Origin of the sequence: Rodentibacter pneumotropicus DSM 21403 (assembly GCF_000379905.1) — a bacterium.
In the GTDB taxonomy this organism is placed as follows: domain Bacteria; phylum Pseudomonadota; class Gammaproteobacteria; order Enterobacterales; family Pasteurellaceae; genus Rodentibacter; species Rodentibacter pneumotropicus.
The window spans coordinates 130,445-183,199 of record NZ_KB904055.1; the positions used below are offsets into that span (position 1 = coordinate 130,445).

The following is a 52,755-nucleotide window of genomic DNA, read 5'->3' on the forward strand; positions in this document are numbered from 1 at the left end:
CTGTAAATCGGCTCGGACTCAGTTGATTTACGCTGTGCATTGGCGTTTGCATCACCTAGCTTCGCGTAAGGGCTATCCGGAATCTCTTCGTAGATAGGCGCTTCCGATTGTTTCGGTTTTGGCAATTGATCATTATTTGAAGCAATATCGTTCAATCCTCTTGCACTATTTTGATTTGAGTTTTTATTTAAGGCTTGTTTTGCCTTATTTAGGCCTTTTTGCCCCAATTCAGCCAAATCACCTAGCTCAAACCCAAAACTGGTACTTGCTAATTGTTCATCTCGATGAACGGTTTTAGATTTATTCAAATCCTGATTAATTGGTTTTTCAACAGACTGAGAATCAATACCTGACAGAGTTGCGTGCTGTGTCGCTTCATAATGTTTTTGTGCCGAACGGCCTCCTCTTATATTGGCTTGAGAAGTTCCCCGTTCATTTAACCCTATAGATACACCGAACTCGCCACCATCTTTATGATGATAGTCTTCTAAAGAGCGATGAGTAACACTGCCCGTAGTGGTAAGGTCGTTATTCCCACTTTTATCAACAAAATAACCGGCTGTTAAATCCAAGTCTTTAATTTGACCAATCATTTTTCCAGCTTCAATGCCTGATTGCTGATTAACCATCCGGCTCGTTTCATCTTCCTGACCATAACCCACTGTTACGCTACCTGTTGGTTTTACGGTTAAAGCTGTGGTTACCGAAGCCCCTACAGAGACACCCACATCCAAGCGTTTATTATGTCTTTCATAGGTATCTTGCTTAGATTCAATTGAGGTTTTCCCTTCCACTTTTGTACGATAAACATCCGCTTTAATATTAGCACCTGATAGGGTGAGATCACTTTCTGTATTGATCTCAATTTCATCACCCAATAATTGGCTATTTTGATAGGTAGTCGCCTTGGTATTTGTAGTAGAATATCCTGCTTCAACACCAGCAGTTACACCAACTGCACAGCCTTGAGACATCACCCCACAAGACACTGTACCTCCAGCGGATACTTTTGCGTACAAAGATTCATCCGACTCTGTTCTTTCTGTTTTACCCGCATTTATCGTAATTTTATCTTTTGCATTTAGAGAGAGTTTGCCGCTCTTACTGCGTTCAACGTTATTTAATTCAATTCCCCCCTCTGTTGCACTCAAGACAAGGTTACCGTTTAAGGTATTACGATTATCCGATTTTTCGTTAAAACCCGTATTAGATTGGCTATAGCCAGTTTGGGCTTTAACTGAACCACCAACTAAATCACCTGTCACTAAATTAGCGATGTCACTCGTCACTTGTAATGCAGCCGTACCGTCTTGTTTAATACCTTTTTTAGCATCTTCTGCTTGTTTAATTGAATGGCTAACAACATCAGCAATTGCAGAGTGAGCTTCGCCGGTTGCACCCAATTTAAAAGAGGATTTAGACGATTTAAAATCAGTTTCATCTTGGTATTTGGTTGAAATAATTTCTTTGGCGGTTAATTTCAACTTATCATTACGCAGTTCTTTCTGAGCGTCAAAAAAGGCTTGATCTTTTTCCGCCATCAATTCTTCAATTTCTTCTTTAGATAGCTTGCGTAAATTTGGATTAGTACCTTTTGTTTGATTATTTTCTACAGGCTTCTCTACTTCTGAAGCTTTATCTGTAGAATTGTCATCTTCTGTTTTATTCGCTTCTTCGTTGGTCGTTGATTGCGTTAATTCAGATGCTGATTCAGGCATTGATTTATTAATATCAAGTCCACCGATATCTAAAGTCCCTAAAACCTGTAAATCACCGCTTTTCGCGTCAAGTTCGCTATTGACGTTTTTCAAGTCAGTTCTCGATGATTTTTCTTGCTCAAACTTTATGCCTGATTCAGCATTAGCCCCGGTGTAATCACTTTCTGATATTTGAGTCGAGACACCATCGATACTATCAGCAGAAGCCGAAACAGACTTCCCGCCACCGGCAGCTGACGCGCTTGCAAATACACCAAAGACGCCTTTTGATTTATCCGTATGTTGGATATTTTGCCCTGTTTTAGTTTTATAATCACCTTGTATAACGCCGGTTATACGATCTGCTTTTATCTTGCTACCGGTCTGTTCTACATCACCTTTTACAGCCAAATGAAGATGATCAAATTCTAATTCCGAACCAACGGATTCCGCACTATAAGTATCTTCCGTTTCTCCCCCTGCTTGATATTGTTCTCCCAATAATCCTGTAGCGAATATCTGTTTCTGTTTATGACTACTGCTAAATTTATGGGAATCTTTAGCTTTGAGATCTTTAGTTTTTACAAAACCGGTTTTTGCTTTTACATCAGAGGCTGTAATATCAATATCGCTATCTAAATCAGTTTCTAAATGTACGTGTTGCTCTGAAGCTATCCTTGATTTCTGAATAACCGTATTTCCTTTCTTATCAGCATAGGAAGTAGCAGTCGATTCAATACCTTTGTGTCCTTTCAGGCGAACCAGTTCTTTACCTAAAATATCCCCTGTATTTTTAATTTTATTTTCCGCTTCAATATCAACACGATTTCCTGCAATCGTGCCGGCATTTTGGACATCGTGAGCCTTTAACTTCAATTCTCTCGCATTAATGACCGCACTTCCTAGCCCTTTATATTTTTCAGCATCTTCCAACGTTTGCTTCGCAAAATAGACCTGAGGTACATACGTCTCTTTTCCATTAATGGTGGATTTGACATACCAAATAATATCCTCTTTTAGATTGTCTTGTTGCTCTTTAGTTAATGCCTTACCTAAGGTTAAGTTTAGATCTCCAGACGTATGGTACGCATTATCCATTAAACGTTTAACCAACTCGACATTCGTCAAATCGTACTTGAGAGCCAAATGATTATCGACCTTTTTCTCAATACTACGGGTAATCAATTGGTGTTCAAAATAGCTATCACCAATGACACTTACTTTGTCTTCCGTTCCTCTTGGCGCAACATTATTAAAGAAATAATCGGAGCCAACATAATCATTTTGGTTGATATATTTCATTCTCGTATGGTAAAGCGGATCAACTTCTACTCGAGCGCGATCTTTATCTACCGGAATGTCTCTTTGCTTAGCCAATTCATCGGCTTTTCTTTTCTCTTCGGCTAATTTTTTCTCATACTCTTTGAGACGTTGTTTTTCCTCTTCAGAAAGCGATTCTAGTTTTTTCTGTTCCTCTTCTAATTGTTTTTTTCTACGTTCTGCCTCTCCTAAACGCTCTTTTTCAAGAAGACGTTCTTTTTCTAGACGCTGTTTTTTCTCTTCTTCAGTTTCACCTAATAGATCTGTATCTTCTTTCGGAACAAAGATATTGGTGTTGTCTTCTTTTTTCTTATTAAACGAGCGATCAATGAATAAATTCGGATTAGACAATAATTCTAATAATGTGGATAAATCAATTTCGCTATTGCCATTATTTTCCGGTTGTACAACAAAGGGTTTTAATTGAATCGGCGGTGCTTGGATTGTATGCTTCCCAATAGACACTTTATCATCAAAAGCTCCTTCCTCGCCTCTTTTACCATTTACTAAAATATTAGTATCTCCAATAAAAGAGCCGGCTAGTATTTTTGATTTTTTCTTAGGATAAAGCTCTATATTTTTAGAACCAAGTTTACTTGCTCTTTCTGAAGCCTCATATGCGGCTTTTAATTCCATCAAAGATTTACTTTCCCAATTAGCACCTAATATAGTTGTTAATGTGGATTGTAATAATGGAGCCCTGACTGATTTTAATAGTTTTAAAACTTGTTGTTTATCTACCGAGACAGTTAAAAAATTACCTTGTATATAACGCTCAGTACCGTTCTCTTCAAAAAAGAATTTTATTAATGCAGCTACAGAGTCAAATTCATATTCTACACTATTTTGTAATGGAATCCCAATTCCATTGAGAACCGGTTGAAATTCAATAGTAATATTTGCTGGTGAATTTAAATAATAATCAAATATATTAAATTTGGCACTTCTCATATCATTAATGATGCTTTTTGCTCCATTAGAAATTAGATTTCCTTGAATGTTAATAATGCCGTGATTAGTTATTCCTGCATCACTTAGTTTGGATTTTTTTTGAATAAATTCAAAGTCACTTTCACCACGAATATTACCTATATGAGAAATTTTTAAATTATTCCCTAATCTTGGAATAGAACCGAAAATGCTATAATAATCCGTTCTGGTTGAACCTGGATCGATAATTGTCGACTTAATACTTTGATCATAATGGTATACACTGCCCTGAAACTCAATATCATTAAATAACTTTTGTGCTGATACAGTGATTTTCCCTTTTGAAAGAATTTCTCCCCGATTATGAATAATATCATCGGCATTTAAATTCATTACACCATCTGAATGTAAAACGCCAGCAGCATTATTGGTAATATTTGAGAAGGAAGTTAGATTTAAGCTGTTTTTTGCCCCTAATAAACCTTCGTTTATAATTTTTTGACCCTTTACAGATAATTGATTAGCGCTAGTTAATACCCCTTTATTGATAAAAACATCATCGTTTGAGTTGATATCCAGTGAAGATGATAATTGGTTTTCCGAACCTTTATCAAAAAAGACTTCCTTAGCAGAAAGCGTTAATTTTTCTCTAGCCTCCGGTAGTTTATGAGAAGCTGAGTGGAAATGAGTGAATCTAAACGTAAGGTTCGCAGTTCCTTTACTTTGAATAGTCCCATTATTGTGATAACCATCATCCCGAGTAATATTATTTTGGGATAAAATATTACCAAAGGTAGATATATCAAGCGTCTTTTCGGCTAGAATATCTTTCTTATTATCTAGCTTTTCTACATAAATTTTATTAAAACGAGCTGCAATCGTACCGTTATTTTCTAGATTCTTACCCTTAATATCCAGATTTGTTGCAATTACAGTTGAGTCCTTACCAATTTGAGTTGATTGGCTATTGATATTAACATTTGTACCTCTAATTTTGGCATTTTTGTCCGTAGTGGTTTTATTCGCAGAAATATCAACTTTTTGACTGCTTACCTTTGTATTTTGTTTTAAATTAACTTCTGTTGAGTTTAGATTGATTGCTTTCCCAGCCGAGATTTGGCCATTAATATCAAGCTTTTTACTACCTTTTGAGGATACGTTCTGTTTAGCTTGTAATGTAGCAACTTCAACCTTACCTTGTGCATTCTCAATTTGGATATCTTTTTCGGAAAGAATAATACCTTTGTGATTTACTCCAGCCCCCGTATCTGTTGTGATAAATTGGATATGATTACCGTACATAGCGCCGGCTTCAGTACCGGTAATTGCGATTTCCGTGGATTTAGTCGACTTCGATTTCGCCTTTCTTGCTTTCACATCGTATTCTGATGAACCTGCAACAAAGGTTATATTGGTTTCAACAGGCGCTTTATCATTGATGTTACGGACTGCACCTTTTTGCTCAATTTTTTTCGCAACAATATCTAAATATTTCAATCCGTCGGTGGCAATCCCGTCTTTATCAATGGTCACCGTTCCTTTCTCAACAGAAAGTTTTAAGCCATTTTTCGGATCAATCACATTACTGGTTGAGGCTACAAAACGATCTGTATTAAATGTTTGCACCCCGTTTATATTGATCCCATTTGGGTTAACAATTAATAAATCTGCCTTATCACCAAATACTTCAAGCCCCCCTTTAATTTTACTCATTTGACTGCCGGTTACTTGAGTTAAAATCGCCTTAGCCGTATCTTTATCAAAATTTTGGTTTTTTTCTAAATTCCCAACTAAATAAGAATTTCCTTCCTTATTGCTGTTATTAAATACCGCACCATTGCCTACATTGAATTTTTGGAATTTATTATCAGAAATACCATCATATTGAGGCTTAGCAATCTCAATAATATGTACGCCATTGGTTGTTTCGGATATTTTTGTTTCACGATTATTTTTATCTAAAATGATATCCTTGCTATTTACATCTGCAAATACAGTATTTGGCACAACAAATAAGAAGGCTAATGCTGCATTTCCCAGGTGTAACAAGCGCGATTTAATAAGACAAGAAAATGTAGATAGACGGAAAATATGGTGTCCTTCACTACCAGATTCGCTTTCTTCTTTATTTTCTACACTACCGGTGTCGCCTGATTCATAATTAATATATTCAGCGACGGGAACTAAACATGATTTTGATTTACTAAAAATCAGTTTATATCTATTTTTATTCATACTAAGTTTCTCCTATTTTAAAATATGAATTAAAATGAAATTGAGCCATTTACATAATAAATATTGGAATCGCCTTTATTTGTCTTTACATTCTTGATGGGTTTAGAATAAGTAAAAGATAAATTAAGACGGCTAACTTGGATTCGTGTACCAACAGCAGCCCCGACAAGTGTTTCATTATCATTTTGGGCATGATTAAAAGTTCGACCAAAATCAATTCCTAAGAAAGGTTTGACTTGAGAAATAGACATTTTTTCAGGATAAAAAGGTATATCAACTGTTTGAGAAAGATAATAACCACTGTCTCCAGAAATTATCCCTCCTTTAAAACCTCTAACGGTATATTCATCACCGATAGAAAATTGATTATCCCCATATAAACTATAAGGTGAATACTGAAATCCTAAACGAAGTTGGTAGTTAAGCGGTCTTTCTTGCAAAGCAAAACTCTTATACCAACTCATTGTTCCCGATAATAAAGAAAGCGTTTTATCACCCTTTGAGTTATAAGCTAAACTATTAGCACCAAACCAACCTAATCCATTTGAATAAGAAATATCGTTATAGAGTTTCCCCCCTAAAAAATTCTTAATATAAGATAAACCAATGGTTAACTTATTATTATTGTAATGGCTAACTAAACGCTCTCCGATATAATTTTTCTTAGTTTTAAATTCCAATTCTCCGTAAGCAGAAAGAATCATATCTTTATTTCGAGAAAGCACTTTAGCTAATTTAATATTTGCTGTTTTAATTTTCCCCTCGGAATTATAAGAATGAATACCTTTTATTTCTTTTTTAGAATCGGATTGTGAAACTTTTATATCTAAAGTATAGGTAGAAAATGGCTGACTATAACTTAATAAATAGTTTTGTTGGCTATTCTTTTTATGCCCTTTATATAATCGATATCCTGTTGAAAAATACCAACTATCATTTGTACCTAATAAATCACTCCAATTCACACTTGCAGTAATTTGATTACGACCATTTGCATTATTTTCAGCACCGGAATTATTAAATCCTAACGTTACCTTAGGCAAATAGGTGCGATTGGTTACTAAATTAAAATTAGACTCACCCTCTTTCTCTGCTGCAATCACTTTTATTTCTGCAGATTTATTGGTGGTATTTAAAATCTCCACTAATTGATCCACATCGTAAACATTCAGTAATTTATTTTTCAGACTTGGTAGAGTAAAAACCATTGCTTTATCTTTAAATGAGCTTGGTTTTTCACCGTTGACCAAATAATCGTTGACATATCCCCAGTGAATAATGAAATCTAGTTCATTTTTATCTGCCACATTATTTTTTAAACCAATCGCACTGGTTACATAACCCGCACGGTATAAGACATCCGTTAAGTCTTTCACTAAGGCAAATACCTGTTTTGTAGTTAGAGGCTTTTCTTCATATTGTTTAATAACAGAATCAAAATCTAAATAAACAGATCGCCCAGCTTGATCGACTGTAATACGCTTAATAGTGCGGTCAGTTTGACTCTCATCTTTTGTAATAGAGTCTGTTTCCTGTTTACTCTCTTCTCGCAAAAATATTTTTGCTTTCCTTAAGGCTTCTTCTGTCTCTTGGATGACTTTTTGATGCTTTAAATTTTGCTGCTCTTGAGTAAGTACATCGGTCGCAAAAGCAGTGCCGGAAAATAAGGACAAGTAGAGTAAGTAACTAATAGACCTTCTTATTGAGGTACTCATTTTGTTTGTCTCCTGTAAAAGATTCCTAGGTAATTAAATCGTAAAATTAAGACAACAAAGCCATTCATTGACTTTGTTGGTATTGGCGTTATCAGTAAATCAGTGAGCTATGGAATAGTCGTTTAAGCAAATGCTTAATCATTAATCCAATTCAGGATAAAACTTAGCTATTTGTTTTATAAATAAGCATTGCCTATCTTTCTGATAAGCACGCCAGTACATATTGGACGAATGAGATGAGCAAAAATGACAGGAATTGATAAAATTATCGTTTATATGTATAAAAAATAATCACATCGCATTGGTAAAGCTGAATAAATTTAAAATGAGTGAAAAAATGACCGCACTTTAATACTCGGTTAATGATTTGATTTGTTTTACCTAAGGAAAGAAAATCAAATAATGTCAAAAGGATAAAACTTATTTTTATTCAAAAAAAATTTATGATGAATATCTCAAAAATCAAGCTTCAACATTGTCTTATTTGTAGAGTATCACTGCACTTTGGAGGTATTTCGGCAAACTACCGTTAGTTTAATCATTTAACAGGGGTATTCCAATGAAGCATCAACTCTTAAAGAAAACAGCAATAAACTCCCGCACACTGCTATTAATCAATCTCAACAGAGAAAAGGAAATGGAGGGAAATCAAGATAAACAGCAATACCATCGCAAGCCAATGAGAAACGTGGCGGACGGTCATTGCCTTAATAATAGGAGAGCAAATAATGGCAACAAAATGCCGGTAAAAATGGTACGACAATTTCAAGCTGCTAATTTTATGCTAGCTAAAATAATAACAACGGCGACAATTCCTAACAAAGTGCGGTGTAAATTTAAGCGGTTTTCCACTAAATGGCTTCCTCATTTTCTTCACCTGTACGAATGCGGATCACCCGCTCTACATCATAAACAAAGATTTTTCCATCACCGATTTTTCCGGTTTGGCAGGTTTCTGCAATAGTTTCAAGGCATTGTTCAAGTAAATCATCAGGCACGACAATTTCCATTTTCACTTTTGGTAGAAAATCCACCATATATTCTGCCCCACGGTAAAGTTCAGTATGCCCTTTTTGGCGACCAAAACCTCGCACTTCAGTCACTGTCATCCCGCTAATACCGATATCGGAAAGGTTTTCACGTACATCATCCAACTTAAATGGGCGAATCATTGCTTCAATTTTTTTCATTTTATTTCTCCAAATTTTCCCGTCTTGCCGATTTTGGGCGGAAACTTTCAATAATCTCTAAGTGAGTATCAATATACACCCCGTTAATGAGCTGTAAACAATAAGGCACAGCACTGAAAACACCTCTCACCAGCACATTGCCGTCTTTGTCTTTCACCCCTTCTAAGGTTTCTTTAATGGCTTTGGGTTGCCCCGGTAAATTTAAAATCAAGCTTTCTTTGCGAATCACTCCAACTTGACGGGATAAAATCGCCGTAGGAACAAAATGTAAACTCACTTGACGCATTTGCTCTCCAAAACCGGGCATTTCACGATCGGCGACCGCTAAGGTTGCATCAGGTGTTACATCACGTTTCGCCGGCCCCGTTCCCCCTGTGGTTAATACAAGATGACAGCCTTGTTCATCGACCAACTCTCTGAGGGTTTGCTCAATAATGCTTTGTTCATCTGGAATTAATCGGGTTTCCACATAGAAAGGATCGATTAATGCCTTCTCTAACCAAGCCTGTAATTCGGGAATACCTTGATCTTGATATATTCCCGATGAAGCCCTATCAGACACAGAAACAAGGCCAATTTTTAAAAGTGCGGTCATATTTTTCCTTAAATTTTTGTATCAAATCTCAATGTTTAAAATGGAAATAAAAATGGAATTAAAAACACACTGACTACCATGACAATCAATGTAAAGGGCACACCAATTTTTAAAAAATCACTAAATTTGTATCCTCCCGGCCCCATCACCATTGTATTCACCGGTGAAGATACCGGAGTCATAAAGGCAGCGGAAGCGGCAATGGCAACTACCATTGCAAAAGGAATAGGCGATACCTGAAGCTGTTGTGCTAACGAGATAGCAATCGGCGCAACCAAAATTGCAGTCGCCGTATTGGAAATAAACAATCCCACGACAGCGCAGAAAATAAATAACATCATCAGCACGAGGTGCATTCCCCAATTACCCATCAGCTGTAGCATTCCTTCCACAGCAAGTTGAATCCCACCGGTTTTTTGTAATGCTGTGGCAAACGGCATCATACCGATAATCAAAATTAAACTTGGCCAATGAATGGAATCATAAGCACTTTTGGCATCGACACAACGGAAATAGCCCAACATTAGACAACCAATGAGTGCTGCAATCACATTGGGTACAAGACCGAATACCATTAATAACACCATCACTAACACGGAAAGCAAGGCTTGCGGTGCTTGGCTTTGTGCCGGTGCGACGCGGTCCATTTCTTTTGGATAAGTGAGTACCACAAAATCCTTGGTGCGGTTACGCATTTGTTGAATCACTTTCCAATCGCCAATAACGAGAATTAAATCACCAAGCTTATAAGGTGTGCCGGAAAAGCTATCCGAAATCAACTCGCCATCCCGCTTGATCCCCACCACATTTAATCCATAACGAGAACGAAACGCCAACTCTTGTGTAGTTTTATCAATCAATGCCGACCCCGGCACTAAGGCTAATTCCGCCATTCCAATAGATTTCGCCTGCTCATCAAAAGATTGAGATTTAATCTCTGCCGGTTCTAAATTATGGGTTTGACAAAACTCCGCTAAATTAAATTCCTGTTGACCAATATCAATCATCAAAATATCTTTTTCGTGAATTTCAGAGGTAGCAAGTGGCATCATATAAGTTGGGCGAAAACGTTTCCAACGTTCAATCGCTAAGACATTCGCCCCATAGTTGGAGCGTAAATGTAATTCATCTAGTTTTTTGCCGATAAAAGGCGAACCTGTACGCACTACAAAACGCTTTGCACGACCGCGTAAACCATATTCATCAATCAATTCAGCCATGGAACGTTGATTATTTTCTTGGCTATCCGTGGCAATATTTCCTCCAAGCCAACGGCGGGTTAATAGCATATAACCAATTCCTAAAAATAAAATAACGATACCGATAGGGGTGAAATCAAAAAACTTTAAACGAACGCCTGTATCTTTAACCAATTCCGCATTCACTACCAAGTTAGGTGCGGTGGCGATGAGTGTCATCATACCGCTTATTAAACCAGCCACACTCAACGGCATCATTAAGCGTTTTGGGGAAAGATTCATTTGGCGACAGATCATCAATGCCACAGGGATAAAAATCGCCACTACCCCTGTAGAGCTCATAAATGCCCCCAAACCTGCTACAGCAAGCATCAGTAACACCAAGACTTTGGTTTCACTATTTCCGGCAAGTTTCAAGATCCCTTCACTCACTTGATAAGCAACCCCTGTACGCACCAATCCTTCACCAATAATGAACAATAATGCAATCAAAATAATATTCGGATCGCTAAAGCCGGCAAAAATCTCATTAGTGGTTAAAATACCGCTCAAATAAAATGCCAACATCACCAAAAGTGCAACCGCATCCATTCGTACTTTATTTCTCATGAACAAAATCACAGCAACGGCTAACAAAGCGAGCGTCCAGAAAAGCGGGCTAACCCAAAGCGCATTTGTGAATATGGTATTCATCTCCTTTCCCTCATCTTTAGCGATTTTCTAATACTTTGCGAACCGGTGAGAAACTACGGCGATGCTGTGGCAATGCGCCCAATTCGGCTAATTTCTCCAAATGTAATTTGGTCGGATACCCTTTATGTTGGGCAAAAGCATACTCAGGATATTGACGATCCAAGGCTTCCATTTCCTGATCCCGTGCCACTTTTGCCAAAATAGAGGCGGCACTAATTTCCGCCACCAGACTGTCGCCCTTCACAATAGCTTGGGCGGGAATATTGAGATCTTTAGGAATTTTATTCCCATCTACCAGCACAAAGTGCGGTTGAATTTTTAAAGATTTTACCGCTCGTGTCATGGCAAGTAAGGATGCCTGCAAAATATTCAGTTCATCAATTTCTTCCGCTTCCGCGCGCCCTAATGACCATGCGAGTGCTTTTTGTTTAATTTCTTCTGCCAAGATAAGGCGTTTTTTTTCCGTCAATTTTTTTGAATCCGCTAAGCCTTCAATGGGATAATTCGGATCTAAAATCACCGCAGCCGTCACTACTGCACCCACTAAAGGGCCTCTCCCCACTTCATCTACACCGGCAATAAGTTCATAGCCTTGTGGATATTCAAACATTTTGAGATTCCTCTAATAAATCAATTACCGCTTGAGCCGCTTGTTTATCCGCATCACATTGGATTTGTTGGTGTAAGTCCGTGAAACATTGAATTAAAACGTGGCGTTTTTTAACCGCACTTTCTTCGTCAGACAAATATTCCGCCAGTTTTTCGGCAAGTAATGCAGGCTCACAATGTTCTTGAATCATTTCCGGTACTAACATTTCATTTGCGAGTAAATTTGGTAGGGAAATATAGTCAGTCTTCACTAAGTGCTTTGCCAGTAAATAAGTGAGCGGTTTCATTTTATAACCTACCACCATCGGTGATTTACATAACATTGCCTCAAGGGCCGCCGTGCCGGAAGCCAATAGCGTAGCCTGTGCCGCAATCAAAACTTGGCGTGCATTGCCATCAATCAGGTACATCGCTAGATCCGGAGCAACTCTTGCCTTAATGGCTTCGAATTGTTGTCGGCGTTTTTCATTGACTAATGGGACAAGAAATTGTAAATCGGGAAATTGCTCTTTCAACAATAATGCCGTTTTCAAAAAAGGCTCGGCTAAAAATTCAACTTCTGCCCTTCGGCTCCCTACAAGTATCGCTAAATAACGTTGGGTCGGATCGATATTGAGAAATTGACAAGCCTCGACACGATTCGGTTTTAATGGAATCGCATCCGCCATAGTATGACCGACAAAGCGACAAGGCACATTAAATTTATCATAAAACGCTTTTTCAAAAGGCAAAAATGCCAATACTTGATTCGTGGCTTTCGCAATTTTATGAATTCGATTCTGACGCCATGCCCACACGGAAGGGCTAACATAATGAATAGTTTTAATGCCGTTCGCTTTGAGTTTCAGCTCTACATCTAAATTAAAATCCGGTGCATCAATACCAATATACACATCAGGCTTTTCCTGTAACATGGTTTGAATCACATTTTTACGGATTCTTAGCAAACGTGGTAGATGCCTAACGACTTCAGCCAATCCCATAACAGAAAGTTCATCCATATCAACCAAGGTTTCGCAACCTTCAGCCAACATTCTAGGACCGGCAATCCCCATAAAGCGAGCATTAGGATAATGAGTTTTCAGCTGACGAATCAAGCCTGCGCCGAGAATATCACCTGAAATTTCTCCCGCAACAAGTGCGATAGTCGGATTTTCCTTGTTCATTAAATTTATCCTAAAAAATAACCGCACTTTGGATTAAAGTACGGCTAATTGTTAATGATGTTTACTCTTTCTAAAAGAGAGCAACGCTGTTAACGAATAATTCCGCGGGTTGATCGTTTGAAGAAATTGGTAAAGAAACTGATAGCGGAATCGGTTTCAGCAATTTGTTCAATTTCCGGAATAATTTCCTCAAGCGTTTTACCGCTACGGTAGATCATCTTATATATATTACGAATTGCGTGCATCGTCGGTTTATCAAATCCACGGCGTTTTAAGCCTTCTAAATTCACGCCAAACGGACGGGCATGATTGCCTTGCGCCATCACATAAGGCGGTACATCTTGGCTAACCATTGAACCACCGCCTAACATTACGTGAGCCCCTACAACCACAAATTGATGAATGGCAGACATACCGCCAACAATTACAAAATCATCTAATTCAACATGACCGGCAAGGGTGGCATTATTGGCTAAGATACAATTATTTTTGATTTGGCAATCATGCGCAACGTGTACGTTAATCATCAGAAGATTATTATTACCGATACGGGTTACGCCACCACCTTGGATAGTCCCCCGATGAATCGTCACATGTTCGCGAATTCTATTAGCATTACCAACAATGGTTTTTGTCGCCTCACCTTTGTATTTTAAATCCTGGTTGACTTCGCCAATCGTTGCAAATTGATAAATTTCGTTATCCTCACCAATCACTGTATCGCCACGTACTACCACGTGTGATTTCAACACGGTGCGTGCTTTAATCTCAACAGAACCTTCAACAATACAGAAAGGACCAATTACCACATCCTCACCAATGATAGCCCCTTCTTCAACTAATGCTGTCGGGTGGATTTTTGCACTTGAGTGAATCATAGTTATTTCCTTATTTAGCGACGTGCGCACATTAATTTTGCTTCACAAGCCACTTCACCATTTACCGTGGCAATGCCTGTGAAAGCGGTTATTCCGCGGCGTTCTTTAATCACTTGAACATTTAATTCCATTTGATCTCCCGGTAACACAGGACGTTTAAAACGGGCTTCATCAATTCCCGCAAAATAGAATAATTCTCCGCCTTTTAATTCATGGGTTTTAAACGCTAAAATGCCCATGGCTTGGGCTAGCGCTTCTAAAATTAATACCCCCGGCAGAATCGGTTCACCGGGAAAATGTCCGGTAAAACAAGGTTCATTAACACTGATATTCTTTATCGCTTTTAACCATTCGCCTTCCTTGAAATCCAACACTCGATCCACTAATAAAAACGGATAACGGTGTGGTAATAAAGTCATAATTTCTTTCGCTTCGATCACTCTTGATTGCTGTTCTGACACGTTGATACCTTTACAAATAAAAAACTAGATTCGCGTGAATTATACGATATTTATGATTAAAAACAAAACGCACCACTAAAGTGCGGTGCGTTTTAAGGATTAACTGATTTTCTTTTCAAGTGCTTTTAAACGCTTATTCATTCCATCAATCCCCAAAGTCAGTGCCGCTGTTTTACGCCACTCTTTATTGGTTTGCAACGGAATACCGGAAGAATAAATCCCTGGTTCGGTAATTGGCCGCATCACCATTCCCATGCCGGTAATCGTCACTTTGTCACAGATTTCCATATGGCCGTTGATCACACTCGCGCCACCGATAAGGCAATAACGCCCTACAGTCAGACTCCCCGCCATAATCACACCGCCTGCTACCGCCGTACCTGTGCCAATGTAAACATTATGGGCAATTTGACAAAGATTATCGATAATCACATTATCTTCGATCACTGTTGCATCTAATGCGCCCCGATCGATACAAGTACAAGCGCCGATTTCAACATTGTTACCGATAATAACTTGACCCACTTGTGGAATTTTAATCCAACGACCGCGATCATTCGCATAACCAAAACCATCACTACCAATTACCGCACCGGATTGAATTAAACAGTTTGAACCAATTTCTACATCATGATAAACGGTCACATTCGCCCAAAGTTGCGTACCGGTAGCAATTTTTGTGTTTTTTCCCACAAAGCAATTTGCACCGATAATCACGTTATCGCCTAATATTGCGCCCTCTTCTATGACACTATTTGCTCCAATTGATACATTTTCACCTAAAGAAACACCATCAGAAATGACCGCACTTGGCGCAATGCCTTTTGCTGCTTTTGGTGTGCTGTCCATATATTGCGCTAAAATCGCATAAGCTACATAAGGATCTTTAACAATGAGTAAATTACTTTCCTTCGCACAAAATTCAACATCAGCTTCGGATACCACTAAAACACCGGCTTGAGATTCTTTTAATAATGGACGAAATTTTACATTGGAAATGAAGGTGAGTTGATGAGCTTGCGCTTTATCAAGAGGAGCGATATTTGCTACAACAGTATCGGCGTTACCACGAAGGGTAGCGCCGATTTGATTCGCCAATTCTTGTAAAGAATAGGATTTTTGCATTATGAGAACCTATTATTTCTTCTCTTCTGTTTTAGCCGGTGCCGTAGCTTTTTCAGTTACAGGAATAGATTTTAATACTTCTTCGGTAATATCTTTACCTTCTACTGCAAATACCACAGAATTTGCATCAAGTACATAGGTATAACCTTTTGCTTTTGCTACATTATTTGTTGCGACTTGGATACTTTCTAATAATTTTGCACGAGCTTCTGTTTGGCGTTTATCGCTTTCTTCTTGGAACTCCGCTACTTTTTTATCTTGCTCTTGCATCAATTTCGTCAATGCGGCTTCTTCATTAGCTCCGAACTTATTAATTTCTTCTTCACGCTTTTGAATTTCAGCTTGACGTAAACGCGGCGCATCTTTTTTCAAAGCCTCAATTTTTGCTTCTACTTTTTTACGTGATGCGGCAATTTTATTATCAATTTCTTTTTTGCTTGCAGCCAATTTATCTGCTGTCGGTTTCAATTCAGAATCTAATTTATCTGCAATAGCTTGACGATCCGGGTGGTTTTGGAATAAATACCCGGCGTTAATAAATGCAATATTTTCATCTGCAGCGGCAAAACCTGATGCAAGTGCGATACCTACTGAAAGTGCGGTGACTTTTAAAACATTTTTCATTGAAATTTCCTTATTAGGTTAAGTAGTTAATCATGCTTGCACAGCCTGAATATATGCTGTGCAAGTGCTTGTTTTGACTAGAAGATAAATAAAAAGTTCGATTAGAAAGAACCGCCAATACTAAACTGGAATTGTTCTACATCATCATTTTCATATTTTTTGATCGGTTTGGCATAAGAGAATACCAATGGCCCGATTGGTGATTGCCATTGGAAACCGACACCAGCAGAAGCACGAATGCGGCTTGGATCGCTGTAATCCGGTAAGTTAGGGAAGTTTGCCTTATCTTGTGCCGTCCATTTGGTATTCCATACGCTTGCCGCATCAACAAATAATGAAGTTCTGACAGAATTCTGATTTTTTTCTGCCACAAACGGCGTCGGTAGAATTAATTCAACACTCGCTGTGGCAATAGCATTCCCGCCAACAATATCGCTACTCCCATTAGCATTATATCCTTCATTACCCTTCTTATCTTTTACCCAATAAATCGCATTCGGTCCTACTGCACCATACGAAAAACCACGTAGTGATCCAATACCACCCGCCGTATAGTTTTGATAGAACGGTAAACGTTTATCACCAAAACCACTTGCATAGCCTAACCCTGCCTTACCTGAAATGACCCAGTTATGCGCACGATCAAGCGGATAATAGCCTTGGACATCTGCATTAAGTTTGTAATATTTATTATCGGAACCCGGAATGGTAACTCGCCCACCAATACTTGCCTTCACCCCTTTAGTTGGGAAATAACCGCGGTTTAAACTGTTATAATTCCAACCAAAGGAAAAATCAAAATCATGAGATTTGATAGAGGTTGAATCAAAATTCATGGAGGCTAAATAAAGATCACGATTATATTCTCGAGAGAAATTACTAATTTTATTATAAGTGTAACCTAACCCTACATAGTATGAGTTATTTTCATTTACCGGGAAACCTAAGGTAACATTGCCACCATAAGTCGTACGTTTATAAGTCGATGAAGTATCGCTATCGGAGTTATCGTAAGTTTCATAGAATACATTACCACCTAAGCTTACCCCGTCTTTTGTAAAATATGGTTCGGTGTAGCCAAGGTTAATCGTCGTACCGTAATCATTACGAGAGCCTGCTAAACTTACCGCAGCCCCTGTACCTAAAAAATTATCCTGTTTAATACTGGCTTGGTAACTAATACCACTTTCCGTACCATAACCTACCCCAAAGTTAATACTACCTGTATTACGTTCTTTGACTTTATAAACCACATTCACTTCGTCATTAGAACCTTCAATCGGATCAATCCGGCTTTCAACCGTTTCAAAGAAGCCTGTTCTATCCAAACGAATTTTACCCAACTCGACTAATTGCGCATTATACCAAGAACCCTCCTGCTGGCGCATTTCCTGACGTAATGTACTATCGGCTGAAACAGTATTACCTTCAAATTGAACTTGGCGAACGGATAAACGACGACCTGCATCAACGACAAAAGTTAGAGCGATTGTTTTATTCGCATCATCAAATGTTGGTACGGTATTGACGGTTGCACTACCATAACCACGTTCCCCTAGTTTTGCTTTGATAGCATTTTCGACATCGGTCACATCGGCCCGACTAAAAGTATCGCTTAAGTGAAGGTTGTTTAGTAACGGCTGTAATTCTTCAGCCATCCCACCTAAATTACCAACAATACGAGCACTAGCTAAATCGTATTTTTCTCCTTCGTTAATATCTATCGTCACTTCCGCTTTGGTTTGTTCATCATTTAGCTGAACATCTGTATTGGTAACATACGCCTTAGCATAACCATTATTTTGGTAGTACTGTTGAATAGATTGTAAATCTTTATCAAATTGGGTTGCATCAAATTTATTGCCCCATAGTTTCCACCATGCATCCGGTTGCAACTCCATTTGTTCTTGTAATGTACTACTGGAAACCTCTGTATTACCATTAAAGGTGACGGATTTTAATTTTGCCGTATCATCTTCATCAATTTGAAGATTGATCTCCGCACGATTATTTGGGAGCGTATTTACAATCGCATCGACTTTAGCATTATAACGCCCTACACTTTTATAGTGTTCTCTCACGCCTTTCACGAACTCGTCAAGTTTCGCACGATTAAGTACATCTCCTGCTCTAAAACCGTTCGAATCCAGATTTTGTTTTAATGCTTCCGTTGGAATTAAAGAATTTCCTTTAATATGCACTTCCGAAATAATCGGCTTGGCAACCACGCTCACCACTAGAGAATCACCATCACGATAAGCTTTCACATCATCAAATCGACCACTTACGAATAAATTGCGAACAATATTTGCCACATCGTTATCGGTCACTCGTTGACCTGAACGAACCGGCAACCCCGCGAGAATTTGTTGTTCTAATTCACCCTGAACGCCATCTATGCGAATGTCTTTTGCCAAGAAAGGGGCAGCCAACACGCTTGTTGCCGTACCGAATAATAAACTTGCAATTAGAAGTTTTTTCATCGACTGTATCCTATTTACTATAAAAATTTATAAACGTAAGAAATCGTTGAAAAGTGCAAATACCATTAAGGTTAATAGCAATGCCGCTCCAATGCGATAACTTAAATGTTGTACCTGCTCGGAAACAGGTTTTCCTTTAATACCTTCTGCCGCCAAAAACACCAGATGTCCACCATCCAGAACCGGCAACGGAAATAAATTCATAATGCCTAAATTGACGCTGATTAACGCCATAAAGCTCAGGAAATAAACCCATCCAACACTTGATGACGCGCCTGCACCCTTTGCAATAGAAATCGGACCGCTTAAATTATTTAAAGAAAGATCACCGGTAAATAATTTGCCCATCACTTTAACGGTTAACCAAGATAATTGTGCCGTTTTTTCTACACCTTTCGACAGGGCATCAAGAATACCATATTTTAATTCTGTGCGGTACTGCTCGCCGATATTTAAAAAGGTTGGACTTATCCCCACAAACCAACGGTTCTCTGTATTTTTTTCCGGCTGCACCATTTTGTCAAAAATATTGCCATCACGTTCAATTTTTAAAGGAATTGGTCGCCCTAGTTCGACCAGTTTTACAAAATCCTGCCATGAAAGTGCGGTCAAATTTTTATTTAAAATTTTATCCCCTACTTGCAAACCCGCTTTCTGCGCCGGAGAATTATCCACCACTTTAGATAACGTCATCTCTATTTTGGCTCGAACGGGGTTCATACCCAAAGATTCAAAAGCGCTTTCTTTTTCCGGATCAAATCTCCAATCGGATAAATCTAAGCGTTTTTCATAAGTAACATTTGAACCAAAAGATGAAAAACCAATATCCACTTGAGATTCCCCTAACTTTGCGGCTAATAGCATATTAATAGTTTCCCAATCCGGTGCATCTTGTCCATCAATTGTTATAATTTGTGAATTGGCTTCTATTTTTGCTTGCGCGGCAATAGAATTTGGCGCAACACTTTCAATCACAGGTTTTACACTTGGCATCCCGACAGAATAAATTATCCAATACGCTATGATAGCAAAAATAAAATTAGCCAATGGCCCAGCTGCGATAATAAATGCACGTTGTAATACCGATTTTTGATCAAACGCCTGAGATTTTAACGACAAGGGAACGTCTTCTGCCCGTCCGTCCAACATTTTAACGTAGCCACCCAATGGGATCATTGACAGGGCAAATTCAGTTCCTTGTTTATCGGTACGCCGCCAAAGCACTTTACCAAAGCCGATAGAAAAACGATGCACTTTTACACCGCACTTTCGTGCTGCCCAAAAATGACCGTATTCATGAACCGCCACTAACACAGAGATAGCGATCAAAAAAGAACCCAGTGACCACAAAAATGACATGATCAATCCTTATAAGACAAAGAAATAAAAGTAAGTAAAAAAGGGTACAGCAGCCGTTAAGCTGTCAATGCGATCTAAGACACCTCCATGACCGGGAATAAGTTGGCTACTGTCTTTAATACCTGATTCACGCTTAAACATACTTTCTGTTAAATCACCTAAAATTGAAATGGCTACTGTTGCAACAGAAAGCGTGATAAAGCCCGTTATAGCTCGATTACCAAGTAATGTTTCGCCAGAGAAATAAATAAATGCACAAGCAAGAATAGCTGCAGTAATTAAGCCGCCAAACACGCCTTCCCAAGTTTTACCCGGTGAAACTTTTGGCGCAAGTTTATGTTTACCAAAAGCACGACCGGCAAAATACGCACCGGAATCCGCCGCCCAAACAAGCACAAATACGTAAAGTAGTAAAAATAAACCATGATGAGGATCTTGCATATAATGCTCTAAACGCAAACGCAAGACGGCAGCAATGAAAGGGATTAGGGTTGCGAAAGCAAACAATAAATGAATCGGTTTATTTTTACCCCAATATCTTGCGGAATTGGGATAAGTGATGACTAACAATAGTGCAATGCCCCACCAAACCACAGAATTAAGCAAGATAAACGGAAGATAACTCTCAAAAACACGACCGGCATCTAAATAATTGCTTTCGGTAAAAAGCCATAAAAAAATAAAAGCGCCGAGGAATGCCGTAATAAACAAACGGGCGAGAGGCTGTTTAAATCGGGCAAATTGTGTCCATTCCCACACGCCCAATGTCGCCACTAATCCCAAAGACAAAGCAAAATAAAAAGGGCTAAATAAGAATAAGGCACAAAGTACCAGTGCAATAAGTACAATAGCCGATAATACACGTTCTTTAAGCATAATTTCTCCGCTTATTCTGTCCCGCCAAAACGGCGATGACGTTGTTGATAACTCACAATGGCTTGATTAAAATCTTTTTCACTGAAATCCGGCCATAAAACATCTAAAAAACACAGTTCCGCATAGGCAATTTGCCAAAGTAGAAAATTACTAATCCGTTGTTCACCGCTGGTACGAATTAATAAATCCACTTGCGGCTGATCTTGAGTAACCAAATGACACTGGAAATATTGTTCGGTGATATCTTCCTTATGTATTTCATTATTTTTTACTTTATCTGCAATTTGTTTGGTCGCCTGTACAATATCCCAACAACCGCCATAATTGGCGGCAATATTCAGCGTAAGTGCGGTATTTTTTTCCGTCAGATTTTCTGCTTTTCTTATTTTCTCTTGCAATTTTTCACTAAACCGTGACATATCGCCGATAATTTTCAGACGAATATCATTTTTGTGTAATTTCTTTACTTCACGATCCAATGCTTGCATAAAAAGTTGCATCAAGGCACTGACTTCTTGCTCCTGACGATTCCAATTTTCACTGCTAAAGGCGTAAAGTGTCAGCACTTTTACACCAATTTGACGTGCATAGCTGACCGCTCGGCGAACAGCGCCAACGCCATGAGTATGGCCAAAAACACGCAATTTATTACGCTGTTTTGCCCAACGCCCGTTGCCATCCATAATAATGGCAACATGTAACGGGATATTATTCTTATCAAGTTCTATCATAAAATAAGTTTGTTAGTGACCGCACTTTTAATATCGTTTAATTAATTGTTCGGCAATAATACGGGTCTGAGCATCTACCGCCAGTACATCATCAATATTTGAAATAACCGTACTCGGCATTTTTAATACCGATTCTTGATTAACTCGTGCAATATCCGTAAATGAAATGCGACTATCTAAGAAAGCCTGTACTGCAATTTCATTCGCGGCATTCATTGCTGTTGTCGCATACTGCCCCTCAGAAAACGCATCTATCGCCAGTTTTAAATTTGGGTAGCGATTAAAATCAGGCTCAATAAAAGTTAATTCTTTGATTTTAAAGAAGTCTAAAGGTTCAACACCGGCAAAGGTGCGATGAGGATAAGACATAGTTTCAGCAATCGGGGTTCGCATATCAGGATTCCCCATTTGTGCAATGACTGAGCCATCGACATAACGCACCATAGAATGAATGATAGATTGTGGGTGGATAATCACCTCCATTTCATCTGCGTTTGCATTGAATAACCAACGGGCCTCAATATATTCCAAGCCTTTATTCATCATTGTAGCGGAATCTACGGAAATTTTTTTCCCCATTGACCAATTCGGGTGAGCGACCGCTTGCTCCGGTGTGATATGTTTAAATTCATTTAATGCAGTATAACGAAAAGGACCTCCAGAGCCTGTCAGAACGATTTTACTAATGCCCAATTCGGCTAATGGGCAAAAACCGATTTTTTGTTGCGCTTCGGGCGGTAAAGATTGAAAAATCGCATTATGTTCGCTATCCACCGGTAACAAAGTGGCATTATGCTGTTTCAAGGCATCAATAAAAATCTTTCCACAAGTTACCAATGCTTCTTTATTGGCTAACAACACGCGTTTTCCTGCCTTTATTGCAGATAAAGTCGGCAATAAACCTGCCGCACCGACAATCGCCGCCATCACCTGATCGGCATCAGGGTGTGCGGCTAATTCACAAATCGCTTTTTGCTCCGCCAATACTTCTGTTGCAATCCCTTGTGCTGAAAGCTTTTCACGCAAAATATTGGCAGCAGTTACATCATCAAGGGCAGCAAAGTGCGGTCGAAATTTCACACATTTTTCAAACATTGACTCAACGTTTTTCCCACCAACAAGAGCAAAGGCATGATATTTTTCAGGATTATGTTCAATCACAGATAGGGTGCTTTGTCCAATTGATCCTGTCGCACCAAGAATCACAATATTTTGTTTTTGCATAAATTTTTGACCGCACTTTTTTATATTGAGTAAAAAGGACGCCCATGCGTCCTTTATTTCGCTACTAAGATTATTTTAGCTTCAAAGATACTTGGAAAATAATAGAAAAAGATACATCTGCAACAAGAGCAGATTTAGTATTTTTTACAATTAGTTCATCGGACATCTTTGCGCCTTTATATCATCACAACTAAAAATCTAATAGCTCTTTTTCCTTTTCAGCTAAAACTTCATCAACTTTTTTAATGAATTGATCAGTAATTTTTTGAATATCTTCTTCCGCTTTATGCTGTTCATTTTCACTGATTTCTTTGTCTTTTAGCAGCGCTTTGATTTTATCATTCGCATCACGGCGAACATTACGAATAGCGACTTTGCCTTGCTCGCCTTCAGACTTAACGATTTTAATTAAATCACGGCGGCGTTCTTCCGTTAGTGGAGGGAGCGGTACGCGAATCGTCGTACCGGCAGAAGACGGATTTAAACCGAGATCGGAAGTTAAAATCGCTTTTTCCACCGCACTGATTAACGAACGATCAAATACGGTTACTGCGAGCGTGCGCGCATCTTCCGCCACAACATTGGCTAACTGACGAAGTGGTGTGGCTGCACCATAGTATTCTACTTGGATTGCATCTAATAAACTTGGTTGCGCACGACCTGTACGAATTTTGGCAATATGACCTTTTAATGCTTCAAGGCTTTTATCCATACGATCTTGTGCATCTTTTTTAATTTCATTAACCATTTATTCTGTTCCTTTTAGTAAAAATTAAAAACGCAATGATTGTACTCAATTCCATTGCGTTTTCCTAGTTCAATTCACCAATCCTATTCAATTAGCAAATCGTCGTTCCTTCCGTTGTACCAAGTACAACATTGCGTAATGCGCCGGGTTTAACCATATTAAATACGCGAATCGGCATACCGTGGTCACGGGCCAAAGTAAATGCCGCTAAATCCATTACCTGTAATTCTTTATCAATCACTTCGGCATAAGTGAGATGTTGATATAATTTTGCTTGTGGATTTTTAGCCGGATCACAATCATACACACCATCAACTTTGGTTGCCTTCAACACGACATCGGCTTCAATTTCAATCCCACGTAAACAAGCTGCAGAATCAGTCGTGAAAAATGGACTACCTGTTCCCGCAGAGAAAATGACCACACGTTTTTCCCGTAACATTTTAATCGCTTCCGACCAGTTATAGGTATCGCAAATACCATTTAACTGAAAAGCAGACATTAATTTTGCATTCACATCCGCGCGGTGTAACGCATCACGCATTGCCAAACCGTTCATCACAGTCGCAAGCATACCCATGTGGTCACCAACCACACGGTTCATACCGGCTTTCGCTAATTTTGCGCCACGGAATAAATTCCCTCCACCTAACACGACACCAACTTCGACGCCCATTTCCACTAATTCTTTGACCTCTAACGCCATACGATCGAGAATTGATGGGTCAATACCAAACCCTTCGTCACCTTGTAGTGCTTCACCGCTTAATTTCAATAAAATACGTTTGTAAATTGGTTGGCTCATTGTCTTTTCCTTTTGGGCTAAAAAGTTGGCTTATTTTATAGAATAACTGTGCAAGAGTGAAGATATTAAAGATGGAAATTCTTATTGAAAACTGGATAATAGGCGCATTTGTTTCTCTCCTAGAGATAGTATGAATACGCCAAAAATACTGCTGATTTTAACCGCACTTTGGATTTTTATTTGCACCATGGTGGCAGGTTATTTCATATTAATGGGCTCAGGTATGTTTCCTCAGCCCGACATTGGGCTGACTTTACTCGCTACCACCCTTATTCTTTTATTGAGTAGCAGTAAAAAAACGTTCTATTTTATTTTATTGCCGCTCGCTTGTGTTCATGCGGTTTACGCCCCTGTCGGTCTCAATTTCGGTGCACCAAGTTATCAATATATCGCCTCCGTATTTGCGACAGATATGTTAGAAACCAAAGAATTTTTATTGCAAATTCCACTGAGTAGCTATTTCATTGCCTTTGCTATTCCGATATTGGTGTTTGTACAATATAAAAGTGCGGTCAAATTCGGCATTAAATTTTATCGTAACAAAGCCTTTATCACATTAGCGGCATTACTCTTTGCTTATCATCTTCCTCTCGCCGAACCTGTGAAAGAAAGCATCAATTCAGCTTTAAAAATTTATGATGAAGTCAACAAACTCAAACAAATGTCACTCACAGATAACTGGGGAAAATCAACGCTAGAACATTCCCGCTACGATGATTATGTGCTAATTATCGGCGAAAGTGCACGCCAAGATTATCATCATGCCTATGGTTATCCCGTAGAAAATACACCTTTTATGTCAAATGCAAAAGGTACGCTGATTAATGGATTCCAGTCTGCCGGTACCAATACAATTGCATCTCTACGCTTAATGCTCACGCAGCCAAACAAAGAAAAATGGGAACCGAATTATGATTTAAGTTTAGTCGATCTCATTAAATCTGCCGACATTAAAACCTATTGGTTATCCAATCAAGGGCTACTGGGTGAATTTGATACGCCGGTTTCCTCTCTTGCAGCAAAATCTGATGAAACCTTCTTCTTAAAAAAAGGGGGGAGCTTCAACTCCACTAATTATAGCGATTTTGACTTATTACCGAAATTCACCCAAATACTGAAAAACCAGACAGAAGGTAAACGTTTCATCGTCTTGCATCTTTACGGTTCTCATCCGCTGGCTTGTGACCGAGTGGAGGATTATCCGAAAATGTTTAAAGATAATGAAATTGCGCCTAAATATGCTTATTTAAACTGTTACATTTCTTCCATCAAAAAAACTGATGAATTTTTAAAACGCATTTATGAGCAATTACAAGAAAACGCACAAAAAAATCACCGCACTTTTTCAATGATTTATTTTGCCGATCACGGCTTATGCCATCAGCAAGATGAAAAAAATAATGTGATGCTGTTCAATCAAAACTGCTTTAGCCGTAACCATCATAACGTTCCATTATTTAAAATCGCATCTGATGACACTGAACGTAAAGAGTATAAGGCGTTTAAATCCGGTTTGAATTTTGTGGAAGGCATCGCAAATTGGATAGGCATCAAAAATCCAAAACTCACAAGGGACGAAGATTTATTTTCTCCTGAATCTCCTGAAGCGGATAAAGATGATTTTGGGTTACAAAAACGGATCGATGAAAAATACGAAAAAGGAGATGATCCCGCCATTGATATTCGTCTAAAACGCAAATAATAAAAAAGCCGATATTAATTTATCGGCTTTTTTAATCTTTTAAAATAGAAGGATTAAGCGTTACCGCCAGTGATTTTCGCCACTTCTGCCGCAAAATCTTCTTCTACTTTTTCAATACCTTCACCCACTTCTAAACGAATGAAGTTAGACACTGAGGTATTAACTGATTTCAAGTAGTCGCCCACAGATTGAGAAGGATCCATTACGAACGCTTGACCAGTTAAAGAAACTTCACCGGTGAATTTCTTCATACGACCTTCAACCATTTTTTCTGCGATTTCTTTTGGTTTACCGGAATTAATTGCGATGTCGATTTGGATTTGACGTTCGTGTTCCACCACTTCGGCAGAAACATCTTCCGGATTGACGAACTCAGGTTTAGATGCAGCAACATGCATCGCAACTTTTTTCAATTCTTCAGCTGAACCTTCACCGGCAACTAATACACCGATTTTCGCACCATGTAAGTATTGAGCGATAACATTACCTTCTAAGTAAGCGACACGGCGAATTGTCATATTCTCACCGATTTTCGCTACTAATGCTGCACGTTTTTCTTCAAATTGTGCTTGTAATTGCTCAATAGTCGTTCCTTTATTCGCCGCAGCATAATCAGCTACTTCGTTAGCTAAATCTAAGAAACCAGCATCTTTTGCTACAAAGTCGGTTTCACAGTTCATTTCTACTAAGACACCGAAACCCGCTTCAACACGCGCAATAATAACGCCTTCAGCTGCCACACGACCCGCTTTTTTCGCTGCTTTTGCTTGGCCGGATTTACGCATATTATCGATCGCTAATTCAATATCACCGTTCGCTTCAACCAATGCTTTTTTACATTCCATCATACCTGCACCGGTACGCTCACGAAGTTCTTTTACTAATGCTGCTGTAATTTCAGCCATTTTTCCAATCCTCTGTCTGAAAGTGCGGTTATTTTTCACCGAACTTTTTAGATAAAAATACAGGGGCAATTTCTCGCCCCTGTGCCAATTAATCGTTTGATTAATAAGGGCTTTCGCCTTATTGCAAAACTTAAATTATTCTGCTTCCACCGCAGCCGCTAATTCTTCAGTAACCGCTGCTTCATTGCCACGACCTTCTTTTACTGCGGCAGCTGCTGCTGTTAAGTAAAGTTGAATCGCACGGGTCGCATCATCGTTACCCGGGATAACGAAATCAACGCCTGCCGGAGTAGAGTTGGTATCAACGATAGCAAATACAGGGATACCAAGATTATTCGCTTCTTTTACGGCGATATGTTCGTGGTCAGCACCGATTACGAATAACGCATCCGGTAAACCGCCCATATCTTTGATACCGCCAAGGCTTAATTCAAGTTTTTCCATCTCACGGGTACGCATTAACGCTTCTTTTTTGGTTAATTTATCGAAGGTACCGTCTTGAGATTGAGCTTCTAAATCTTTTAAACGTTTAATTGATTGACGTACTGTTTTCCAGTTAGTCAACATACCACCTAACCAACGGTGATTAACATAATATTGTTGACAGTCTAATGCTGCAGCTTGAACTGCTTCTGATGCCGCACGTTTTGTACCAACAAATAAAACTTTACCGTTATTGCTCGCAATACGGGTTAATTCCGCCAATGCTTCGTTAAATAAAGGTAAGGTTTTTTCGAGATTGATGATGTGAACACCGTTACGCGCACCAAAAATGAAAGGTTTCATTTGTGGATTCCAGTAACGAGTTTGGTGTCCGAAGTGTACGCCCGCGTTGATCATATCGCGCATTGAAACTTGTGCCATAATATTTTTCCTTTTAATTGGGGTTGAGCCTCCACATATCAGCTTATCGACCGTTTGGCACCCCGATGAAGCCTTGATGATATGTGTGTGTTATTTAAGTTAAAAATCTGCCCTTTTTTATGGAAAAAAGAGCGGTGCGATTTATACCATAAAGTGCGGTTAAATTCTAGTTTATTTTTATTTGGAAATAGGCAATCCGTGAATAAACTCATTCACAACGAATGACGATTTCTATGGGCTTAGATCATTCTGTCACCATTATTTAAGACATCGGAAAAATAGCACCTAATCCCACTGCACGTTGCGCACCGGTAACATCAGGTAAATTACCTGTTTGATGATTCATTCTTCGATAAGCCAGCCACGCAAAGGCAGCGGCTTCCACATAATCCGCATCCATACCAAATTCATTGGTCGTGTAAATTTCCCAGTTTGGTAAACTGTTTGCAAGGCGTTGCATAATGAATTTATTTTTCGCTCCGCCACCACAAACCAGCAGCCGTTTTGGTAAAGTCGTATCAATACTATTCAAACTTGCGGCAATACTGCTAACAGTAAACTCCACCAAGGTTGCCTGTATATCTTGTGGTAAAAGTGCGGTTGAATTTGTTGTAATATTTTGAATTTTTTGTTCTAACCAGGACAAATTAAATAATTCCCGCCCCGTACTTTTAGGTGGAGGTTGTCGGAAAAAAGACTCCTCTAACAAATTATCTAACAATACTTCATTGATCTGCCCTGTTGCCGCCCATTCACCATTTTTATCATAAGGTATGCCGAGATGTTTTTCGATCCACTGATCAAGTAACGTGTTCCCCGTGCCGGTATCAAATCCCATTACAGGCTGATTCGGAATCAATAAAGAGACATTGCTTATTCCCCCTATATTTAGCACTACGGTGGCATAATTCGGGTCAAAAAAAATAGCTTGATGAAATGCCGGCACAAGCGGTGCGCCTTGTCCGCCGAATGCCATATCTTTGCGGCGGAAATCCCCTACGGTGGTAATGCCGGTACGGGCGGCGAGCAAATTCATATCGCCGATTTGCATTGTGAAAGGAAATCGCCCCAGTGGTGAATGCCATATCGTTTGTCCATGGCAGCCGATGGCTTGAATCTGTTCCGCTAGGAGCTTCCTAGACTGTAAAAAATGGTTTACACAATCCACATAAAGAAGACCTAGTTGATGATCTAACATTCCCAACTGTTTCAGCGTCGTTTCACCTGATTGCACAAGTGTAGTAATTTTTTCACGCAAATCATTTGGCATAGGAGTAAAATCCGATGCCACCAATTTGGGTTTAGATAAACTAAAATCCACTAACGCAATATCTACGCCATCCAAACTCGTACCGGACATAATTCCGATATAATACTTTGCATTCATTTTAATTGAGTATATAAGGCAAAGGTTGAAGGGTCAGAATACAATCGTCTTTCGGCAAACGGAAGGTTTGAGTTGTCTTAATATCATTATTCATCACCACTTGTAACCACAGAACGCCATCAATATTAACCGCACTTATAATTGTACCGGTTTTACGCCAGTAGCTTTCAAGCTGCATTTCAATTTCACTACCGATTTCCGGTATTTCTTGAGTTTCACCTTTTAGAATGAACATCGCACGCTTGTTTGCACCACGATACTTGGCTCGTGCAACAGTTTCTTGCCCAATGTAACAACCTTTAGTAAAAGAAACTGCTTGCTCAATGGCTTGTAAATTCATTGCCTGAGGAATAAATTCATTTTGCATCGTTGCACTCAAATGGGGAATTCCGGCTTGTATATCGGCAATATCCCACTCTTTTTCATCGGCATTGAAAGTCACCGCCAATGAGGTTTCATTGAGTAAAATTGCTCGTTGTTCATCAATCTCCAGTGTGAAGTGCGGTTGAATTTTGCCACATTTTTCACCGATTACACCGACGATCTGCCAATCGTGTAAATAAAAGCTGACTTTAGAAAACACCGCATATTTTTTCAATGCTTCCAGCGCACTTGGTAATAAATCCTTTCTCACTAATAAAAAAAACTGTTCACTACTGACTTTCAATAAACGAAAAATTGCATTCACTTTCCCCTTCGGATCGCAATGTGCGGTGATCGTCGTTGCACCACTAGCCAATCCCACTACATCAGTAGTAAGTTGCCCTTGCAAATATTTTTCTGCATCTGTGCCCTGTGCTTCTATCAGTTGGTATTGATTCAGTTGAATAAATTGAGCCATCCCGTTCCCCTATTCTAAATTCTGAATTTGCTCACGCATTTGCTCGATTAATACTTTTAATTCAACCGCTGAGGCGGTGATATCAGCATTGATAGATTTAGATGCTAAGGTATTAGATTCACGGTTAAGTTCTTGCATCATAAAATCCAATTTACGCCCGACAGCTCCACCCTTTTTTAAGATATTAGCGGTTTCTTTTACGTGCATTTGCAGACGATCAAGCTCCTCTGCGACATCCACCCGTTGTGCCAATAAAACCATCTCCTGTTCGACACGCTGTGGATCAAGGCTAATTTTTGCTTCTTCAAAACGCTGTAATAAACGCTCGCGTTGCCATTGTAAAACTGCCGGCATTTGTGACCGCACTTTATCTGTCTCTATACCAATGGCATCTAAACGCTGCTGAATGATCGTTTGTAATTTCTCCCCTTCGCGACCACGCATGGCAATAAATTCTTTCAGCAGCTCATCAAAAGCACTCAATAAATCTTGGCTAATCGCATCTAAATCCTGTTCCTGTGCTTCTACTACACCGGGATAACGCAATACATCAGCTAAATTAATTTCTCCCTCGCCTGCCTGCTCTTTAATCCATTGCAAGGATTGAATCACTTGGCTTGCAAATTCCCGATTAATATTAAGTTCGCTGTTCGTTTGTTTTTTGCTTTCAATACGTAAAGAACATTCGATTTTACCACGCGTCAAATTTTGACGAAGTTTTTCACGTAAAGCATTTTCCAAGCCACGAAATTGTTCCGGTAATCGAAAGAAATTTTCCAAATAACGCTGGTTCACCGAACGAATTTCCCATACCGCATCACCCCAATCTTTTTTCAGTTCAAGGCGTGCAAAGGCGGTCATACTATAAATCATAAGAGCTCCCAATTTTATGTCTTAGTTGATTTATCGGTTATTGTAACGATAAAGCGTAATGAATTCTAAAAATATTTTTATAAATAAGAGGTTTACACAGTGTAAACTTTAAAATACAATCCTTGCAAATTTTAAGTTACACCCAAGGAAAGAAAAATGAACAAAACTGTTGGTAGCACGTTGCTGGTTTCCGGCACAATGATTGGAGCGGGGATGCTGGCAATGCCCCTTACCTCCGCCGGAATCGGCTTTAGTTTCACACTGGTTTTATTATTAGCACTCTGGGCATTACTCACTTTTACGGCTTTATTGTTTGTAGAGCTTTACCAAACCGCTGAAAGCGATGCAGGTATCGGTACACTGGCAGAACAATATTTCGGAAAATTTGGGCGTGTCGTTGCTACTGCGGTACTCATTATCTTCTTATATGCTTTAATTGCAGCATATGTTAGCGGTGGCGGTTCCTTATTAAAGGATTTATTGCCGGAAAGCTTTGGTAATAAAGTGAGTATCTTATTATTCACAATCGTTTTTGGGTCATTTATTGTGATCGGTACACATAGTGTTGATAAAATTAATCGCCTACTATTTTTTGTGATGCTTGCTGCCTTTATGGTGGTACTCGGATTAATGTTACCGGAAATTAAGATGGATAATTTATTAGCCATGCCAATCGATAATGCGCTGATCATTTCAGCCAGTCCTGTATTTTTTACTGCTTTCGGTTTCCACGGTTCTATTCCAAGTTTGAATAAATACTTAGGTGGAAATGTGAAAGCATTACGCATTTCGATTTTAGTCGGTTCGGGCATTACTCTTGGCGCCTATATTTTATGGCAACTTTCCACCCACGGCTTACTCACTCAAAATGAGTTTTTACAGATATTAAAAGAAGATGCCACACTAAACGGCTTGGTAAAAGCGACACTTGCCATCACGGGTAGTAATGTGATCACAAGTGCGGTCAAATTATTCTCCACTTTAGCTTTGGTGACATCTTTCTTAGGTGTAGGGTTAGGTTTATTAGAATGTATCGAGGATTTATTAAAACGATCCTTTAATATTTCCACAGGGCGAATTTCCCTTGGCTTACTCACGTTTGTTCCACCACTTGCTTTCGCCTTATTCTATCCGGAAGGTTTCATCTTGGCATTAGGTTATGCCGGTCAAATGTTTGCTTTTTATGCCGTGGTATTACCGGTCAGCCTTGTATGGAAAGCCCGTCGCATTCACCCATCGCTTCCATACCGCGTGTGGGGAGGAAATTTAACCTTGTTTGTTGTACTCGTACTTGGTGTGCTGATTACGTCTATTCCCTTTGCAATCCGTGCCGGTTATCTACCTTTTGTCGTAGGTTGATAAAACAAAGTGAAATTCGACCGCACTTTTAGTCTTATTTCAGCACCTCAAATTAAATTTGGGGTGCTATTTTATTTTTATTAGTAAAGAATATTTATAAAAAAGGCAACCTTCCGGTTGCCTTTTATCGTTTCAATAAGTTTAATTATGCATCCAAGCATCTAAGAAACTACGCAGGATCTCTGAGCGACTTGGATGACGAAGTTTACGTAAAGCTTTTGCTTCAATTTGGCGAATACGTTCACGCGTTACATCAAATTGTTTACCTACTTCTTCAAGGGTATGGTCAGTATTCATATCGATACCGAAACGCATACGTAACACCTTTGCCTCGCGTGGTGTTAATCCCTCCAATACATCTTGTATCGCCACTCTCAAGCTCTGAGCAGTAGCAGAATCTAACGGTGATTCAAGCGTACTATCCTCAATAAAATCACCTAAATGTGAATCATCGTCATCACCGATTGGCGTTTCCATAGAAATCGGTTCTTTAGCAATTTTCAATACCTTACGAATTTTATCTTCCGGCATTCCCATACGATCCGCCAATTCTTCAGGTGTCGCTTCACGCCCCATTTCTTGCAACATTTGGCGAGAAATACGATTCAGTTTATTGATGGTTTCAATCATATGAACCGGAATACGAATAGTACGCGCCTGATCCGCAATAGAACGTGTAATGGCTTGGCGAATCCACCAAGTTGCATAAGTGGAAAATTTGTAACCGCGGCGGTACTCAAATTTATCCACAGCTTTCATCAAACCAATATTACCTTCTTGAATCAAATCCAAAAACTGCAAACCACGGTTGGTATATTTTTTAGCGATAGAGATAACCAAACGTAAGTTTGCTTCTACCATTTCTTTTTTCGCACGGCGTGCCTTTTGTTCACCACGTGCCACCGCATCACAAATTGTACGCATCTGTTGGATCGTCAATTTTGAGTTTTCTTCAAATGTCACTAAATTTGCAAGGGCTTGGCGAACACGCTCTTCATATTTTGTTAAACGCTTCGCCCATGGCTTGGATGATTTCAACGCTTTATCCAACCAAGCATCATTGCTTCCGAACTTAATAATAATGGTTTCAAATTCATCTTTCGGCATACCTGCAATATCAACCAATACTTTTTGTAATTGGCGTTCTTCGGCACGCACACGTTTCATAATGTTTTTTATTGATAAAACGAGCTGATCAAATTGTTTCGGGACAAGACGGAATTGTTTAAAAATCTCGGCAAGTATAAGCACTTGCTCCTGTGCCTTTTTATGGTTACGACCATATTTAGTAATTGCATCAAGCGTTTTTGTGTGTTGCTCTTTTAATGCTGTAAATTTTTCACGCGCAACTTCTGGGTCAATACTGTTATCCGAATCGCTCTTATCTGAAGCGGAATCCCCTTCATCTTCTTCCTCTTCACTATCATCCACATCGCTGTTTGCGCCATAGTTTTCTTCGTCTTCATCAAAGTCTTCCGATAGTTCAGGCGTATCTTCTTCTGTCGCATTCGGATCTACAAAACCGGTAATAAGATCGGCAAGTCGAACCAGCCCTTCTTCCACTTGATCATATTGTGCCAATAAATCCGAAAGCGCTTCCGGATAAGCCGCGATTGAAGTTTGAACTTCATCAATACCTTCCTCAATGCGTTTAGCAATGCTGATTTCATCTTCACGGGTCAGCAAATCTACCGTCCCCATTTCTCGCATATACATACGAACAGGATCGGTTGTACGACCAATTTCAGATTCAACATTCGACAGAATTTGTGTGGCTTCTTCCACTGCATCTTCATCCGGAATGGTATCGTTTAAGATCATGTCATCACTTTCCGGCGGTTCATCCAACACCGGAATACCTGCATCATGTTGCAAGGTTTGTAACAATTTATCGTAATATTCTGGGTCAATCACATCTTCCGGCAATAAGTCATTAATTTCCGCATAGGTTAAATAACCTTGCGTACGACCTAATTCCATTAGTTGTTCAATTTGCTCTGAATATTGTTCAGCAGTAGATTGTTGGTTTTGTTCCATTTTCATACTCGTGTCGCATTATTTTGTGGATGAATTTTTCGCTTAAGCGAAGGATTTTATCATTGTTACTGGGGATTAACTAACTGTTTTTTCTGTTCTTCTTTACTTGTAAGTAGTGTGACGAGCAATTGTCTCTCCTGTTCGGTTAATCCTTCAGATCGTTCTTTAGCAATGAGCATTTCAATATCCCGCTCAATAGCCTGAATGTTTAAACGACGATAATTTTGTGAAAAAGCATTAATAATTTCCGTATCATCTAGTAAATGCTCCCATGTTGCCAGAATTTCAAGGGCTCGATAATATTCTGTATCACGGAAATGTTCCAGAATTTGCCCAATTGTAATTCCTTCCCGTGTTTGGCAAAGTGCGGTCAATTTTTCCAATAAATCGTAGCCGGCTTCCGCCCGTAATGCCATGAGACCGGATTCGGTAATCCGGTTAACCAAATGCGTATTTTGCAATAAAAGCGAAATTAGCACACGCATTGGCGTTTGTTTCATTTTAGGCTGCGAGTCAGCACTCGTTGCCCTATGGTTTTCCACTTGTTTAGGAATTAGACTTTCCAGTTGTGATTCGTCAAAAATCCCTAATTTTTGAGCCAATGTATTGCGTAAAGATAAACGCAATGCTTCACCCGGAATTTGTCGAATCAACGGTGCAGCAAGTGCTACTAACTTTCCCCGTCCCTCTTTAGTAGAAAAATCCACTTGTGGATTTAAATGAGCAAACAAAAATTCTGTGAGTGATTGCGCACCTTCGATATATTCTTCAAATTTCGCTTTACCGTATTGACGAATGTAGGTATCAGGATCTTCTCCATCGGGCAAAAAAATAAATTTAATTTGTCGCCCGTCTTCTAAATAAGGTAAAGCATTTTCCAATGCACGCCATGCCGCATCTCGCCCAGCTCTGTCACCATCATAACAACAGATAATCTGTTCTGTTGATCGGAAAAGCAGCTGAATTTGTTCCGATGTTGTTGAAGTACCGAGAGAGGCAACCGCATAATCCACGCCGAACTGAGCCAACGCCACAACATCCATATAGCCTTCAACCACCAGCAATTTCTGCGGTTCATCATTCATCTGTAACGCTTCATATAAACCGTAAAGTTCACTACCTTTATGATACGTAATAGTTTCCGGCGAGTTTAAATATTTAGGCTTTTCATCACCCAAAACACGCCCACCGAATGCTACCGTACGCCCACGCTTATCCCGAATAGGAAACATAATCCGATTACGGAATTTATCATAAATATTGCCACGATCATTGCGTGAAAGCATACCGAGATCGAACAATTTTTGCTGTTCTTCACGATTTACAGCAAACTTGCGTAGAACGCTATCCATCACATTCGGTACAAAACCGATTTGGAATCGTTCAATTATCTCGGCTGAAAGCCCGCGCTGTTGTAAATAGCTTTGTGCCGGAATATTCAAGGGTAACTGCGTTTGGTAGAATTTAGCAATTTCTTGCATTAATTCATATAGATTACGTTTAGTCTGATAACTTGCTTGTGGTCGTTGATTAGCTGAACCATTACGTTTTTCATAAGGCACTTCCAATCCTGCCATTGCCGCAAGTTCTTCAATGGCTTCGACAAATTCTAATTTGTCATAATCCATCAAAAAGGAAATCGCGTTACCGTGAGCACCGCAGCCGAAGCAATGGTAAAACTGTTTTTTTTCACTCACAGTAAAAGACGGCGTTTTTTCGTGGTGGAAAGGGCAACAAGCTTGGTAGTCCCGCCCGGCCTTCTTGAGCTTTATACGAGAATTAATCACATCAATAATATTGGACTTTGTCAGCAAATCGTCAATAAACGGGCGTGGAATTAAGCCTTTCATCGCTTTTGCCTCCTTGAATATGATGTGAAAGTGCAGTTAATTTTTGGGGTATTTTTTACATTATTTGAAATGTAACAAAACCGTGATGCCAAAGGAATCACGGTTTGCGTTAACTCGAGTTAAAATACTACAAATTAGTATAAACGGGTGTTTCGCGCATTTTCACGAGCGTTACGTTTAGCGTGACGTTTCGCAAGTGTTGCTTTTTCACGTTTACGAACTGTTGTTGGTTTTTCGTAGAATTCACGAGCGCGAACTTCCGCCAGGATACCCGCTTTTTCGCAAGAGCGTTTGAAACGACGTAAAGCTACGTCAAATGATTCGTTTTCACGTACTTTAATTACAGGCATAAGCCAATCACCTCAATGAGTTTAATTTAATTGCAATTTTAAATTTTATTTCTGCCGCAAATGCGACAAATTCAATAAAGGTCGCAATTCTAATCTACTTTTAGGGCAAAAGTAAAGTGGAGAATTTTCAACCTTGTTGAATTTCGTAGTTTCAACTGGCTAAAAACAGCTAAACAAGGTAAAATCACGCCTCATTTTAGAAAGTTAGAAAGTAAATTAATAACATCAATGAAGATTTTGGGAATTGAAACCTCCTGTGATGAAACGGGGGTGGCAATTTATGATGAAGAAAAAGGCTTAATTGCAAATCAACTTTACACACAAATCGCACTTCACGCCGACTATGGTGGTGTAGTGCCGGAACTTGCCTCACGCGATCATATCCGCAAAACAGCACCGCTCATTCAAGCAGCCCTAGCCGAAGCAAATTTAACCGCCGATCAAATTGATGGGGTGGCCTACACCAGTGGACCGGGGCTTGTGGGCGCATTACTGGTCGGCTCGACTATTGCCCGCGCTCTTGCTTATGCGTGGAATGTGCCGGCAATCGGGGTACATCATATGGAAGGTCATTTACTTGCACCAATGTTAGATGAAAACCGACCGCACTTTCCCTTTATCGCTTTATTAGTTTCGGGCGGGCATACCCAACTAGTACAAGTAGAGGGTGTGGGAAAGTACAACGTCATTGGCGAATCCATTGACGACGCAGCTGGTGAAGCCTTTGATAAAACTGCTAAATTGCTCGGCTTAGATTATCCCGGCGGTGCTGCATTGTCCCGTTTAGCCGAAAAAGGCTCACCAAGCCGCTTTAACTTTCCTCGCCCAATGACGGATCGTCCGGGGTTGGATTTTAGCTTTTCCGGTTTAAAAACTTTTGCTGCCAATACGGTCAATCAAGCTATAAAGGAAGAAGGAGAACTAACGGCACAAACCAAAGCGGATATTGCTTATGCGTTTCAAGATGCGGTGATTGATACATTGGCGATCAAATGCAAACGAGCCTTAAAGGATACGAGTTATCAGCGTCTAGTCATCGCCGGTGGTGTAAGTGCAAACAAAAAATTACGTGAAACCTTAGAAAAAATGATGAAAGATTTAAAAGGCGAAGTATTCTATCCTCAACCTCAATTTTGTACTGACAATGGTGCAATGATTGCCTACACCGGTTTTTTACGTTTGAAACAGGGTCAGTATGATGAATTGGAGATAGAGGTTAAACCTCGTTGGCCAATGACTGAACTTTCAACAATTTAAGGAAAAACATGATAGATATTAAATTCCGAGCCATGCGTGCTGCCGGTATTGCTTGCTTTACTGTATTAGTCATAATTGGCATATGGGTTTTTACTACACCAAGTGATGAAATTGTTAATCTCCTCACTCTAGTCGGTCAGCAAGTAGGCGGCGGAACCACTTACGGCACTTTTTTGCTCTCCGCTTTGCCTCCTTTTACCGGTTTCTTGGTTTACCACATTTGGAAATGGGTAATTAAATAATGGCAAAATTATATTTTTATTATTCCACTATGAATGCCGGTAAGTCCACTACCTTACTGCAATCCTCCTATAACTACCGTGAACGCAATATGAATACGCTGGTTTATACGGCAGCCATTGATGATCGTTTTGGAGTGGGAAAAGTGACTTCCCGTATCGGCATTTCTCAAGAGGCGAGTTTATTTAATGCCGGTACCGATTTATTTCATGAAATTAGCCAACATTTACAACAGGAAAAAATTCATTGCGTGCTGATTGACGAAGCCCAATTTCTCACCAAACCACAGGTATATCAGTTGAGTAATGTCGTTGATAAGCTTGACATCCCTGTGTTGTGCTACGGGTTACGCACCGATTTCCAAGCAGAATTATTTGAAGGGAGTAAATACTTGCTCGCTTGGGCGGATCAATTGGAAGAACTTAAAACCATTTGTTATTGCGGACGTAAAGCGAATTTTGTCCTTCGTCTCACTGAAGAGGGTGATGTCGTAAAAGAGGGCGAACAAATCCAAATTGGCGGAAATGATACCTACCTTTCCGTCTGCCGCTATCATTACAAAGAAAAGTGCGGTCAAATTTAACCACGTTTTTAACGCCATTTTAAAACACAACATAGAAATATAAGGTCAGTGTTATGCTAAAAAATAAAACTTTCGGAAGTGCCTTAATTATCGCCGGAACAACCATTGGTGCAGGAATGCTTGCCATGCCGTTGACGTCGGCAGGAATGGGCTTTGGTTACACGGTATTATTACTTATAGGGCTTTGGACCTTACTTGTTTATAGCGGATTGCTATTTGTCGAAGTGTACCAAACCGCAGATCAACTTAATGATGGCGTAGCAACATTGGCAGAAAAATATTTTGGCGTACCCGGACGTATTCTCGCTACGTTGAGTTTGTTGATTTTGCTTTATGCACTTTCGGCAGCATATATTACCGGCGGCGGTTCTTTACTTTCAGGCTTACCCACTGCATTTGGTATGGAAGCCATGTCACTTCAAACGGCGATTATTCTTTTCACCGTCGTACTGGGTTCTTTTGTCGTGATTGGCACAAAGGGGGTCGATGGCATCACACGACTATTATTCATCGGTAAATTACTCGCTTTCGCTTTTGTGTTATTTATGATGCTACCAAAAGTAGCAACAGATAATCTTATGGCTCTCCCTCTTAATTACGCCTTTGTCATTTCTGCCTCACCGATTTTTTTCACCTCTTTCGGTTTCCACGTCATTATGGCAAGTGTGAACAGTTATTTAAACGGCAACGTTCGCCAATTCCGAAAAGCGATTCTTATCGGAACGGCTATTCCTCTCTTTGCCTATTTAGTATGGCAACTCGCTACCCATGGCGTATTGAGCCAAAGTGAATTTGTACGGATCTTACAAGCAGAGCCAACATTAAACGGTTTAGTCAATGCAGTGCGAGAAATCACCGGCTCAAATATGATGGGGGAAGTGGTGCGTATTTTTTCTGCTCTTGCACTTATCACCTCGTTTCTTGGCGTTATGCTTGGTGTTTTTGAGGGATTAGTCGATTTATTCAAACGTTATCATTTACCGCACAATCGTCTATCACTAACCGTTACTGCATTTACCCCGCCATTGGTATTTGCGTTATTTTACCCAGAGGGCTTTATCTCCGCCTTAAGTTATGCCGGTCTATTATGTGCTTTTTACTGCTTGATTTTACCTATCGGTTTAGCTTGGCGAACCCGTCAAGTCAGTCCTAATCTTCCCTATCGGGTGATGGGTGGAAACCTCGCATTAACGGCAGCATTAATTATAGGTATTATAATTATGGTGATTCCGTTCTTGATTCAAGCAGGCTATTTACCGGCAGTTGCAGGATAAAGTGTGGTCAATTTTTCGTAGATTTTTATTGTTAAAAAAGGAAACCCCAAATAATGGGATTCCTTTTTACTTTATAAAACATTCATCAAAAATTGAGCTTGCCTTCCAATCCTGCTATTGCCTTACACTCCGCTTCGCTATGCTCTTCCGCTGTTGCAATAGATTGTAAAAACGTTTTGATTTCCAATAGCTGAGTAATTTTTTCTTCCACTTGTGAAAGCTGTTTTAACACAATTTGATCAGCTTGATAATGATCGGCTAAACCGAATTTCAAACGGTTCAGTCCACGAATCTCCTCTAGTGAAAAACCTAACGTACGGCATTTCTTGATAAAGTTTAGCAATGTAACACTTTCCTCATCATAATGACGATAACCGTTTGTCGCCCGTTTGGGTTCGGGCAAAATCCCCTGTTTTTCGTAATAACGAATGGTTTCAAGGTTTACTCCGGTACGAAGGCTTAATTCATTGACTTTCATTGCATTCCTCAACTTACCTTTGATACAGTTTTAGCGAATAACATTATTTAATGATCGTGATTTTCCACTGAAAAATTTTCAGAATTATCACGCAATGCTTTGAATGCCTGACATACTACGGATACGCCACTACGTAATACCAATAAACTCAAGATGACACTCGCCACTACATCAACCCATTGCCAATTTAGCAAGTATGCACTTAATCCTGCCACAATCGCCACCACCGAACCGAATAAATCAGCCAAGACGTGCAAATACGCCGCACGGACATTCAAATTATCCTGATTACTTTTAAGCATTATCCACGCCACTAAAATATTCACTAAAAGCCCCACAACCGCGACACTCAACATTGGCAATGCAATCATTTCTGTCGGCGATTGCCAACGTTCTACGGCTTCCAATAAAATCCAAATTGCCACACCAATTAATGAAGCGCCATTTAATAAGGCAAACCATTTTTGCCATTTCACACTTAAAAAGAGTGCAATTAACGCTAACATAAGCGACAAACTGTCATTCGCCATATGCCCCGCATCTGCCATTAAGGCAAGGCTGTTAAAAAAATAACCACCTAAAAATTCCACCACCATATAACCTGTGATAATCAACAAACTGATACCCAGAATTTTTTTATCTTTCGGCGTGTGTGAATGTTGATGTTCACTATGTAGATCTTTTTTTACAAAAGTATTTTCCATGATAAACCCTTTTTCATTATTTAATTTGACGCAAGTGTAAAGTCCGTAGTGAGTACAGGGTCAAGAAATTTTTATAAAATGTAAAACATTCACAAAATTAACCGCACTTCAAAGGATACATTGACGTGATTTTTCATTTTCAAAACCTTTACCTCCCTTAACCTTTGCTTAAGATTTCTTTGTTTTAATACACACATCGGAAGGCAAACAAGCAATTCGATATTCACTAAATATAGGGAGCTTAAGAAAAGATTAAGATTTAAATGATTTAATACGCTCGAAAGCAATTCTTTCACTCAATCTGATAATTATTCTATTTAGGAGAACAAACTATGAAAAAATTACTGACCGTTACCACTATCGCATTATCCTCGATCGCCGTTTGTGGCGCTGCCTTAGCACAAGGATTTAACAATGGTTCAGCCTCACAAGTGCAACAAGGTTTCGTTAATGAAAATGCGGTTGTTAAAACCGTTTCCGATGCACTAAAAGCCAACGATGACACACCTGTTCGTTTAGAAGGGCAAATTGTAAAACAATTGGGTAAAAAAGACTTTATTTTTAAAGACGGCATCGGTCAAGAAATTCAAATTGAAATCGATAAAAAAGTGTGGAACGGCATCACAGTGAATCCTCAAGATCAGATCCAAATCATCGGAAAAGTGGATAAAGAATGGAACAACACGGAAATTGACGTAAAACAAGTTATTAAAAAATAATGATAAAACCAACCGCACTTTACAAAGTGCGGTTAATAATAAAGCTATTTTTACACAAGGAGAAAAAATGAAAAATTTAGCAAATATGACGGATTTAATGCAACGAATTGATCAGCTGAAACTTACCGCAATTGAAGAGCAAGAAGCGTTAGCAAAATTTTTAAATGAACAATAACAAAAAGCGGAAACCGGCATCGCGTCACAAGAATTAGAGGCTATTAGCCGACACATTCAACAACTATTCGGTACGGAAAAAGCAACAAAAGCCGGCTTATTGGCAAAATTCAAACGCCGTATTTACCAACGTTTCGGTAAACAAATCAGCGCCTCAAAAGAATGTTTGGCAAAACAACTTGAACGTGGCACAATCAAATTACGGGCGTAAATTTTTGCTATAAAATATAGAAAATCAGACTTCTGACAAATCACAGTAAAAAATCTACCTTCAAAGAAGGTGGATTTTCATTTTTTTAGGGATTCAATCAATTGATTTAGAAGAGCGAGTTCACGTTTTTGGCTTTCAATAATATCTTCTTTATGAGCCAATAATTCGTCTTTATGAAAAATAATTTGTTGTAGGCGTTGGACTTCATCACTGCTATTACCCAGAGAAATAAAAGAATTAGTCAGATTGTTATCCGTATTGTTGATATATATTTTTCCCTCTTCCCCATACGCCAATAATTCGCAAATATCCATATCGAATACTTCGGCAATTTGTTCAATACGAGGTAAATTAGAAATGGTTTCGCCTCGCTCAATTTTGGCATAGCCTTTCGTCGTCATGCTTAATTTTTGAGCCATTTCTTCTTGCGTCCATTGACGATCTTCTCTGAGTAGTTTGATTTTTTCATTTACTTTCATATTGCACCACAACTATTGGGGGTAAAGGATCTTAACTGGGGAGGTAAAGGATAAACTCTGTGGATTGTAGCATTTTTTGAGCTCCTTTAAAATAAAGCCTCTTTTTAACCAACCTTTTATGGAGATTTTATATGAACTGGTATCTTTCGGTACTAAAAAATTATGCAACCTTTAGTGGTCGGGCAAGACGTAAAGAATATTGGATGTTTACTCTATTCAATTTCATTATTTATATAGTTTTAACGATTCTTGATGGAGCTTTGGGTTTAGTTAATTATGAAACCGGTTTCGGTGTTCTAAGCGGATTATATACCCTCGCTGTACTTATTCCTGGTCTTGCTGTTTTAGTTAGACGCTTACACGATACTAATAGAAGCGGTTGGTGGGTATTGATTAGTTTTGTACCATTAATTGGCTTAATAGTTTTACTCGTCTTTGCGTGCTTAGATAGTCAAAAGGGCGATAACAAATACGGCGCTTACCCTAAAGGATAATATCATGAAAAAATTAACATTCTTGGTTTCTACCCTTATAGCGACTTTTTTATTATCCGGCTGCTTAACACAAGATCTTCCTAAATGCGATGAGAAGGATGTTAAATCTCTTTTAAGCCAAATTATCAATGAACTTCTTGAAGAGAAGGGAGAAGAAGCAAAATTTATTTCCAGTAAGAATATTATTGAAAAAGGTCTTAATAAGGAAAATAAAATTAGAGTATGCTCCGCAGATATAATGCTTTCAAACGCCTTGGAAGAAACTATCATTTATAATATAAAATGGCAGAATGAGAAAAAAGGTATGTATGAAGTCAGTGTTCTTGATAACGAATAGTGAGTGGCTAAAATGAAGAAAATATTAGCTCTTGCTCTGTGTTTATTTTCTATTTATTCACATGCGGAATCAAATACTTCACGTTATCTGAAAAAGCTTCCTAAAAAATGTTATGCAAAACATATTATAAGAGAAATTTCTTTATTAAATCCTAATTGGCTTGAATTGGAGTTCAGACAACAATTTAATGAGAGTTACATCAATAACTATACTTATTATCTTCCTCAGGAAGTCGTCGATATAAAAAATGTTGAAACGGTTAAAAGGGATAATAAGCAATTAGTTTGTCATGCAGACTTAGTCACTGACAAAGGTTCGCAACCTTATACAATCACCTTCAGTGAAAATTCAGTTGGGCAAATTATTGTCAGTTATAATATGCAACTCTTTTATGAACCCAATTAGCCGAAATAATAAAATACCGCACTTTACCATCAAGACAAAGTGCGGTGATTTTTTGAGGCGTTTTTTAAGTAAAAGTTAAATTTTCTCGGTTAAACATTAAATCTGTGCCAGAAATTCCTCTTCCGTCAGTATCGATACACCCAATTCCTGCGCCTTCGTCAGTTTTGAACCTGCGGCTTCGCCGGCGATAAGGAAATCCGTTTTGGCGGAGACCGATCCGCTGACTTTTGCGCCCATTTCTTGTAATAAGGCTTTCGCTTCGTTGCGTCCCATTTGGGTGAGGGTGCCGGTGAGGACGATGGTTTTGCCTTTGAATGGATTGTCTTTCACTTCTTTGATTTCCACCGTTTCCCAATGTACCCCCTGTTCAAGAAGGTCTTTCACTACTTCGACATTATGAGGTTCACGCCAGAATGCCAAAATGCGGTTAGCCACAACTTCCCCCACATCCGGTACTTGTTGGAGCTGTTCAAAATCGGCATTCTGTAAGGCTTCAAGGGTTTTAAAATGATTGGCTAAATTTAATGCCGTGGCTTCGCCCACTTCGCGAATCCCCAAAGCAAAAATAAAACGGGCGAGAGTGGTATGTTTAGCTTTTTCGAGGCTGTTTAAGGCATTTTCCGCTGATTTTTTTCCCATTCGTTCTAGGCGGGTCAAAGTATTAAGATCAAGTTTGAACAAATCAGCAGGCGTATGAATCAACTCACGATCCACTAGCTGCTCAATCAATTTTCCGCCTATGCCATCAATATCCATGGCTTTGCGTGAAACAAAATGTTTTAAGGCTTCTTTCCGTTGTGCTTCGCAGAATAACCCGCCGGTACAACGCGCCACGGCTTCACCTTCAATACGAATAATCTGTGAATCACACACCGGGCAATTTGTCGGGAAAACAATCGGTTTGGCATTTTCAGGGCGACGCTCACGCAAAACACCAATAATTTGTGGAATCACATCACCGGCACGGCGAACAATCACCGTATCGCCAATGGCAATATCTAAACGTGCAATTTCATCACCATTGTGTAAGGTTGCGTTACTTACCGTAACACCTGCGACAAATACCGGTTCAAGTTTTGCCACCGGTGTAATTGCACCTGTGCGTCCCACTTGGAATTCCACATCATTTAATACCGTTAATTCTTCTTGTGCCGGAAATTTATAGGCGATCGCCCAACGGGGGGCTTTGGAAATAAAACCCAGTTCATTTTGTAGGACAATATCATTAATTTTTAACACGGTGCCATCAATATCATAGCCAAGCTTGCTACGTTTATTTTGCATAGCGTGATAAAACGCCAACACTTCTTCAGCATCATGGCAAAGACGGATTTCCGGATTTATTGGAATACCAATAGATTTTAGCCATTGTAAACGTTCATAGTGGGTAGAAGGTAAATCCACACCTTCTGCAATGCCGACACTGTAAGCATTTAATACGAGTGGGCGCTTACTGGTGATTTTCGGATCGAGCTGGCGTAGCGATCCCGCTGCGGCATTGCGCGGATTGGCAAAGGTTTTCTCGCCGTGTTCAAGGGCGTGTTCATTCAAACGCTCAAACCCTTCATGAGGCATAAATACCTCGCCCCGCACTTCTAATCGTGCTGGTGGATTTTCAGTCAATAACTGCAAAGGGATATTACGAACGGTACGAATATTTAATGTAATATCCTCGCCCGTTGTACCATCGCCACGGGTTGCCGCTTGGGTCAGCACACCGTCTTCATACAAAATGCTCACAGCAAGTCCATCAAGTTTGGGTTCTGCACAAAATGTGAGAGGCGAAGATGACTCCCCTAACCTATCTTCAATACGCTTTACAAAGGCATAAAATTCCTCATCGGAAAAAGCATTATCCAAAGAGAGCATGGGAATTTCATGACGGATTTGACGAAAAGCGGAAAGCGGTTTAGCGCCGACACGTTGAGTAGGAGAATCAGAAGTCACTAACTCGGGATTCTCCAATTCTAAGGCTTTGAGCTGATGAAAAAGGCGATCATATTCGCTATCCGGCACACTTGGATTATCCAAAACGTGATATTCATATTCGTATTGACGCAGGGTTTTGCGTAGATTGTTAATCTGGGTTTGAATGTCAGTCATAAAATTCTCAATGAAAAATGACCGCACTTTTTAAGATTTTACACAATAAAGGCGAACCCGATGTTCGCCCAAATTAAAAGTGCGGTTGAAAATAAATCTATTTTATACACGTTCAAGATAACGTTGCTCTTGGTAATCATCAAAGATTTTCTCATCTTCGGTGAGTACTGTTCCACCTAAATCTTCTGCAAGGGTTTTAGCTGCGCGGATCATTAATTTAAGGTTGGCGAGATCGCTCCCCGGAGAAGGCAATTTCATAAATAGTACTATGCCAATGGTGCTAAATTCCGTGTTATATGGGTTAAAACTGCCGTCATCCTGTAAATTTGCTACGCTGAATAACGTTGGACTTGCCACACTTAAATCAAAATGGCGGTGATACATATTGTGATCACCAAAAATAAAGCCCAAATTTTCAAGGCATTGTATTAATTTTAAACCGTTAAATTCACGATACTGTGGTGAAACAACATAAAGCTGAATATAACCGGAGGTTTGTTTTTCCGTGTTTACGTCTTGTGTTCGTGCTTCATTAAAATGCACGGTAGATTTTACCTCATCCAACTCCCCCAATGACATTTGCGAAAGCTGTTCCCGCAATTCTGGCGAAGAAGAATTAATCCCTTCAAAGTCATTGATTTGAGATTGTGTTTCCAGTTGTTCAAGCGTCATATTTGCAGGATTTTGCTTAGGTACAGCCGGGTTCATTTCATATTCTACACGAACAGGTTCAGGTGCAGGTTCAACATTTGGAATGGAAATTTTAATATCATCGACCGTGCACTCGGTTTCACGGTAATCCACCGGTGATATTGATTGCTGCTGTTCAAAGGATTGTTGCTGCACCTTTTGAGCCACCTCGGATGAAGGCGTATCTTGAATCACCGATTCAGATAATGTTTGTTGTTCTCGACTATGCTGTTCTTGAGTAAAAGTGCGGTTAAATGTTGTCGAGTTTTTAAAATACTTTGATTTCTCACGGTGATTTGACCATAATCCGTGTGCAACAAGGGCAACGAGTGCCAGCACCCCTAAAATAATCAAAATTGTATTCAGATCCATTTTTGCTCCTTAACAGGCAATAAAACTGAACTAATGCTACCATATTTTAAAGGGTGAAAAAACAGAACTCATCGGGAATTTAACGGCGAAAATACTGTCAAAATCAACCACTCTTCTTGAGTTTATTGATACATCAAAAGGAAAAACAATGATTAATCAACAAGAAATCAAATCGGGATTCCATTATTTTGTGATGGGATGGCATTTTATTACACAAAAAGGGCTGCGCCGTTTTGTCATTATGCCTATTTTACTCAATATCGTTTTACTGACAGCTTTACTTTGGTTACTGGTTTCACAAATTAGTTCAATGATTGATTGGATGATGACTTTCGTACCGGATTGGCTTGGTTTTCTAAGCGTTATTTTACTCGTACTTTCTATCGGTATGATTTTGTTACTATTTTATTTTATGTTTACCACGCTTTCCGGTTTTATTGCCGCCCCCTTTAACGGATTACTGGCGGAGAAACTGGAAAAAATGCTAACAGGAGAAGCGATTAATGATAATAATTTGTTAGATGTAATGAAAGACGTACCACGTATGCTACGCCGTGAGTGGCAAAAATTGTGGTATAGCTTGCCTAAAATTATCGGCTTATTCTTGCTCAGTTTTATTCCTGTTGTTGGGCAAACCATCGTACCGGTTTTAACGTTTTTATTTACCGCATGGATGATGGCAATTCAATATTGTGACTATCCTTTCGACAATCATAAAATCTCTTTTAATGTAATGAAAAACGCCTTAGGCGAACAACGCTCACAAACCCTAACCTTCGGCGGATTGGTGACTTGTTGCACCTTTTTACCTGTGGTGAATTTAGTGATTATTCCCGTCGCTGTCTGTGGTGCGACGGTGATGTGGGTAGAAAACTATCGTGATCGTTTACGTTTTGATATGAATTTTAACTACCGCCGTGGCAACGCCTCCACAGAAATGGTGACCAGTAGTACCGATATTCGCACAAACAATAACCAAATTGTGAAATAGCATTTGGTTATAAAGTAGATCAAATAACTATTTTTTTAATCTCATCGTCGGTGCTATAACTGCGCCATTAGTAATATTAAATCATTTTCACAGGGGATAAACATGACAATTTATGCAGATAATTCTTATACGATTGGTAACACACCGCTTGTACGCTTAAAACACTTCGGTAACGGTAATATCGTGGCAAAAATTGAAGGAAGAAATCCAAGTTTTAGCGTGAAATGCCGTATTGGTGCCAATATGGTATGGCAAGCGGAAAAGGACGGGATTCTCACCAAAGACAAAGAAATTGTGGATGCTACCAGTGGTAATACCGGTATTGCACTCGCTTATGTGGCTGCCGCACGTGGCTATAAAATCACCCTCACTATGCCAGAAACGATGAGTTTGGAGCGTAAACGCCTATTACGCGGTCTAGGCGTAAATCTTGTATTGACCGAAGGGGCAAAAGGAATGAAAGGCGCAATTTCAAAAGCAGAAGAAATTGTTGCCTCTAATCCGAATCGTTATGTGATGCTGAAACAATTTGAAAACCCAGCGAACCCTCAAATCCACCGAGAAACAACCGGTGCGGAAGTTTGGAAAGATACGGAAGGGAAAGTTGATGTGGTGGTTGCCGGTGCCGGTACAGGGGGGACAATCACAGGCGTTTCCCGTGCTATCAAACTGGATTTTGGTAAGGCGATTACCTCTGTGGTGGTCGAGCCAAGCGAATCCCCTGTGATCACTCAAACCCTAGCCGGTGAAGAAATCAAACCAGGCCCACACAAAATTCAGGGTATCGGCGCTGGATTCGTGCCGAAAAATTTAGATTTATCCTTAATTGATCGTGTGGAAACCGTTGATAGTGATACCGCCATTGCCACTGCACGCCGCTTAATGGCAGAAGAAGGAATCTTGGCGGGGATTTCCTCCGGTGCTGCTGTTACCGCGGCTGACCGTATTGCAAGATTACCTGAATTCAAGGATAAACTTATTGTGGTAATTCTTCCATCCGCTTCGGAACGCTATCTCAGTACTGCTTTATTTGAGGGTATTGAAGCTTAATACAAGCCTTATCAATCACAAAAGTGCGGCTAAAAATAGCCGCATTTTTTATGGAGATAAAATGCACATAAAAATGACCGCTCTTTTGTAGAAATAGATAACCATGTTCGGTTTTGTAAAAATCAGAATATTCTTTCACAAATAATGGCGTACCAAAAAGTAATCAGCAAAAGAGAAGATTGGTATTGTGCGAATTACTGTTCCAAACTGGCTAATTAACGACGAGATTTTCATAAAATTATTGACCGTACTTTCACCTTATCCTGATCTGATTATCGACTGGTGTGATGATATGAGCAAACTGGATACCGTTATTCAAGTATTTAGAATACTGGAAGAAATTCTAAAAGAGTTTTTTTACAGATAAGTAAAAAGAAAAATGCCACCAAAACCGGTGGCATTTAGCGTTAAATAATTCTTGAAAATTGTTGGCGTTTTGCAGCCGCACGAGAATAAGTATCAAAGCACAAACAAATATTCCGAATGAGTAACCGCCCTTTAGGTGAAACCATTAACCCTTGCTCAGTTAGACTTATTAATTCATCGTCAACCAAAGGTTGGAGCAACACTAAATCTTCAGCAAAATGCTCCCTAAAACGGAGATTATATTGTCTCTCTATTGGCTCAAAGTCCAATTTAAAATTACAAATTAACTGCTTAATGACATCCCGACGTAAGCAATCCTCTTCCGATAATTCAAGCCCTTTATGCAGTGCATTGCCGTTCTCTTCAACTAAAGCATAATAGGTTTTGAGATCTTTTTCATTTTGTGCATAAGTATCCCCTAACAAACTAATAGAAGAAACACCCAAACCAAGCAGATCACATTCCTCTTGCGTTGTATAACCTTGGAAATTACGATGTAGAACGCCTTTTTCCTGCGCAATCGCCAATTCATCATAAGGCTTTGCAAAGTGGTCCATACCAATAAATTTATAACCAGCATCCCCTAAGGTCTCGATTGTTTTCTGTAAAATGGTAAGTTTAGTTTCCGGCTTAGGCAATTGTTCTTCTTTAATTTTTGCTTGTCCGGGTACACGACTCGGCAAATGCGCATAATTAAAAATACTTAAACGATCAGGGTTTAGTTCAATCACCTTTTTCAAGGTAAACATAAAACTATCTACATTTTGTAACGGTAAACCATAAATTAAATCAAGATTTGTTGATTGAAATCCTAGCTCACGCGCACGTTTCAATAAAGCTGCAATAAAGTTTTCATCCTGCTCACGATTGACCGCTTTTTGCACCTCTTTATTAAAATCCTGTACTCCCATGCTCATTCGATTAAAACCAATCTCACGTAAATGATCAAGCATTGAAAGTTCGATTTTACGAGGATCTATCTCAATAGAAATTTCCGCATTATTCTCAATCGTAAAATGCGTTTTTAACATTTTCATTAAACGTGCTGACTGTGCTTCACTTAAATACGTCGGCGTGCCTCCCCCCCAGTGAATTTGCGTCACAACCCGATGTTTAAACAATTGAGCACGAGAAATTATTTCTTTTTCAAGATAATCGAGATAAACATCTGCTTTATGTTGATGGCGGGTAATCACTTTATTACAAGCACAGAAATAACAAAGCTGATGGCAAAAAGGAATATGTACATAAAGGGAAAGAGGACAATTCGGATATCGCTCAGCGGCTTTGAGGAAATCTTGGTTAGTATATTTCTCATGAAATTCTAATGCCGTCGGATAAGAGGTATAACGAGGGCCTGATTGGTTATATTTTTGTATAAGTTGGTTATCCCAAATAATCTCAGACATTAAAGCACTCCAAATTTTTTCACATCATCAAGTAATTGTGACAATTCTTCCAATATTTCTTGCTCAAACTTAGCCTCAGCACTTTCACGTTTAAGGTCAAGACGCATTCTTTCTTGCTTTTCAAGTGCCTTTCTAGCATCATGCGTCGGCATATCTTGCACAATCTCATAAAGTTGCATCATGGCAGGATAAGGCTGCAAATTTTTGCCGAAAGGCATTAGCAACATAGCAAGACGAATCACCCCTTCAGAATGGTTGCATTCTTTACTTTTCATCGCTCTTGCAATAGTTTCGATACTTTCCTTTAACCGCGTTGTTCTCTGCATTTTAGCTTGTAAAAAAGCTTGTTTCTGCTGTTTCAATTTTTTCAACAAACACAATGCATACCAAGATAAAGCAGAAATAACAAAAGTTCCAAGTAAACCTAAAATAATTATCCAAATCATCTTTTATCTAAATTGCTCAATATTAATTTTCTCAAAAGTACGGTATAAATCATCGTCGTTTTCTTCTTCATCTTCAATACCGAGTTCTTCCATTAATTCTGCAATACGATCCAAACATTCATTAACAAATTGTTGATCTGCTTTACTGATAGTTTTGCCTTCTTCCAGCATATCCAACAATTCATTAAGAATCTCATTATTTTCTAGATTCTCCAGCTCTAGCATTGGATCTGATTTTTTCACTGGTTTCATCACCGGAATAACCTGCCCTTTTTCCGGTTTATTCACAAATTCCACAACTAAAGGGATTTTCTTTTTACTCCCAATCTTCGGGTCCTTAATGTCTTGTTGAGCATTATTTGATTTATTTTCGACCGCACTATGGCGTGAACCTGAAACCAAACCTTTATGTTTGCGTTTTTTCTTATTCTCACGAGCTTTGGCATCAAGCTCATAGCGAGTGAGTTTTTTCCCCGATTTCGGCATTTCAGGTTTTTTATCCACTTTACGCATCGGCATAACATCAGTAATTCGGCGTGTTTTTTTCTTTCGAGCCATTGAAATATCTATCCTTCTAATAAAATTTGGTGGATTGTATCACTTGAGAATATTTTTCTCATTAATAAATGATATAACTTATCCCTATTCTTTTAATATCCAATTTTTTCTACTAAAAACCCCTTATTTAATCCAACATGAGTGTTGAATCTATCAAAAACTAAGAAAGACGATCAATACTATGAATTCAATGATTAAAAGTGCGGTCTATTTTTGTTGAGTTTTTTATGATTTAAATGATAGTAGATATCATGGACTGGAATTAGTTTAGCTCAGTAGGCTATCCGTAAATCACGATAAAGCTCTTTACCTCTGCTCCACACATATAACATATAGCCAAAAGCAAAATCCCCCAAATCTCTCGATTCAGGGGATTCCTTAATAATAAAACCTGGCGGTGCCCTACTCTCACATGGGGAAACCCCACACTACCATCGGCATTACAGCGTTTCACTTCTGAGTTCGGGATGGATTCAGGTGGGTCCACTGCACTCTCGCCGCCAAGATAATTCTTCAATAACGTCTAATTTGTCTTTTCTTTTAGTTCTTTGTTCTCTCGGTCACAAGCTGATTACTTTATTTAT

General features: G+C 39.2%; 47 protein-coding genes, 1 rRNA gene and 1 pseudogene. 13 read left to right on the plus strand and 36 right to left on the minus strand.

The genetic code is table 11. The features are described 5' to 3' along the window. The 19 genes and pseudogenes from A3GE_RS12225 to pyrH all read right to left on the minus strand — a co-directional run. Window positions 1-6,182: two-partner secretion domain-containing protein (locus A3GE_RS12225; protein WP_018356494.1), on the minus strand; the 6,182-nt coding region annotated here is incomplete at its 3' end. A 29-nt stretch (window positions 6,183-6,211) separates the two neighbouring features. Further along, on the minus strand, window positions 6,212-7,897 hold the full coding sequence (locus A3GE_RS0106735) for a ShlB/FhaC/HecB family hemolysin secretion/activation protein (RefSeq protein ID WP_018356495.1): 1,686 nt from the start codon (window positions 7,895-7,897) through the stop codon (window positions 6,212-6,214). A gap of 591 nt (window positions 7,898-8,488) precedes the next feature. Further along, window positions 8,489-8,749, minus strand: a pseudogene (locus A3GE_RS12365) (AI-2E family transporter); the annotation flags it as partial. Next, entirely contained in the window at window positions 8,749-9,087 is a 339-nt protein-coding gene (gene glnB / locus A3GE_RS0106745) for a nitrogen regulatory protein P-II (RefSeq protein ID WP_018356496.1), read from the minus strand. The pseudogene A3GE_RS12365 and the gene glnB, both read right to left, overlap by 1 nt. Before the next feature lies 1 nt (window position 9,088). After that, window positions 9,089-9,682 carry a molybdopterin adenylyltransferase gene (gene mog / locus A3GE_RS0106750; protein ID WP_018356497.1) on the minus strand — a complete coding sequence of 198 codons (594 nt, stop codon included), beginning with the start codon at window positions 9,680-9,682 and terminating at the stop codon, window positions 9,089-9,091. Window positions 9,683-9,717: 35 nt separating this feature from the next. After that, window positions 9,718-11,574, minus strand: coding sequence for an SLC13 family permease (locus tag A3GE_RS0106755; RefSeq protein WP_018356498.1), 1,857 nt, complete (start codon window positions 11,572-11,574; stop codon window positions 9,718-9,720). 16 nt (window positions 11,575-11,590) lie between these two features. Next, window positions 11,591-12,184: a ribonuclease HII gene (gene rnhB / locus A3GE_RS0106760; RefSeq protein ID WP_018356499.1), complete on the minus strand. Its 594-nt coding sequence runs from the start codon at window positions 12,182-12,184 to the stop codon at window positions 11,591-11,593. Next, window positions 12,177-13,349, minus strand: a complete 1,173-nt coding sequence (gene lpxB / locus A3GE_RS0106765; protein WP_018356500.1) for a lipid-A-disaccharide synthase — start codon at window positions 13,347-13,349, stop codon at window positions 12,177-12,179. Before lpxB ends, rnhB begins: the two co-directional genes overlap by 8 nt. A gap of 89 nt (window positions 13,350-13,438) precedes the next feature. Further along, complete coding sequence (gene lpxA / locus A3GE_RS0106770; protein ID WP_018356501.1) at window positions 13,439-14,227, minus strand: acyl-ACP--UDP-N-acetylglucosamine O-acyltransferase; 789 nt, start codon at window positions 14,225-14,227, stop codon at window positions 13,439-13,441. A gap of 14 nt (window positions 14,228-14,241) precedes the next feature. After that, window positions 14,242-14,688, minus strand: a complete 447-nt coding sequence (fabZ, locus tag A3GE_RS0106775) for a 3-hydroxyacyl-ACP dehydratase FabZ (RefSeq protein ID WP_018356502.1) — start codon at window positions 14,686-14,688, stop codon at window positions 14,242-14,244. A 99-nt stretch (window positions 14,689-14,787) separates the two neighbouring features. After that, on the minus strand, window positions 14,788-15,813 hold the full coding sequence (gene lpxD, locus A3GE_RS0106780; protein WP_018356503.1) for a UDP-3-O-(3-hydroxymyristoyl)glucosamine N-acyltransferase: 1,026 nt from the start codon (window positions 15,811-15,813) through the stop codon (window positions 14,788-14,790). Window positions 15,814-15,825: 12 nt separating this feature from the next. After that, window positions 15,826-16,437: an OmpH/Skp family outer membrane protein gene (locus A3GE_RS0106785; RefSeq protein WP_018356504.1), complete on the minus strand. Its 612-nt coding sequence runs from the start codon at window positions 16,435-16,437 to the stop codon at window positions 15,826-15,828. Window positions 16,438-16,538: 101 nt separating this feature from the next. Continuing rightward, complete coding sequence (bamA, locus tag A3GE_RS0106790; protein ID WP_018356505.1) at window positions 16,539-18,920, minus strand: outer membrane protein assembly factor BamA; 2,382 nt, start codon at window positions 18,918-18,920, stop codon at window positions 16,539-16,541. A 27-nt stretch (window positions 18,921-18,947) separates the two neighbouring features. After that, window positions 18,948-20,279: a sigma E protease regulator RseP gene (gene rseP / locus A3GE_RS0106795; RefSeq protein WP_018356506.1), complete on the minus strand. Its 1,332-nt coding sequence runs from the start codon at window positions 20,277-20,279 to the stop codon at window positions 18,948-18,950. Between the two features lie 9 nt (window positions 20,280-20,288). After that, a complete protein-coding gene (locus A3GE_RS0106800; protein WP_018356507.1) occupies window positions 20,289-21,155 on the minus strand; it encodes a phosphatidate cytidylyltransferase in 867 nt (288 codons plus the stop codon). An 11-nt stretch (window positions 21,156-21,166) separates the two neighbouring features. Beyond that, on the minus strand, window positions 21,167-21,886 hold the full coding sequence (gene uppS, locus A3GE_RS0106805; RefSeq protein ID WP_018356508.1) for a polyprenyl diphosphate synthase: 720 nt from the start codon (window positions 21,884-21,886) through the stop codon (window positions 21,167-21,169). A gap of 27 nt (window positions 21,887-21,913) precedes the next feature. Next, entirely contained in the window at window positions 21,914-23,110 is a 1,197-nt protein-coding gene (gene ispC / locus A3GE_RS0106810; RefSeq protein WP_018356509.1) for a 1-deoxy-D-xylulose-5-phosphate reductoisomerase, read from the minus strand. Window positions 23,111-23,300: 190 nt separating this feature from the next. Further along, the gene (gene frr / locus A3GE_RS0106820) at window positions 23,301-23,858 is read right to left on the minus strand and encodes a ribosome recycling factor (protein WP_018356510.1); all 558 of its coding nucleotides are present in this window, start codon (window positions 23,856-23,858) and stop codon (window positions 23,301-23,303) included. A gap of 91 nt (window positions 23,859-23,949) precedes the next feature. Continuing rightward, on the minus strand, window positions 23,950-24,663 hold the full coding sequence (gene pyrH, locus A3GE_RS0106825; protein ID WP_018356511.1) for a UMP kinase: 714 nt from the start codon (window positions 24,661-24,663) through the stop codon (window positions 23,950-23,952). Window positions 24,664-24,793: 130 nt separating this feature from the next. On the opposite strand from pyrH, the gene A3GE_RS0106830 reads away from it, so the two are divergent. Then, the gene (locus A3GE_RS0106830) at window positions 24,794-26,365 is read left to right on the plus strand and encodes a phosphoethanolamine transferase (RefSeq protein ID WP_018356512.1); all 1,572 of its coding nucleotides are present in this window, start codon (window positions 24,794-24,796) and stop codon (window positions 26,363-26,365) included. Window positions 26,366-26,418: 53 nt separating this feature from the next. Here A3GE_RS0106830 and tsf read toward each other — a convergent pair whose 3' ends face one another. From tsf to A3GE_RS0106855, 5 genes are all read right to left on the minus strand, one after another. Further along, window positions 26,419-27,270 carry a translation elongation factor Ts gene (gene tsf / locus A3GE_RS0106835; protein ID WP_018356513.1) on the minus strand — a complete coding sequence of 284 codons (852 nt, stop codon included), beginning with the start codon at window positions 27,268-27,270 and terminating at the stop codon, window positions 26,419-26,421. Between the two features lie 135 nt (window positions 27,271-27,405). Beyond that, the gene (gene rpsB / locus A3GE_RS0106840; RefSeq protein ID WP_018356514.1) at window positions 27,406-28,134 is read right to left on the minus strand and encodes a 30S ribosomal protein S2; all 729 of its coding nucleotides are present in this window, start codon (window positions 28,132-28,134) and stop codon (window positions 27,406-27,408) included. 262 nt (window positions 28,135-28,396) lie between these two features. Further along, window positions 28,397-29,521: an anhydro-N-acetylmuramic acid kinase gene (locus A3GE_RS0106845; RefSeq protein ID WP_026215426.1), complete on the minus strand. Its 1,125-nt coding sequence runs from the start codon at window positions 29,519-29,521 to the stop codon at window positions 28,397-28,399. A gap of 1 nt (window position 29,522) precedes the next feature. Beyond that, complete coding sequence (gene ygfZ / locus A3GE_RS0106850; RefSeq protein ID WP_018356516.1) at window positions 29,523-30,362, minus strand: CAF17-like 4Fe-4S cluster assembly/insertion protein YgfZ; 840 nt, start codon at window positions 30,360-30,362, stop codon at window positions 29,523-29,525. 9 nt (window positions 30,363-30,371) lie between these two features. After that, the gene (locus A3GE_RS0106855; protein WP_018356517.1) at window positions 30,372-31,235 is read right to left on the minus strand and encodes a YicC/YloC family endoribonuclease; all 864 of its coding nucleotides are present in this window, start codon (window positions 31,233-31,235) and stop codon (window positions 30,372-30,374) included. 156 nt (window positions 31,236-31,391) lie between these two features. On the opposite strand from A3GE_RS0106855, the gene A3GE_RS0106860 reads away from it, so the two are divergent. Further along, window positions 31,392-32,594 (plus strand): aromatic amino acid transporter, encoded by a 1,203-nt coding sequence (locus A3GE_RS0106860; protein ID WP_018356518.1) that lies wholly within the window; start codon window positions 31,392-31,394, stop codon window positions 32,592-32,594. A 141-nt stretch (window positions 32,595-32,735) separates the two neighbouring features. On the opposite strand, the gene rpoD is transcribed toward A3GE_RS0106860, so the two are convergent. The 3 genes from rpoD to rpsU form a co-directional block, all read right to left on the minus strand. After that, window positions 32,736-34,631 carry an RNA polymerase sigma factor RpoD gene (gene rpoD, locus A3GE_RS0106865; protein WP_018356519.1) on the minus strand — a complete coding sequence of 632 codons (1,896 nt, stop codon included), beginning with the start codon at window positions 34,629-34,631 and terminating at the stop codon, window positions 32,736-32,738. A 65-nt stretch (window positions 34,632-34,696) separates the two neighbouring features. After that, complete coding sequence (gene dnaG / locus A3GE_RS0106870; protein WP_018356520.1) at window positions 34,697-36,481, minus strand: DNA primase; 1,785 nt, start codon at window positions 36,479-36,481, stop codon at window positions 34,697-34,699. A 134-nt stretch (window positions 36,482-36,615) separates the two neighbouring features. Further along, window positions 36,616-36,831: a 30S ribosomal protein S21 gene (rpsU, locus tag A3GE_RS0106875; protein ID WP_018356521.1), complete on the minus strand. Its 216-nt coding sequence runs from the start codon at window positions 36,829-36,831 to the stop codon at window positions 36,616-36,618. Between the two features lie 228 nt (window positions 36,832-37,059). Here rpsU and tsaD point away from each other — a divergent pair, with 228 nt between their 5' ends. Genes tsaD through A3GE_RS0106895 form a run of 4 tightly spaced genes read left to right on the plus strand, consistent with a single transcriptional unit; the run spans window position 37,060 to window position 40,185 of the window. After that, window positions 37,060-38,088, plus strand: coding sequence for a tRNA (adenosine(37)-N6)-threonylcarbamoyltransferase complex transferase subunit TsaD (tsaD, locus tag A3GE_RS0106880; protein ID WP_018356522.1), 1,029 nt, complete (start codon window positions 37,060-37,062; stop codon window positions 38,086-38,088). An 8-nt stretch (window positions 38,089-38,096) separates the two neighbouring features. Continuing rightward, a complete protein-coding gene (locus tag A3GE_RS0106885; protein ID WP_018356523.1) occupies window positions 38,097-38,330 on the plus strand; it encodes a hypothetical protein in 234 nt (77 codons plus the stop codon). Beyond that, window positions 38,330-38,911, plus strand: coding sequence for a thymidine kinase (locus A3GE_RS0106890; protein WP_018356524.1), 582 nt, complete (start codon window positions 38,330-38,332; stop codon window positions 38,909-38,911). Before A3GE_RS0106885 ends, A3GE_RS0106890 begins: the two co-directional genes overlap by 1 nt. A gap of 53 nt (window positions 38,912-38,964) precedes the next feature. Then, window positions 38,965-40,185: an aromatic amino acid transporter gene (locus A3GE_RS0106895; protein WP_018356525.1), complete on the plus strand. Its 1,221-nt coding sequence runs from the start codon at window positions 38,965-38,967 to the stop codon at window positions 40,183-40,185. 85 nt (window positions 40,186-40,270) lie between these two features. Here the strand turns inward: A3GE_RS0106895 and A3GE_RS0106900 are convergent, their stop codons facing one another. Together A3GE_RS0106900 and A3GE_RS0106905 are read right to left on the minus strand one after the other, a co-directional pair. Further along, the gene (locus A3GE_RS0106900; protein WP_018356526.1) at window positions 40,271-40,663 is read right to left on the minus strand and encodes a MerR family transcriptional regulator; all 393 of its coding nucleotides are present in this window, start codon (window positions 40,661-40,663) and stop codon (window positions 40,271-40,273) included. Between the two features lie 47 nt (window positions 40,664-40,710). Beyond that, entirely contained in the window at window positions 40,711-41,367 is a 657-nt protein-coding gene (locus A3GE_RS0106905) for a cation diffusion facilitator family transporter (RefSeq protein WP_018356527.1), read from the minus strand. A 332-nt stretch (window positions 41,368-41,699) separates the two neighbouring features. On the opposite strand from A3GE_RS0106905, the gene A3GE_RS0106910 reads away from it, so the two are divergent. Beyond that, window positions 41,700-42,086 (plus strand): YgiW/YdeI family stress tolerance OB fold protein, encoded by a 387-nt coding sequence (locus tag A3GE_RS0106910; protein ID WP_018356528.1) that lies wholly within the window; start codon window positions 41,700-41,702, stop codon window positions 42,084-42,086. Window positions 42,087-42,548: 462 nt separating this feature from the next. Here the strand turns inward: A3GE_RS0106910 and A3GE_RS0106925 are convergent, their stop codons facing one another. After that, window positions 42,549-42,950, minus strand: a complete 402-nt coding sequence (locus tag A3GE_RS0106925; protein ID WP_018356531.1) for a helix-turn-helix domain-containing protein — start codon at window positions 42,948-42,950, stop codon at window positions 42,549-42,551. 131 nt (window positions 42,951-43,081) lie between these two features. Here A3GE_RS0106925 and A3GE_RS0106930 point away from each other — a divergent pair, with 131 nt between their 5' ends. The 3 genes from A3GE_RS0106930 to A3GE_RS0106940 are packed head-to-tail and all read left to right on the plus strand — an operon-like array spanning window position 43,082 to window position 44,186. After that, on the plus strand, window positions 43,082-43,444 hold the full coding sequence (locus A3GE_RS0106930) for a DUF805 domain-containing protein (RefSeq protein WP_018356532.1): 363 nt from the start codon (window positions 43,082-43,084) through the stop codon (window positions 43,442-43,444). A gap of 4 nt (window positions 43,445-43,448) precedes the next feature. Next, window positions 43,449-43,781, plus strand: a complete 333-nt coding sequence (locus A3GE_RS0106935; RefSeq protein ID WP_018356533.1) for a hypothetical protein — start codon at window positions 43,449-43,451, stop codon at window positions 43,779-43,781. Window positions 43,782-43,784: 3 nt separating this feature from the next. Further along, complete coding sequence (locus A3GE_RS0106940; protein WP_018356534.1) at window positions 43,785-44,186, plus strand: hypothetical protein; 402 nt, start codon at window positions 43,785-43,787, stop codon at window positions 44,184-44,186. Between the two features lie 96 nt (window positions 44,187-44,282). On the opposite strand, the gene ligA is transcribed toward A3GE_RS0106940, so the two are convergent. Both ligA and zipA read right to left on the minus strand, forming a co-directional pair. Then, on the minus strand, window positions 44,283-46,289 hold the full coding sequence (gene ligA / locus A3GE_RS0106945) for an NAD-dependent DNA ligase LigA (protein WP_018356535.1): 2,007 nt from the start codon (window positions 46,287-46,289) through the stop codon (window positions 44,283-44,285). A 102-nt stretch (window positions 46,290-46,391) separates the two neighbouring features. Next, on the minus strand, window positions 46,392-47,351 hold the full coding sequence (gene zipA, locus A3GE_RS0106950) for a cell division protein ZipA (RefSeq protein WP_018356536.1): 960 nt from the start codon (window positions 47,349-47,351) through the stop codon (window positions 46,392-46,394). A gap of 148 nt (window positions 47,352-47,499) precedes the next feature. Between zipA and cysZ the strand changes: the two genes are divergently transcribed. From cysZ to A3GE_RS11870, 3 genes are all read left to right on the plus strand, one after another. After that, window positions 47,500-48,342: a sulfate transporter CysZ gene (gene cysZ / locus A3GE_RS0106955; RefSeq protein WP_018356537.1), complete on the plus strand. Its 843-nt coding sequence runs from the start codon at window positions 47,500-47,502 to the stop codon at window positions 48,340-48,342. A gap of 102 nt (window positions 48,343-48,444) precedes the next feature. Beyond that, window positions 48,445-49,392 carry a cysteine synthase A gene (cysK, locus tag A3GE_RS0106960; RefSeq protein ID WP_018356538.1) on the plus strand — a complete coding sequence of 316 codons (948 nt, stop codon included), beginning with the start codon at window positions 48,445-48,447 and terminating at the stop codon, window positions 49,390-49,392. 187 nt (window positions 49,393-49,579) lie between these two features. Next, window positions 49,580-49,759 carry a hypothetical protein gene (locus tag A3GE_RS11870; RefSeq protein WP_077584336.1) on the plus strand — a complete coding sequence of 60 codons (180 nt, stop codon included), beginning with the start codon at window positions 49,580-49,582 and terminating at the stop codon, window positions 49,757-49,759. A 40-nt stretch (window positions 49,760-49,799) separates the two neighbouring features. Here the strand turns inward: A3GE_RS11870 and hemN are convergent, their stop codons facing one another. From hemN to rrf, 4 genes are all read right to left on the minus strand, one after another. Then, window positions 49,800-51,167 carry an oxygen-independent coproporphyrinogen III oxidase gene (gene hemN / locus A3GE_RS0106965; protein ID WP_018356539.1) on the minus strand — a complete coding sequence of 456 codons (1,368 nt, stop codon included), beginning with the start codon at window positions 51,165-51,167 and terminating at the stop codon, window positions 49,800-49,802. Continuing rightward, window positions 51,167-51,613: a DUF2489 domain-containing protein gene (locus A3GE_RS0106970; RefSeq protein ID WP_018356540.1), complete on the minus strand. Its 447-nt coding sequence runs from the start codon at window positions 51,611-51,613 to the stop codon at window positions 51,167-51,169. The genes hemN and A3GE_RS0106970 overlap by 1 nt, the downstream gene beginning before the upstream one ends. 3 nt (window positions 51,614-51,616) lie before the next feature. Further along, window positions 51,617-52,171, minus strand: a complete 555-nt coding sequence (gene yihI, locus A3GE_RS0106975; protein ID WP_018356541.1) for a Der GTPase-activating protein YihI — start codon at window positions 52,169-52,171, stop codon at window positions 51,617-51,619. Between the two features lie 389 nt (window positions 52,172-52,560). Further along, window positions 52,561-52,676 (minus strand): 5S ribosomal RNA (rrf, locus tag A3GE_RS0106980). Between the last annotated feature and the right edge of the window lie 79 nt (window positions 52,677-52,755).

Coding starts and splice junctions, on each gene's coding strand:
- A3GE_RS0106735 (WP_018356495.1), bottom strand. CDS start 7,897: ATGAGTACCTCAATAAGAAGGTCTATTAGTTACTTACTCTACTTGTCC.
- glnB (WP_018356496.1), bottom strand. CDS start 9,087: ATGAAAAAAATTGAAGCAATGATTCGCCCATTTAAGTTGGATGATGTA.
- mog (WP_018356497.1), bottom strand. CDS start 9,682: ATGACCGCACTTTTAAAAATTGGCCTTGTTTCTGTGTCTGATAGGGCT.
- A3GE_RS0106755 (WP_018356498.1), bottom strand. CDS start 11,574: ATGAATACCATATTCACAAATGCGCTTTGGGTTAGCCCGCTTTTCTGG.
- rnhB (WP_018356499.1), bottom strand. CDS start 12,184: ATGTTTGAATATCCACAAGGCTATGAACTTATTGCCGGTGTAGATGAA.
- lpxB (WP_018356500.1), bottom strand. CDS start 13,349: ATGAACAAGGAAAATCCGACTATCGCACTTGTTGCGGGAGAAATTTCA.
- lpxA (WP_018356501.1), bottom strand. CDS start 14,227: ATGATTCACTCAAGTGCAAAAATCCACCCGACAGCATTAGTTGAAGAA.
- lpxD (WP_018356503.1), bottom strand. CDS start 15,813: ATGCAAAAATCCTATTCTTTACAAGAATTGGCGAATCAAATCGGCGCT.
- A3GE_RS0106785 (WP_018356504.1), bottom strand. CDS start 16,437: ATGAAAAATGTTTTAAAAGTCACCGCACTTTCAGTAGGTATCGCACTT.
- bamA (WP_018356505.1), bottom strand. CDS start 18,920: ATGAAAAAACTTCTAATTGCAAGTTTATTATTCGGTACGGCAACAAGC.
- rseP (WP_018356506.1), bottom strand. CDS start 20,279: ATGTCATTTTTGTGGTCACTGGGTTCTTTTTTGATCGCTATCTCTGTG.
- A3GE_RS0106800 (WP_018356507.1), bottom strand. CDS start 21,155: ATGCTTAAAGAACGTGTATTATCGGCTATTGTACTTATTGCACTGGTA.
- uppS (WP_018356508.1), bottom strand. CDS start 21,886: ATGATAGAACTTGATAAGAATAATATCCCGTTACATGTTGCCATTATT.
- ispC (WP_018356509.1), bottom strand. CDS start 23,110: ATGCAAAAACAAAATATTGTGATTCTTGGTGCGACAGGATCAATTGGA.
- frr (WP_018356510.1), bottom strand. CDS start 23,858: ATGGTTAATGAAATTAAAAAAGATGCACAAGATCGTATGGATAAAAGC.
- pyrH (WP_018356511.1), bottom strand. CDS start 24,663: ATGAGCCAACCAATTTACAAACGTATTTTATTGAAATTAAGCGGTGAA.
- A3GE_RS0106830 (WP_018356512.1), top strand. CDS start 24,794: ATGAATACGCCAAAAATACTGCTGATTTTAACCGCACTTTGGATTTTT.
- tsf (WP_018356513.1), bottom strand. CDS start 27,270: ATGGCTGAAATTACAGCAGCATTAGTAAAAGAACTTCGTGAGCGTACC.
- rpsB (WP_018356514.1), bottom strand. CDS start 28,134: ATGGCACAAGTTTCAATGCGCGATATGATCAACGCGGGCGTACACTTC.
- A3GE_RS0106845 (WP_026215426.1), bottom strand. CDS start 29,521: ATGAATGCAAAGTATTATATCGGAATTATGTCCGGTACGAGTTTGGAT.
- ygfZ (WP_018356516.1), bottom strand. CDS start 30,362: ATGGCTCAATTTATTCAACTGAATCAATACCAACTGATAGAAGCACAG.
- A3GE_RS0106855 (WP_018356517.1), bottom strand. CDS start 31,235: ATGATTTATAGTATGACCGCCTTTGCACGCCTTGAACTGAAAAAAGAT.
- A3GE_RS0106860 (WP_018356518.1), top strand. CDS start 31,392: ATGAACAAAACTGTTGGTAGCACGTTGCTGGTTTCCGGCACAATGATT.
- rpoD (WP_018356519.1), bottom strand. CDS start 34,631: ATGGAACAAAACCAACAATCTACTGCTGAACAATATTCAGAGCAAATT.
- dnaG (WP_018356520.1), bottom strand. CDS start 36,481: ATGAAAGGCTTAATTCCACGCCCGTTTATTGACGATTTGCTGACAAAG.
- rpsU (WP_018356521.1), bottom strand. CDS start 36,831: ATGCCTGTAATTAAAGTACGTGAAAACGAATCATTTGACGTAGCTTTA.
- tsaD (WP_018356522.1), top strand. CDS start 37,060: ATGAAGATTTTGGGAATTGAAACCTCCTGTGATGAAACGGGGGTGGCA.
- A3GE_RS0106885 (WP_018356523.1), top strand. CDS start 38,097: ATGATAGATATTAAATTCCGAGCCATGCGTGCTGCCGGTATTGCTTGC.
- A3GE_RS0106890 (WP_018356524.1), top strand. CDS start 38,330: ATGGCAAAATTATATTTTTATTATTCCACTATGAATGCCGGTAAGTCC.
- A3GE_RS0106895 (WP_018356525.1), top strand. CDS start 38,965: ATGCTAAAAAATAAAACTTTCGGAAGTGCCTTAATTATCGCCGGAACA.
- A3GE_RS0106900 (WP_018356526.1), bottom strand. CDS start 40,663: ATGAAAGTCAATGAATTAAGCCTTCGTACCGGAGTAAACCTTGAAACC.
- A3GE_RS0106905 (WP_018356527.1), bottom strand. CDS start 41,367: ATGGAAAATACTTTTGTAAAAAAAGATCTACATAGTGAACATCAACAT.
- A3GE_RS0106910 (WP_018356528.1), top strand. CDS start 41,700: ATGAAAAAATTACTGACCGTTACCACTATCGCATTATCCTCGATCGCC.
- A3GE_RS0106925 (WP_018356531.1), bottom strand. CDS start 42,950: ATGAAAGTAAATGAAAAAATCAAACTACTCAGAGAAGATCGTCAATGG.
- A3GE_RS0106930 (WP_018356532.1), top strand. CDS start 43,082: ATGAACTGGTATCTTTCGGTACTAAAAAATTATGCAACCTTTAGTGGT.
- A3GE_RS0106935 (WP_018356533.1), top strand. CDS start 43,449: ATGAAAAAATTAACATTCTTGGTTTCTACCCTTATAGCGACTTTTTTA.
- ligA (WP_018356535.1), bottom strand. CDS start 46,289: ATGACTGACATTCAAACCCAGATTAACAATCTACGCAAAACCCTGCGT.
- zipA (WP_018356536.1), bottom strand. CDS start 47,351: ATGGATCTGAATACAATTTTGATTATTTTAGGGGTGCTGGCACTCGTT.
- cysZ (WP_018356537.1), top strand. CDS start 47,500: ATGATTAATCAACAAGAAATCAAATCGGGATTCCATTATTTTGTGATG.
- cysK (WP_018356538.1), top strand. CDS start 48,445: ATGACAATTTATGCAGATAATTCTTATACGATTGGTAACACACCGCTT.
- hemN (WP_018356539.1), bottom strand. CDS start 51,167: ATGTCTGAGATTATTTGGGATAACCAACTTATACAAAAATATAACCAA.
- A3GE_RS0106970 (WP_018356540.1), bottom strand. CDS start 51,613: ATGATTTGGATAATTATTTTAGGTTTACTTGGAACTTTTGTTATTTCT.
- yihI (WP_018356541.1), bottom strand. CDS start 52,171: ATGGCTCGAAAGAAAAAAACACGCCGAATTACTGATGTTATGCCGATG.